Origin of the sequence: Mesorhizobium sp. M0598 (assembly GCF_040320865.1) — a bacterium.
Lineage (GTDB): Bacteria > Pseudomonadota > Alphaproteobacteria > Rhizobiales > Rhizobiaceae > Mesorhizobium.
In genome coordinates this window covers 1-56340 of sequence record NZ_JAMYQL010000020.1, presented here as the reverse complement: position 1 = coordinate 56340, position 56340 = coordinate 1, and the positions used below count along the sequence as shown (strand labels likewise).

Below are 56340 nucleotides of genomic sequence, written 5' to 3'. Positions count from 1 at the left end.
CCTGCTGCATCCCAGGCATTGCCGTTTCGAAATGTAGTCTTGTCGAGCGCGAGAACCGCAAGGGGGCGCTTCGGGGCCGGCAGAAGTTCTTCCAGTCTCTGGGTAAGCCCCGCCCTTTCGTGTTCGTGCGACGTCCAGAGCACGAGAAGATAGGGTCCGTGCTGCTCGGAAATGCAGCGGTCGAGCAGGCTTGCCAGAGTATTGTAATGCTGAACTCCCGCCGGTTGTGCCTGCACCAGATGGAGGTCGCTGAAGAGAATGCGCACCCCCGCAAATAGCGTCGGGTCAGGAAGTCCCAGGGGATCGAATCGGATGCCGATGCAGGGGGCACCCAGGATGTGAAGCGCATCGATGAGCGCATCCAGCTCCGACGGCTCGTCGTCGAGAACGATGTAGCGCGCAGGTGTGAACATCATCGCCTCCCGAAGACGAGTGCGGCTACCGCGCCGTCGTAGCCCTCGGGCACCTCGGCCTGGTCCATGGTCGGGAAGACAAGGCGGCCCTCGTTGAGGTCCATGACGAGGTTGGCGAAGTACAGGCCGAGGCCGCTCCCCCCGGGGCGGCGCGTGAAGAACGGGCTGACCATGGTTGCTGGATCGTCGAGGAACCCCGAGCCATTGTCCGCAACCACGATCGCCGGTCCGCCTTCGTAGTCGGGAACGACATTCACATAGATGCGCCTGTCTGCGGGTTCGGGATGGCGCACCTTTACCCAATGGACGGCATTGTCGATGAGATTGGTGAGCGCCCCAAGGACCAGGCCGGAGGCAAAGGTGGCCGTCGCGTCGGGTCCGTCCTCCTCGAGCGCAGGACATTCCAGCTTGATGCCATGCAGCCTAAAGCGCAGCAGGCTGAGGTCGCGCGCAGTGCGGACAATATCTCTCAGCGAGCCAGGCCGGCTTGTCGTGTTGCGGAGCAGCTGCGATGACGTCTCCAGGATCCCCTGGAGCTGGCCAGCTTGATCGCGGATGGATTCGATCGTCATCCCCGGATCATTGATTGACCCGGTAAGAACCCGAACGCCACGTTCGACCTCGTGGAAGATGATCGCAAGCCCCGCGTGCGACACGCCCGAACGCGCGAAATTCTCGCGCAGCGTCTGATAGTCGTCCTCGATCTTGCGGATCGTGGGTTCGAGGATATCGCCGATGCGGTTCTCTCGGGCCAGCCTGCGGAGTTCTGCCAGCGGCCCCTCCACGCCTTGCGGAGTGTCGCTCGCGGCGCCCGTGAGCTCCCGGATGCGCTCCTTGTCGATGTTGCGCTCGACTTGAAGCACCCAGAGTGCACCAAGCACCACCCGCTGCAGGCGCCCGTAGACTTCATTTTCAACGAAGCCCTCGCGATTGGTCTTCTCATGCAACCCTTGGCTTTCAGCCAGTCCCAGATCGACAACGCCAATCGTGATGTTGCGACTCAGCCGCTTTGTCGGTTCGTTGACCCGCCGCAGATCAAGACCCAGCCAGTCATCGCTTGGCTCGCCGTAATTGTATACGCGCACGCCATCGCGGTACACGCGCACGCCGCCATTCTGGTTGAGGAAGCGCTCCAGAAAGCGAGTATCGCCGTAGAGAGGCAGGACCTTCTTGTCGCGGTCGAAGACATGGAATCGACCCGATACCTTCCCGATGCCCTCCAGCGTCGACTTGTCGGCCGTAATCCGGCTCCGGCGCTTCGGCCTTGGCTGATCGACAGGATCCAGCTCATCCGGCTCCTGGGCGGGTGGAACCTGAAAGTGAGGCTCGTCGCGCTCGACGATGCGCTTCTCCAGTCTCAGGCCCGGAACGCCCACGAATTCGTATCTGTAGTGCAGCTTGGCTCCGTCGAAGTCGAATTCGAATCTGTAAGGCGCCATTTCGAGGAGCTGCTGCACACCCGGCAGGGTGGCCAGCCATTCCGGATGATCTGGGACTTCGAGCTTCACCTCGAAGTTTCCGACCCGGTCACCGAAGGGCGATGCGATCGAGGTCACCTGGCGGTAGAGGTCGCGGATCTCCCCTCTCGTCCATTCGGCGGCCCTCAGCCTGCCGACTTCGATCAGCGTTCCGGTCGCCGCCGCGAATACCTGGGGCGCACGCTCGCGCACAGTGATCTGTGCGTCGGCGAGATAGGTCTCGTCGAGAAGCTGATCCCAGTCGAACTTCGCCACGCATTCGGCATGGCCTTCTGCTCTGGTCACCAGGTTGATCGAGTCACCGAGCTTGTGGACGGCGAACCGGCCGACTCCCTTTTCGCCTAGTGGGAGACGCCCGTACCTGGGAGACCTGACGTTGCTCTCCCGCTCTTGCTCCCGGTGGTCGTGCCCCGGTACCAGCCAGACATGTTCGATTGTGTCTAGAGACATTCCCTGGCCGTTGTCTCGAATGGAGATGATCGCGTCAGCTGTTCCGAGCTTCTCGAACTTGATCGTTACCTCGTTCGCATCGGCGTCGTAGGCGTTCTTGACGAGCTCAAAAAGCGCCAAGCGCGGTGATCCTATGAGCTGATCCCCAAGCAGTTGGAGCAATCGCGCACGAGGTTTGAAGGGGCGTTGCAAGACGCGTTCACCAGTCATTACAAAGAATACCCCCGGATGGTCATGCGCGAGTCAAAGGTCACACATGTCGCCATGTCGACGCTAGCCGATTTGTCGTTTTCTAGAAAGTGCTCCAGCCCATACCCACCGAGTCATCGGCGGCACAATCCGGCTTGATGTGGGTATGAGCGATCCCAAAACAGCTCCGGTTAAACAAAGATCGATTTGGGGGTTTCAAGCCAAATTACAGCTACCGGTGAAATATGTAATGCCGCTTGATCCGGTCGCCTCGAAGAGGGCGAAGGGCGGTTGCTTTTCAAGACGCGCGCTACCGCTTTGCTGTGTGCCTATTCGTCAATGTCGTCGCGATTCATTTGGAAAGCGCTCAACCCAACTGAAATATCCCCCGCGAGCAGCTTTGCCTTCGATAGAAGCCCGGCGTCCTCGAGCGCCTCGAAATCCGGCAGGTCGCGCAGCGTGTCGAAGCCGAAGTGGGACAGAAACGCCTTCGTCGTGACATAGGTATAGGGCGCGCCTGGCTGCGGTGACCGTGGCCCCGACGCGATCAAATCCTGCGAACGAAGGACGCCAATCAGATCGCGCGAAACCTCTTTCCCAAAAAAGCTCGACAGCTCTCCGCGGGTGATCGGCTGGAAGTACGCGACGCACATCAGCACCAGCGCCTCCCCTTGTGACAGCGATCGTGCGCTCTCAGCCTGGCCTGAGGCCGTGCGAATGACGTCACCAAACGCCCTTTTGGTCCGGTGCTGCCAACCGCCGGCGACCGATACCAGCTCGTAGGGCCGGCCGGCGAGCTCTGTGCGGATGTCATCGATGATCAGTTCGATGTTGCAGCTTCTGCCGACGACACGCGCCAGCGTCTCGCGGGTCACCGGCGAGCTGGCGGCAAAGATCACCGCTTCGACCCGGCCCATCCACTCACGCCAGCGCAGCTCCGCAGGCAGGTGCTCAAGTTCGGTGTCGAGCAGCGCTGGCTGATCGTCTTGTTTTCGCCGTGCGGACGCTTCAGCCATCCTACAGTCCATACAGCCGAAAGGAGGAACGATCGGACAGCTCACGCACCGCCTCGAATGTTTGCAGCCGCTCGAACAGCCGCCGTGCACCAAACCGCGACAGGTTTCCGGTGGTCAGCGAGCCAGGCACGGCATCGTCGTCGAGCAGTTTTTTGATCGCGTCCCCTGCCCCTTTGGCGCGCAGTTTTGGCATCATTGCCACAAGTCTTTCGGCGCGTCGCGACAACTCTGTGGCCAGCCGCAAGGCGTCGTCCGCGCCCTGCGCCAGCGCCAGTGACACGGCGCGCTCAAATTCTTTGTGCTCTCCCGGCCGGATCCGCTTGCCACGACCATCGCGGAATGCCGGCGCGAACGCCTGAGCTATCAGCAGCGGCACCGGCCGCGGCCAGCGAAGTTTCTGCGCCAACACAAGATCGGCGCACCACCAGGCCAGCAATTCCGCCCCCGGCGACAGGCCAACAACCCGGCTGGCGATCGCGGCGGCGGCAAACGGCGCCGGCCGGACGGAGCGGACCAGGTCGTCGATTGCTCCGGGGAGATCGGCAAAGCCATCGTCCCAGCGCAGGCCGAGCAGATCGACCACTTCGGTCAGTCTCGCCGTGTCGATCACCGGTGCCAGCGACGCCAGCTGCCGCCACGCGGCCAATATGCTGCCGGCAGGACCAGGGTCGCCGTCGGCGGGACGCAGATACCAGGCGTCGCGGAGCGCCGCCGCGTCTTCGCTGCGGCCAGCGAGGCGTACGGCGGTTGCGGCGCATCTCAAGGCCAGCCGCTGGCGCCAGGCGCCAGCCCAGGCCGGTTCGGAGCGAACAGAACAGTCGAGCGAATTCAGGGCCGCTCCGGCGAAAAACGCCGCATCGGTTTCGTGTTTGACCGACCCGTCCGGCAAGGCCCAGGCTGGCACACGCGGTAGTAGCGGCGAAGTGGTCGGCGATCGATCGGCGCGAATCATGGAACGGATGATAATTCGCCGGTGCGCTTTATGCCATCGTTGCCGTACAAAACCGCACAGCCTGTCGGATGACGTTAACGAACGATAATGTTGCCTTATCGTTCGTATTGCTCTTTATAGAAGAAATGGCCATTTTCGTCGAGCAAAAGCCCAAAAATCACGCTGAGCGACCCTCCGGAGCGTCCCACAGCACAGGGCTGGCCGACGATGTTTCGGCTGCGCGGACGTCGGCCGATCTCGTGGCACAGGCCGAGGACGACCTGCCTGACATCATCGACGTCGTTCTGGAGATGGGGAAGACGCCGGAAGAGTCGGCCGAAACTCCCTCCCCTCCTCCGGCCATCGCCAATCCCCGCCTGCCGACACATCTCGACGCGCTCGCCGGCCGCGCGCGAGAGTATGTCGAGGCGGCGAGCTCGGCCAACACGCGCCGCGCCTATGGATCGGATTGGCGGCAGTTTTCGAGCTGGTGCCGGCGCCAAGGCGTCGAGGTGGTTCCGCCCGATCCCCAGGTGGTTGGACTTTACATCACGGCCCTTGCATCCGGCACGGCCTCTGGGGGCAAAAAAACGGTGGCGACGATCGAGCGCCGGCTATCCTCGCTGACCTGGAATTATACGCAGCGTGGCGAGCCGCTCGATCGAAAGGACCGCCATATCGCCACCGTGCTCGCCGGCATCCGTAAGAGCCACGCAAAACCGTCTGTGCAGAAGGAGGCCATACTTCCTGAAGACCTGATCGCCATGCTGCAGACGCTCGACCGGGGCACCCTGCGCGGCTTGCGCGACCGCGCCATGCTGCTTCTCGGCTTTGCGGGCGGCCTGCGTCGCTCCGAAATTGTCGGCCTCGACGTCGGCAGGGATCAGACGGATGACGGCCGTGGCTGGGTCGAGATTCTCGACAAAGGCGCTCTGGTAACCTTACGTGGCAAGACGGGCTGGCGCGAGGTCGAAATCGGCCGCGGCTCCGCCGACGCCACCTGCCCCGTGGTTGCGCTGCAGACCTGGCTCAAGCTGGCCCGCATTGCCCACGGGCCGCTGTTTCGGCGTGTCATAGGACAGGGCAAAGCAGTCGGCGCGGAGCGATTGAACGATCAGGAGGTGGCCCGCTTGGTCAAGCGTGCCGCGCTGGCCACCGGCGTCCGCGGCGATTTGTCGGAAGGCGAACGACAGCAAAAGTTCGCGGGCCATTCGTTGCGCGCAGGCCTGGCCTCCTCAGCTATGTGCAAAAGCAGCTCGGCCATGCCTCAGCGGAAATGACGCGTAAATACCAGCGTCGGCGCGATCGCTTTCGCGTCAATCTCACTAAGGCGTCCGGGCTCTAGAAAAAAGTCCCCCCCTCCCCTGTCACGGTCACTCAGTCATTTTTATGTAGTCACGATAGTCACAATGGTCACGGAGGCCAGAATGCAGTCTGCTCCAAAGAGGATGCCAACTGGACCGTCGCTCGGGCCAAGGCGCGGCTGTGGGAAGTCATCGAGCGTGCGCAGGCGGCGCCGCAAACGATTACGCGCAACCGTAGGCCAAGCCTCGTTGTCGTCTCCGCCGAGGAATGGCAACGCAAGACGGTGCGCAAGGGTACGCTTGAGGAGTTTCTGCTGGAGTCGCCGCTACGCGGCGCGGAACTCGACCTTGAGCGTCAACGCGATGAACCGCGTGATCTGCCGCTGGGAGGCTACTGCTGGACACGAATATCCTGTCCTAGGTGACAAGGCCGGCGCCGGACGCACGCGTTCTGGAATGGCTGGACAAGCTCGACGAGGATCGCTCGTTCATCAGCGTGGTCTCGATCGCCGAAATCCGGCGCGGCGTTGCTCTCATGGGCGAGGGTCGGAAGCGTGAGGCGCTGGCCGAATGGCTTGCCCGAGACCTGCCTTAGCGTTTTAGAGCAGAGAGTCCTCCCCGTCGACGAGCCGGTTGCTCTGGCCTGCGCGATCTGATTGGTCTTGCGAAGCGCCGCGGCCGCGTGCTGACGTCAATGGACGGATTGATCGCAGCCACAGCCATTGCCCAGGGCTCACTCTGGTAACGCGTAATCCGAAGGATTTCGAAGGCTTCGGAATAGAGCTCTTCGATTCGTGGATGCGTGAATCGCCCAGCACCACATCCCGAATGCGCGAAGCGACTTTCGAACAAGAAGTGTGGGTTTGCTCTCATACCCTTTGCTGAAAAATGTTGTGACAGAGCGCATGGAATGCCACGCGCTTCAAATCGGAGTAGCCATCCGGGAAGCCTGAAGCCCTTCGAAGCGCATGTCCGGCAGCTATTCATAGCGTGGATGACTTTGATCGAAACAAACGATTTCATAACTCTTCGGAAATCTTGCATGGACAGAAGCACATCCCGCACCGATCACCCATCCAAAGGAGAAAATCTTCCATGCGCCCTGACGTGCAGTGGAGGTCGTGCCGAGAAATGAGTTGCAACTGGCCGACCATGTCGGCGGTTCGACGCTAGTCGTCCCTCAATGTTCCTGAGCTGCGAAGTCTTGCAGGGAGCCAGCTGCCCAGCGCGTTTCTGCTTGTGACAGGCTTATTGCCGCAGGCAGATGGTCGGCTCGTCTGGGCAGCGGATTGGAGACCCGGCCGGCAGCGCTACCATACAACATCAGCGCACTTTACATCTACGCGGTATTGCCGTGCTTCCAGTCGGTGCCATGTTTGGCCGACGCATGACGCGATGCGGCCTCCTGCACAAGCGAAGGCGTTATCGGATGTGCGACCGGCAAGCAGGCGGACAGTGCAGCACGTGTCACTCGCCTGTGCGACGGTCTTTCGGGGAATGAAATCGGGCCAGTTCACGGCGCGGTATTATTCGTCAACAGCCGCCCCTTCGCATGATACAGGCACTCCGCGTCACACGTTCGTGCTGCAGATGAAAACGGCATCGCCGGCATGCAAGTCAGCAGCCGCTCAAGATTCGGATCCAGCCAAACTCTCGGCGTCATGGAACGGCAGGCGCCACGATCGAAGCATCTCATGTTGATTCAGGCGGACCCCTTATGAGGCGTTCTTTGATGCCGGTGATGCCTGACAGGCGGTTGCAGCTGCAAGCGACAATGCGGCCTATTTAGTTGGAAACGGAGGCAGGCCAATTTGGCTTGCCCGTCACTATGTGGAGAAAGAAATGCTGTGTCTAGGAATTAGCGGCGGACTTGACCAAGTCCATGAAAACCGATTCGAGCTTCGGAACGCCTTTATGCACGATGGCGCCGCGGTGCTCGTCCGAGACGGACGGGTGATAGCAGCCGTCGAAGAGGAACGCCTCAATCGGATGAAACACTCCAACAAGCTCCCAATTCGTTCGATTCAATACTGTCTGTCAGCGGCGGGGGTTCAGCTCAACGACATTGATCGTGTCGCGCTCTACGCCAGCGAGCCCTATGCCAACGCCATGCTTGAAGGTATGTCCGCATCCCACCCGGACATTCTCTCCATTCCGTTGGGTGCTAAAACGTTGGTGCAGGATCTGTTAACGCGTGAGTTCGGCACTAAGTTGGACAGTTCGCGTATTTCATTCGTAAGTCATCATCAGGCGCACGCCGTGAGCGCCTTTGCAATGTCGGGCTTCGAACAAAGTCTCATTCTAGCCATTGATGGCTCTGGTGATTTCCTATCGGGCCTCGTGGCGGTAGGGTCTGGCACAGAAATTACGCAACTCGAGGCTTTTCCCGAGAACAATTCTCTTGGGCTGTTTTATCTCGAGACGATCCGCTATCTCGGCTACGGCTTGTTCGACGAGTATAAGGTAATGGGACTCGCGCCCTACGGCGACCCCGCTCCCTATCGCGAGCTCTTCGAGCAGTTCTACGAGCTCTCCGCCAACGGCGGTGGCTACCGTGTTCACCTCGACCGCATCGGTCCGGCGTTGCTCCGCAATATCGAGGTCAGGCGAAAGGGAATGCCCTTCACCCAGCAGCATCGAGATGTGAGTGCGTCACTGCAGGAAGCGCTTGAGCGGATCGTGTTCCACATTCTCCGGCATCACCGTGAGGCCACCGGCATGAAGCGGTTGTGCCTGGCGGGGGGGGTGGCCCACAACTGCACGATGAACGGTAAGCTGCTGTATTCAGGGCTTTTCGAAGACATCTTCGTGCAACCCGCGTCTCACGACGCTGGCTGCGCATTGGGAGCTGCGCTGATAGTCTCTAACGAGATGGGCCGCCCCGCGCCGTGTGAGCGACTGCAGGAGGTCTATTGGGGTCCTGATCTCGGGAGCGAGCGCGCCGTGCAACAGGAACTGAATGCATGGGCCGGACATCTCGAGGTTGAACGCTCTGATGACGTGGCAAGCAGTGCAGCCGACTGGATCGCCAACGGCGCCGTGATCGGCTGGGTGCAGGGTCGTTCGGAGTTTGGGCCACGTGCGCTGGGCAACCGCAGCATTCTTGCCGACCCTCGGCCCGCCGCAAACAAGGACCGGATCAATGCGATGGTCAAGAAGCGCGAAGGCTATCGGCCCTTCGCGCCATCTGTGCTGGAGGAGGATGCGAGCGAATTTTTCGACCTCCCGGACGGTAGGCACGAATTTCCATTCATGAATTTCGTCGTTCGCGTGCGTGACTCAAAGCGCGCCTTGCTCGGTGCCATCACGCACGTCGACGGTACCGCTCGCCTGCAAACAGTATCGCGCAACGCCAATCCCGCGTACTGGGAGGTCATCAATGCGTTCAAGAAGCGCACAGGCACTCCAATTCTGCTCAATACCTCCTTTAACAACAATGCCGAACCGATCGTGGATTCGGTTGCAGACGCGATTGCCACCTTTCTGACGACAGAGCTGGATGGACTTGTGGTCGGGCCCTTCCTGGTAAAAAAGCGGGCTGCAACGCTGCAGGATTGGACTGCGCTTGCGGTTTCGTTGCCGCCCTATGTGTCCCTCCATCAAACCCGCGCTTACAAAGCGCCAGATCGTCGGGAGACTCACTGCGAGATCAGCACGACCCACTTCAGCAGTGACAGTGTGCGAATTTCACACGACTTGTTCAATCTGCTGATGCGGATTGAGGGCGAAGCCATGTTGGGAGATCTCCTCAATACAATTGCGCCGGATCAGGCTAAGCGTGACGCTTTGATGGAGGGCCTGCGACGACTGTGGGAGCAGCGCCTCGTTCGGTTGCATCCCTCACAAGCTGCTCGCATGGATCAAGACTGCGATCAAACGCTGGACCAGCATAACGGGCTCTCAGCGTGATAGCGATGCCGCTATCCAAGCTCGGCGCTTTGGGCGCCGGACCGGCCCCGTGTAAACCTCATTAAAGAGAGAGGAACCCTGCCATGGAAGAATTCTTATCGCGCATCGCCACTGGTGCCGGCATCGGCCCGGCTCTCGCAGAGAAGGCCGTTGGGTTAATGCTGGGTTTCCTGCAACGCCACGCGGCCGACGGTCCCGTTGCGCGCATGATCGAGGCCATTCCCGGAGCTTCGAAATTAGTGGCGAAGTATCATGGCGACGACCCAGACGACGGAGGCGGCCTCATTGGGCTCGGCCAGCAATTGATGAGTGAGGGTCTCAGCATTCTAAACATCGCCGCCCTCGCCAACGAGACGATCGCCTTCGCCAAGGAACATGCCGGCGACGAACTCGTGGACGAGGTCCTCAATTCCGTTCCTGGCCTTCCTCAGTTCGTCTGATCAGCGGCGGCCGGGGGCGCATGACCTCGTGCGCCCTGCCGGCCCGTCTGCGCAGGTAGGCATTCTCCGCCGAGCGTTCCGTACCGATCTCGCCAGACCACCAACCGCCGGGCACGCGAAGCGAGCGTTGGAGTACTTCATGCGTCTCTCCCAAAATCGACCGCAGGCGAACCGATGTGTATAACTTCCGGCGGTAACGGTTTATCCTGAACGCTTTCGATGAAGCCCGCGAGATAAGCAAACGTATTGTATTTCTCGAGAACCAACCGCTTCGCCTCTAGTATTGCGCCGCGACGCTCCTTCCACAGGTCCGAGTTGATGATTCCTTGAATTTTTTGGATTACGTTCTTGTCCTCTGGGTCAATCAGAACCATTGAGTCCGAAGGGAAGAACCTCGTGATTGCCGGGCTGCCGTAATAGATCGGCATTGTTTCAGCAACGAAGCAGTCCATAAGCTTCTCTGTAAAATAGTAATCAGCACGAGTATTCTCGAAAGCTATACTGTAACGGTAAGGTGCGAGTGCGTTCCATTTATCTCCAATCAGCCGAAAACCTCGGCCGAACAGGTCAAAATCGAGCTCCTCTCTCAGCCGTTCCAGAAACGCCAGCCGATATCGATGCCCTTTAAGCAGGGCGATGTTACTGGTAATCCATGAGAGCCGAAGCGGCTTGTCCACGACTTCGCTGACCAGAAGTTGGTCATATGTCTTGTTTACAGACCAAGACCGAGTGATAGGTGGAGACAATACGAATCGGCGCCCTGCATTCTGCCGAGCAGCCAGCTCTGCGTCAGACGTCAGGATGATAGTATTTTTCCCCTGCCCTTCATGAAATGCGCGATGAGCTTTCGTCGGCGGTTCGCCGATTGCAAAAATTATCCTGTTTGGGCTCGCCTCGATATCAACAGGGAGCCCAAAAAGAGAAGCAGAGTTAAAGACAATATGCCAATCGGGCGCGAAGGATGTCGTGCGTACAAAAGCGACATTGTTCCAGATTCCACTCCCCTTTGGAGTGAGATGGTGGATTGCATCATCCAAATTGCCCCAAGAATCCAGACATGTAGCAACAATGGGCGCCGGACGTTCCGTCAACAATTTGGCCGACAAAGCAGTTCCACCCCATTCACTTCCGTTGGACCGGGAGCAACTTGTGCATCGGGCGCAAGACCTCTCTGCGCCTGAAATAGCTCGCGATCCTGATCGATATCAAACACACGATTCTGTGCGACTTCGCGCCATTCGACAACTCATCTCTAAGACCGCGGGAATCCCTTCACTCGTGAAGGTACTCATCGCCATTCCGGATTGCGGTAACACTGGGCAGCATAAACCTTCCGGGACCCGCTGTCGAGGCAATGTCGCTTTGCACTTAACGAGGTTCTTCCTCACTTTGTGTGGTGATCGTTGATCGTCTTCAGGCGGTTGATCTGCCTTTCCGCCTGGCCGTTGCTCCACGGAAATTCAATGGCATTGCGAACGGCGTCAATGTCACGGCGTAGGACCCGAGCGAAACGCGTGATGGCGACGAGCCCGGCGTTGACGGCATCGTCGATCCAGGTGGTCGAGCTTGTCCAATTCACGGCCCCGCAAAATGCAGCGGAAGCGCATGGCAAGCCTGTGCATCATGGCAATCGTGACCGGTCTTTCATTGCGTGAGGCCGAACGTGCGATTGCAGCTCCTGCGGCCGCGCAAAGAGAGGTTCAAGATTTGTGCCAACTGCGCTTGGCCGGAAGGTGGCATAGAGCGGCGCCTGAGAATGAAAGTGCCGCCGCCCAGCCTTCATAGCCGTTCCTCCTTTGTGGCGTGGACGGCTCGAAAGTCGCCATCGCGTCAGATGTTCATCAGGGTTCGGCATAGCCGGGGCTTCCGGCGACAGTCATGGCAGCGACTTCGCTTCTGGAGCCGCTCATCCGGCCGCTAAAAACACATGCGCGTCCTAAGCCGTATTGATCCGCCGGAGCTGACCAAAGCCACCTTGCTCTGGATTGCGGCAATGGCGATTGCGGGCGAGAAGCCGAGAAGAACCGATGCGCGAGAAGTCCTGAGGCCATCCGTCCACGAGACGTCACCAGGCCGCTATGACGACTATCCCGCATCCGAATTAAGCGAACCTACCGTCGTCTTCACCGAAGACGGCATCAACAACCTTCGGCATATCGTCGACGCGCGCAGGGCTGCGGGCCACGCACCGCCCAAACCTACCGCAGAAACCATCGCCCGAAATCATAGCCACCGCGGCCTTGGCCGACCTTGGCCGAACGGTTACGAACAAGCCGTGCGTCATTTGCGATCTGGCCAGGGGCAGCATGGGGTGCGCCATGCTCCGCGATGCCGGTCCAGACATTCGGCGCGCCAAGCCGAAGCCCGCATGACGCCGGACGAGCGCCTGGCGTTGCCAGGACGATGTACGCGCTGTCCCGGCGGGTCCGACCCGATAGGCTTGACCCGGCCCCGCGCCCCCAACTCCACTTGTATGAATGGCCGGGGCCGGCCCTTTTCGGAACCGGCCCACCGCCGCGTGACGTTGTGCAGGATGATCGTCTTGACCCGTCTCGCATCTGAAGCGGGTGCAAGCCTGCCGAACATCCCAGCTGCTTGGTCATCCAACCTGGCTGCGAGGCATCGCCACCGTGGGGCGTGGCGTTCGCTGCCAGTCGGCTCCGATCTCGAAACCGCTATGCCGCCATACCGAACACGCAACTCGGTTTAAGCGCCAGGCTGCTGTTCGAGGTATTGACGAAGCAGGCGACGTGACCGGAAAGGCTCGCGGGGTAAGCAGCTTCCATCGATCCGGCGGCATTGCGGATCTGCCTGGCGATGGCGGCCTGAGTTCTTGTCCATCTGCCGCATAGCGGGTGGTCAGGTGCTGGTCGCGTTTCCGGCGAGCCGAAGCATTTGTCTCTCAAGGTTCACCCCTTGGAAATCCAGCACCAGCGGCTTGTCGGGACAAGATAGATGCTATTGGGATTTGGCCGCCGCAGCCGCGAGCATCGCTTCTCCCATCCCATTGACGCCTCGGGCATTCAGCATTTCACCAGCGTTCTGAATGTCGCGCACCTCTTTGTTCTGGCTGAGTTTTGATTTACCAACCAGGCCGGTGATCTCGATTTCCAGGGCGGCGATCGCCTTTAACCATCGTGTCAATGAAGTCCTTCGGCGCGTCGCCCATCTTCCACGGGGCAGGCTGCGAGGCTTCATGCATCTGAGTGAGCTTCGCCACGTTACGGCGCACATAGCGCTCATCATCCCGGACAGTGATGCGTCCGTGGGGCGTGGACGACGAGACAGTTCCACGTCGGCACCTGCTTATGGAATTCATGCTTGCTTGGATACCAGTTCGGCGAGATGTAAGCGTCGGCCGCAGGGAAGATAACGAGGACTTCATCGCCATTGGCAACTTCCTCCCAGACTCGATTTTTTGCGTGCAACATGGCAATTGAGGACGCCTTTGTCTCCCTTCGAGCCGTCAAGCTCGAAGGGAATGTGGTTCGCGTCGAGTGTGCCTTTGCTGTGGGTGACCAGGATACCGAGCGGATGTCTCTCGATTAGGTCAAGCAGGTGTTGTGATCGGGACGGCAAAATGGGGCGGAGCGTACAACGGTGGATCTCCTGTCGCGAATGGGCGGTCGTTAGCGAGCGGCGGTGTCTTGCGGAACGAGCCCGGGCATCTTCGATGCCGGCGAAGAGGGCCCCGGATCTCGCTGTCCACCACGCTCAAGAACTGCCATCGAGAAGTGGGCAGGCAGATCAGATGCCGCCGCGTATGAGTGCGGTTGGTCAGTGACAAGCCGCACACTCTCGCCTTGGCTCAAAATTACTGCGTGGGTACCCACCACTACACTTAGGGACCCCTGAGTCACCGAGATCAACTCGCGCGTATCCGGACTATGAGCATCTGCGGAAAACACGTCGCCCGGCATGATGGCCCAGCTCCACAGTTCGAACATCGTTCGTCCCGAGATCGATGAATGAAGTTGTGCAAAGCTTCCTTTAGCGCTTGTCCAAAGCGTCCTCGCCTCTGTCCGCTCAATAGGAAGGCGAACTGTGGAAGGATGGTCATTCAACAAATCGGCCACCGAAAGCGAAAACGCCGCCGCCAGTCGGCAAAGTATGCCGATGCTGGGGTTCGCCTTGCCTTGCTCCAGCGTGACGACGGTTCCCTTGGATAAGCCGCTCAGTTTTGCCAGTCGATCCAGGGTCAGGTTTTGGTCGCGCCTCAATTGTCGGATCCGAACCGCTATCGCTTGGCCAAGCACCCGCTCGGGGTCCAACGCTGTCGTAACATCGGTCATTATATTGACTTAGTGCCTCGGCTCACTTATTACGGTCAATATAATGACCGGCCTGAAATTGTGCAACTGCCCCGTTAGCGAGGAAATGACCGATGCGTTTTGAAACAAAGGCGATCCATTGCGGCCGAGCTGTCGACGCTTCCACGGGGGCGGTGTCCCTGCCGCTGAACACCAGCACGACATTCCAACGTAGCGTCGACGGCTCGTTTCCTTCCGGATTCGAATACACCCGGGATGGAAATCCGACACGCAACGCGTTCGAAATGGCCATGGCCGCGCTCGAGGGCGGAGAAGATGGCATTGCCTTCTCGTCGGGCATGGCTGCAATCGCTGCAGTCTTTGAGAGCCATCCGTCGACGGGTCGGATCGTTCTGCCGGATGACATGTATTTCGGCATTCGTTCGCTGATTGACGAGACCGACATTGGGTCTCGCTTCGACTTTGCGGCCGTCGACATGCGCGATCTGGATGCCGTGCGCGCCGCGGTCACGTCGAAGCGGACTGGCCTCGTCTGGGTCGAGACGCCGTCAAACCCGATGATCCGGGTTGTCGACATTTCGGCCATCTGCAAAATCGCGCACGAGGCTGGCGCCTTGGCCGTAGTGGACAACACGTGGGCAACTCCAGTGCTTCAACGGCCCCTCGAAGTTGGGGCGGACGCGGTTATGCACTCGGCGACAAAGTACATCGGCGGCCACTCGGACTTGATGGCGGGCGTCGTCATTGTCCCGCACTCGTCACCCTTCGGTCACCCACTGCGGATGGTCCAGAAACACAAGGGCAGCGTCGCAGCGCCATTCGACTGTTGGCTGGCATTGCGGGGCCTGCAGACATTGTCGGTACGCATGCGCGCGCATTGCGAAGGCGCCCAGAAGGTTGCTGAGGCTTTGGCGTCTCATCCGCGTGTCGAAAAAGTACTTTTTCCTGGCCTGCAAACTGATCCGGGACACGATCTCGCTAAGCGGCAAATGAGCCATTACGGAGCGATGCTATCCTTTATCGTCAAAGGCGGAGCCGATGCTGCGATGGCCGTGGCCGGCCGCCTCGAGGTTGTTGCCCGGGCGACAAGCCTTGGCGGGACCCACTCTCTGATTGAGCATCGCGCATCCGTCGAGGGTGCCAAGTCCAAGGCGCCAGGCGGATTACTGCGAATGTCAGTGGGACTTGAGCATCCTCAGGACATTATCGATGATCTGATGCAGGCCCTAGGCGGAACCTTCAAAGCGGCGGCCGAATGACGCGGGTGCAAGAACTCTGGCAGCGCTTTACGTGGCGGCTGGCGCAGCAATGCGGCCTGCTACGGTTGGGCGCCTAGATCAGGCAAAGCATCTTCGACGATGCTTAGATTTCGATCGAAAATCTCGGTGTCGGATGCGTTGGCGCGGAGAGACCGCACCTTGTTCAGGATCGCCGCAACCGCCGCTTCAGGCCTGGCGATGCGGCTCGACCTTTTCGAGGAAACCGCCGGTATCAGCTCGGCGATCTTCTTGTGCGCGACTAAACGGTCGAGACCGTCGAGCTCGTCCCAGACCGCCTGGCGCTCCGGCGTCACCTCCAGCCCGGCGAGAAAGTCGTCATTGTCCGTGAGGGTGACCGCCGCCTCTACGGTGAGAATATTGATCGCCGGCAACTTATGGCGCCTGCCGACCTCAAATTCGTTGAAGTCATGCGCCGGCGTGATCTTGACCGCACCGCTGCCTTTTTCGGGATCGGAATACTCGTCCGCCACCACCGGGATCTTGCGGCCGACGATCGGCAGGATGAGGTTCTTGCCGACGAGATGCCGGAAACGCTCGTCGTCGGGGTGGACTGCGACAGCCGTATCGCCCAGCATCGTCTCGGGGCGGGTCGTCGCAACGGTGATGAAGGTTTTCGGATTTTCCGGATCGAACGTCTTGCCTTCGACCGGATAGCGGAAGTGCCAGAGGTTGCCGTTGACTTCCTGCTGCTCGACCTCGAGATCCGAGATGGCGGTCAACAGCTTCGGGTCCCAGTTCACAAGGCGCTTGTCCTTGTAGATCAGCCCTTCCTTGTAGAGCGTCACGAACACTTCGAGCACCGCCCTGGACAGGCCCTCGTCCATGGTGAAACGCTCCCGGCTCCAGTCGGCCGAGGCGCCCAGCCGCTTCAACTGATGAGGATCGCGCCGCCGGTCTCGATGAGCTCATCGCGCGTCAGGTTGCGGCGGTGGATCTGCTTCTCCATCAGCTGGCGCTCGACCACCATCTGTGTGGCGATCCCGGCATGATCCATGCCCGGCTGCCAAAGGACATTCTTGCCGCGCATGCGCTCGAAGCGCACCAGAATGTCCTGCAGCGTGTTGTTGAGCGCATGACCCATATGCAGCGAGCCGGTGACGTTCGGTGGCGGGATGACGATGGTGAAGGCTTCCGCGCCCTCCTCGGCGCCTGCGCCGGCACGAAACGTCTTTTACAAGCGTATTATGTTTTTTTTGCGCATAGACCAACGAGTTGAACGGCGGCCCCATGAATCGCCGATGTGTAGGTCGGGCAAAGGCGCCCACCAGCTCGTACTTGTCAAGACGATGCCACCCTTGATCTTGCACCCGCCTCCGATACCAGCGATGCACTGCGTCGTATGCTCATGCCTGTCAGGATGGGATGGGCGCTGCTAGCACAGTGGCAGTTTGACAACCCGGCCATCGGGGCGGTAGCACCGTCCAAGGCCAAGAGTCGCAGGGCAGACCGCACCCCATCGGGCTGCGCGACCCAGACCAGCTGACGCCCAACTGGCACACTCATCGCGCATCAGCACCGTGGATGCGACATCTACTTTGTTGCGAGCGCGATATCGGAACTTGGTTGTGACGCAGCTGTGCGTAAGCGCACCGCTGTCAGCAAGTGAGTGAGTGAAAGAACTACGTGGTGGAGGTGAGAAGTCATGCGGCGCCAAGATTCCCCGCCCTTTGCGGCAAACACACTGATCCCTCTTCAGAATCCGGTCTTTCGTTCGATCTGGACAGCCACGCAGATATCCAGCCTTGGCTGGCTGGTGCAGAGCGTGGCTATAAGCTGGCTTATGGCAACGATTTCAGCCTCCGATCTGATGGTTGCGCTCGTGCAGGCTGCATCGACACTGCCCGCCTTCTTCTTGTCGATCCTTGCTGGAGCGATTGCAGACAGCTTCAGCCGCCGCGGCGTGATGCTTGCCGGACATTGCCTGATCGCACTGGCATCCACGGCGCTGGCTCTCTCTGTTGGACTGGGCTTTGTCAGTCCATGGCTGATCTTGGGACTGTGTTTCTTGGCGGGATGCGGCTTTGCCTTGAATGATCCAGCCTGGCACGCCTCGGTCGGCGACATCCTGGAAAAGCGCGACATACCCGCTGCAGTGACGCTGATGTCGGTGGGGTACAACGTGGTTCGGAGCATAGGACCGGCGCTGGGCGGTGTAATTTTGGCTTTGCTGGGCCCCCTTACGGCTTTCGCCTTCGCTGCGCTGACCGACCTGGTCCCGTTGAGCGCTGTGCTGCGCTCCAAGTGGCAAGTTCGCTCTTCGCCTCTTCCGCGCGAGCGGATGACGACGGCCATTCATGATGGCATGCGCTTCACGGCAATCTCCTCTGAGATCAGAGTGGCGATCGTGCGCGCAACCCTGTTCGGGCTGTCAAGCATCTCGATCCTTGCTCTGCTCCCCCTCGTGGTTCGCGACCAACTGGCGGGCGGGCCAATTGTTTACGGCGTCCTGTTAGCCGGCTTCGGCACAGGCGCCTTCATCGCGGGCATTGGCAATAGCTACTTGCGACGCATCACGTCCCAAAATCGATTGATCACGCTCGCGTCCGTTGCTTGCGCAACGTGTTGCCTTTTACTGGCTCTCACATCATCGGTGGCCGTAGCAGCGATCGCGCTTGCAATCGCTGGCGCAGGCTGGGTTGTCACCTGGACCGGAACCGACGTGTGTGTGCAGTTGGCAAGCCCAAGGTGGGTCGTTGGTCGCACCCTGTCGATCTATTACGCCCTGACCTACGGCGGCATGGCAGCGGGCAGCTGGATCTGGGGTGCTGTCGCGCAGTACTATTCCCTGACGTGGGCTTTGGAAGGTGCTGCAGCGGCGCTGTTGCTGGTTGCAGCTGTGGGAAAGCTATTGCCGGTACGGCTATGGGAGGAATCGGATCAAGGGGCCTTCGACTTCAGGCCACCAGAACTGGCCCTCGATTTGAAGCCCAGGAGCGGCCCGATCGTGATCAAGGTGGAGTACTCGATACCCGAGGAGAATATCGAGGAATTTCTGAGCTGCATGCGCGAAAGGCGGCGCGTTCAGAGCCGTGCCGGTGCGCGGGACTGGACCCTCCAGCGCGATCTTCAGAACTCGACTCTTTGGACCGAGACATTCCGCACGCCGACATGGACGGACTATCTTCGTCTAAACCATCGGCTAACGGTGACTGACAGGGAGGTAGGCGAGCGCCTTGCCGCTCTGCAGGTCGGTGATTCTCCTCCTCGTCTCTCACTTTCGATCGAGCGGTCGACAAGCCCCGCCCCCGCCAGCCAAGTCCAGCCTGTGCCCTTTGTATCGCGCCCGTAAGGAAACCAGTAACTTTTCTGGGCTCGGACACGGGAATGGCCGAGACCTACTCCTTCTTTCGTCGGGTCAGCCCGGATTGCCATACGTTGCGGCCGGTTAGGCGAGCATGAGGATTTGTGTGGCACGTATGTCCACCACGGGCCCATGTCCAGCCCCACCGCCTCTGCCATCAGATCGGCTTGGGCACGGGTTCAGGTCGCCTGTCCCCCTGCATCGCGGCGAGCAGCGGGGAGCAAGGGGGGCGGAGGGGTCTCCCCGGCATAGGCGCTAACTTAGGGCACGGCAGCTATCCTTGCTGCGGCGGATTGGTTTTTGCGCCGTCTTGGCGGATCGCAGACATGGCGAATGATTTCGGCGAAGCGTGCGGCGATTTTTCCCGGTCGCAGCACGCTCAGTATGGCGTTGAGGATCGCAGTACGCAGAAGGTTATGCAGCCTCCAAAGGGACAGCGATTGCGCCATGCGTGGTTTCGTCTTCACAGGGGGGAGAGTCGAGAACGTCGTTGACGGCCTCGTCGATAATCAGCGCCAGGATCAGATGGGCCATGAGCCAGCTTCGGGCGAGCCGCTCATCGCGTGCGGGAAGCTTATGGATGCCCATTCCGCTCTTGAGCCGCTTGAAGGCGAGTTCGACCTGCCAGCGCAGGCGATAGGTTTGCAGAACCTCCTCGGCCGTCATCGCGTCGGCCGGATCGATGTCAGCAGCATGACGAAGCCTGCCGCAGTGACGGTCATCAACTGCAGTGTCTGGTGTTGCGGCGTCGCTGATGACCCCGCCTTGCCGCTTTCTCTGACTTTTCGGTGGCCTTCGCATTCTTGCGCCTGACGATGAGCCTTGCCCGCAAGAGCGGCTTGCCTCGGCCCTTGCCTTTGGGGCCCGAATGCTCCACGAGCACGTCCATCTCGCAAATCTCGCCGGGCTGCATGGGCGCGTAGAAGGCGTTCCAGTCCACCAGTTGGCCGTCGAGCGTGGTCAGCCGAACACTGGTCCAGCCCGTGCGCACGATGAAGTCGGCGCCCGCCAACGCCACCTTTTCAAGAGATGGGGCACGGGCGTAGGCGCGGTCGCCAACAACGATGTCGCCTTGGCGAAGCGGAACACGAGAGAAGCTCTCACCACCGTGGACGTCGCTGATCTCCAGATGCGTGAAGCGCGCAAGCGCAGGTTCGTAGGTGGCGTGCAGCCGCCAGTCCGTGCCAGCACTGCCGGGACGCGAGATCGAACTGCCGTCGGCAATGCGCAGCCGACGCCCCTTCGGCACGGTGCTTTTGGCACAAGCGTTTTCGAGCAAGGCGCCTGCGATGCAGCCGAGCCAATCGGCGGCTCCGCGCAAGCGCTTCAAAAGAGCAACATCCGAAAGGCTTGCAACATCGTTCACCCCGGCCCAGGCGGCAGCCGAGCGCAGGCTCATCCCGCCGGGGCCATAAGCTAATGCCAGGCGCAGCAATGTTGCCGCGTCCGCAACATTGCGACGACGCACGAGCGCTCCTGTCGCCCGCGCCGTCGCGTCAAGATCAATGGATTGCGACAGCCCCGATATCAGTGCCTGCCAGTCTGCTTCGATGGAATCATTCGTTCGCATCTGGCCGAGGAATCACATCTCGATTCGACCAGTCTACCCCTAAGTTAGCGCTTATGGGTCTCCCCGGTCTGCACGGAGCGAAGCGGGCAGACGGAGGAATCCGCCAGCGGCGGCTTGCAGGGAGAGGGCCTCGCGCCTCTTTCCCCTCCCTGACAAAACGTGCCGCCAAGCACGTCACGTCGGCGCAGCCGTGCCGCAGAGGCGGCCGCAACAAAGAAGCCCTACAAGGCGGAAGCATCGAAATGTCCGCCAGCGGGACCAATTCAGTTCGGTGCTGGAGAAAGCGGTTCAACAGGGCGGCCGTAGGAGCACCAGCATAGCGCCGCCGTCAGGCGCGATGCGGACCGACAGCCCCGACGAAGGACGCTGATTGATCGACTAAAATTGGATCGGGTCATTTTACCAGCTGACATAATCCATGAATTTCTCACGATGCTTCAGCGCGCGCCTGGATTTTCTGCATTTAGCCTGCAGCGAAGGTCCCGGTGGTGCGGTGGAAGCGAACCCGGGGCATCTTGGATTTATTTGATGCAGCCATCCAGGACTGCTGCATTGCCACAGCAATGGCCACAACCTGCTAGGCGGGCTTCTGGAGATGGACGCGACGATCGGTCAGACGCCCTTTGATTGGCTGCGGTCGGCGCCAGACGGTCGCGGAGCTTCAAATCTGATCGGGCTCCCGAGCGAATTGCCGTCCTACGAGCATTCGGGACCGATCCCGGCCTACAGGCACGCCTTACTTCGGGCGGCGGATCAAGTGATCCGTGAGGGGAATGCCACGCCGGCGTGGCTCGCCAATGACTTCAATGCCAACTGTCGGCAGTCACATCATCAGTTATGCATAGCTCCGCGACACATATCCAAGGTGGCGCACAATCCTGCGAATTCTCATCGCTGTAACAACAATCGCCGCACCAAGCAAAGTGGCGAACTCGATTCTGCTCGTGAGATCCCAACGCTCTCCGAACGGTATTAGATCCATGAAGCGAAACACGGCACCCTGAAGCAGGTAAAGCAGCAGTGTGCTCTGACCAAGCTCCACCGCGACAAAGCGAGCTACGCGAGTTGAATAGCCAACTCTCCAGCATAGGAATATAAGCTGCATCGCCACTGCAGAAGTTGCTACCGAGCCAGCGAACATCAGCAACACTTGTTTGGCCGACTGTGCATCGTAGATCAAACCGAGATTGTTGTAGACGTACGTCTCCTTTCCCCAAACAAGAAAGCACATGAACGCAGCCATAGAAAGTAACCCTCAGTTTCGGGGGAATGGCAAGCCCTGGTCGGCGCGGCGCTGAGTTGGGCGGAAAGATCGACGGCGCAACGCGGGCTCCTGCGCGACGAGCAGATTTTTCGCCCGGTCTGACCCGGCCTCGACTCCAGATGCCGCAATGACCGTCGGGCCCGCGTCGGCGAGCCAGCATCTGAAGGTGCGGCCGAAGCGATGTCGCTCGGCGGTCATGATCGCGCCGGTCATCATGCCGCAGCGGAAAGCTGCCGAAGCTCGTCCGGCCAGGTCGCTGACCGCCTCGTCGTCACGGGCTCAGCGGGATGGGCTGCCAGTTCACGCCCGGCCAATAGCATCCGGCCCGCGGCGCCGACCTCGTCTCACGGTCGTGTGACCAGAAGAACATCGCGAAGTGCGGCTTCATCCTCGACGCCGCGAGCCTGCTTCGCCGTACCGCGGCCGCCGAAAGCCCCTAGGCGCTGTCACCAGGCGCCAGCCCACCTCTCTAGCTGGCGGACCATCGCATTGAGCGCGCCGATGGCCGGACCGGCAGTGATTGCAATGTCCTCAATGCGCCGCAACTGTTTGGGTCGGGGGCAACCCTGCGCAACCAGGCCGGCACCGCCGTCGTCGGCGCGGCTTCCGTGGCACCTGGAAGAGTGCCGTGGTGGCGCACGAGGGTTTTGGCTCAGAACCATGGAACACGATGGATGATCGCGGCGCTTTTGTAGAGCGAACGATAAATCTTGCACGACCAGCCATTTATCCCTCGCCAATTCGATGCCGCGGGCAACCAGCAGGCGAACTCCGTCCGGACTGAGTACCCGTTTCAACGCGGGCAAAAGAAGTTGTGTAGCCATGTCACGAAATGCTTGGTCCGCTTCTCTGCCGGCCGATGGTCCATGAAATCCCCTCCCCACCCATGACACCAGACACCTCCTTGCCAATATGCCGATCAAGCACTGGCCTCCATGGTACCAGCGTGAACTCGCGCGCCTTCTCGACTATGACGTACTTGCCGCTGGCAAGGTCGATCGAGCGGCGCAATCGACCCTCTATTCGATCACCAGGCTGCGCTTCGGAATACGAGAGTCCGAGTTCGTCAGACAGTTGACCGGCCACGCGGTTCAACTCGCGTTGGCGCAGCATCGAAAGCATGTTCGCGCGATAGATGACCCGATCCTGCGCTTCATGCGCGAGACCTTGCGCGATCAGCCACTGCTGTCGACGGGCCTGGACCTGACGTACTTCGCGACCGAAGCCAGAGTCGCGCAAGGGCTCAGGATGAGCTGATACGAGCTCCTGGTCGATCCAGGTGGCGCCGTCGAAGCTGACTTGTTGTTCCAGCGGCGTCGATGAGAGCTTGTCAACCGTGACAGGCTCGGCCCCGGCCCGCTGACGCTCGTAGTCAGACACACGGTCGAGATGATCCGGTGCGACGATCCATGTACCGTCCGGCTCGCGCTCGACACCACCGGTCGCCCGGCGGATCGCCTCCAGTCGCCGCACGTGCGTTTCGGCAAAGCGTTCGGTGGCCGACGGGTCATGCTTGAGATGGATATCGATGCTGTAGCGCCCGTCATGGGCCGTGGCGATCTCGGCAATTGTGCGGTCGACTTGCCTTGGCCCGGTGTCCCTCGGCGTGACCCGCACTATGCAGCCCTCTGGCGTCGGTTGGGTGGCCTCGCCTTTGCCGATATCAACATAGTGGCTTTTGCCGTCCACGCCGTCGACGACGAGGTAATGGCGGTCAGTGATTTCGTCGGCCAGGCCGCGCGCAACGATGCGGCCGACGACAGGCTGCATCTGCTCTGCAGATCGATCATGGATAACATAGTCGGCGGCACTGCGGGCGAGCCCCTTGCCGGTCAGTTCGCGGTGCATGGTCTTGATGATGTCGCCCCGCTCGCCGATGCGGCGCAGCGTCGCTTCAAGCTCGCCATCAAGGCGCCAGCGGCCCGAGCCGACTTCCTCAGCCAGACCCATCCGCTCGAGCTTGCGCAGGCGGCCCTGGTGCAGCGTCTGGCGAAACGTGTCTCGGCTGGCCGGTGAGACATGCCCCTCATGGTCGCGCATGCGGAGCAGCTGCCGATCGATGCTGGTGAAGCGTTCCCGCTCCATTTCCTGGCGCAGGCGTTGCTCGATCTCGCGGTCCGTTCTCGGGCCAAGGTCGAGGCTGACCAGCTCGGCCGCCCGTTCACGGATGCCAGACGAGATGTAGTCTCGCGCGATGACAAGATTTTCGCCGCGGTCATCCTTGCCGCGGACGATAATATGGGTATGCGGATGACCAGTGTTGAAATGATCGACAGCGACCCAGTCGAGCTTTGTGCCGAGGTCTTCTTGCATCTGCGCCATGAGGCGCCGCGTGAGCGGCTTGACGTCGTCATACTCGATGCCGTCTTCAGGTGCGACGATGAAGCGGAACTGATGCCGGTCGCCATCGGCACGATCGATGAAGGCCTTGCCATCAACGCGGTCGCTGTCGGCGCTATAGAGCTCGCCAGGCTCGCCTTCGCGGGTGACGCCGTCGCGCTGGAGGTAGCGAAGGTGTGCACGTGCCCCGTCAACACCCTTGCCGGCCAGCTTGACGATACGCGCCTTGACGACGGTGCGCCGCTGCCGAAACGCCGCGTGGGGGTCGCGCGCTCTGAGAACGGCGGCAGCAGCCCCGCCGCGCCCCGCCCGGCTTCCGATGAAGCGGCCACGGCGACCGCTGCCGCCGCCGGCTCGGTTGATCGCGGCGCGGATCTGGCCGGCGAAACGCTTGCCTGCCTTCGAGCCGCGCGATCCGATTTTGCCCAGGCTCGGCTTGAACTCTTCATCCTGCATTGAGCCTCCTAGTAGTCTTAAGCAAAATCAGAGGTTTGTCGGCAGCAGCTCTCCTGACGCTGAAGGCAGCCTCCGTGAAAAAGGATGTGCAGACAAAGACTTCGCCGGCTCCAGGAGGCGATGCCTTTATCTTGCCTTCCGCGGACCTGCCTCCCTGCCTCCCTGCCCCGCCCGACCCACGGTACCCTGCCCTCACCTGCGATCCAGCCGGCCTGACCTTGCTCGCTCCGATCCGAGCGGCACCACGATTTGGCCATTCGGATCGGTCGCGGAAACACCGTTTCGCAGGAAAAACAGCGACTGCCCGGACGGGATTTCCGGCGCTTTTCCGGAACGGGATTTGCCGGTGAACGCGTCCATGTCGGCCGAGATCCCCGCCGCCTTGAGCTCTTCCAGATACGAAACCGTCTCGCTGGGCAGCGGTCGCCCACGCTGCAAATGCTGTTCGTAGCGGTCCGGCCCAGCGTTATACGCGGCAAACAGGCCGGGAAAGCCGAAGCGGTCATACATGGCGCGCAGATAGGCAGTGCCTGCCAGAATGTTGTCGCGAGGGTCGTGCGGATCGGCTCCCAGGCCAAGCTCTGCGCGCATCTCCTCGTAGGTGCCGGGCATCACCTGCATGAGGCCAATGGCGCCGGCGTGTGAGGCGATCGGCCGTCCGTCCAGCCTTGTCTGCCCCCGGCTTTCGGCATCCATGACGGCATAAATCCAGGGCTGTGGAATGCTGAAACGCTGGCTTGCTTCGGCTACCAAGGGCTGCCATCTTGCCAGCTGCGGACCAGGGGAGATTGCGGCCGGCTGAGCGTCGGTCGCGGCGGAACAGGCGCATGGCGCTATCGCGATCATGCCCAGCATCAGGAGGGTTACTCGGTCCATAGCGGGACCAGCCTCCCGACAATATTTTCGGCCGGCACCGGCCCTAAATAGCGGCTGTCGAAGGAGTGATTTCTATCGGTGCCGAGCAGGAAAAACTCGTCGGCGGCGAGCTTGCGGCAGGCATTCCACCAAGGCAGCGGACGGTGCTGCGTGTCGGTTGCCAGCCGGCGCGCGACGATCTCGCCGCCGATGATGATGGCGTCGCCGAAGGCGCAGACATGCTCGCCAGGCAGCGCGGCAAGGCGCTTGACCAGCGGCACATTGCTGGGCAGATAGAAGCGTTCGGCGGCGAGATCGGCGACCGGTTTTGGCGGGCGGACGAGCACCAGATCGCCACGAGCCGGTGATCCGGACGCGACGCGATAGAGGCCGACCGGCGCACTCGCCGAGGCGTTCCAGACCAGCCAGGGCGATGGGTTGTCGAAAGCGGCGAAGCCGATCAGGCCGAGGCCTATTGTGGCCACGGCGATCGTCTTGCGCGCCCGAATTCGCCGCAGATGGCTGCCGATCAGACGGATAGTGGGACGCCGGCTCATGAGCGGCCTCCCTCACCGGCCGAGCCGGAATTGTGCCCGCCATCCTCGGGCCTGGTCTCCTGCGCGCGTCCCTTCGACCAGTCGTCGAGCTCGTCGATGTGATAGCGGACATAGCGGCCGTGCTTGCGAAATTGCGGGCCACCGCCCTTGAGCCGCATCTTCTCCAGCGTGCGCTGGGATAGCCCGATATAGAAGGCGGCCTGCGCGGTGTTGAGAAACGGACTGCCCTTCTTCGCGCGGGCCGCGCGTTCGTTTTCGTCGTCCATGATGGTCCTCGTTTCGCTACGGACAAGCGAAGGCGAGGATCGGCGAGCGAGATCATTTTGGGGACGGGCGAAGAGTGGGGGGCGAGTTTTCGCCGCCCCTTCTTGAGAAGAGCCCCGCGGGTTGCGGCGCGGGGCTCGAGGCTGGCGGTTCAGTCGACCGGGTTCCAGATGATGGCGTATGTGTCGTCGTCATCCTGGCCGGCGGCGCGGCCGAGATTGGCGTAGAGCTTGCGCGGGCCGAACTCCGGGGCGGCAATCGACAGGCTCACATAGTCCTTGCCGGAGGTCTCGCCGGTGCGGATCCAGCCGGCCCCTACTTCGACCCCTTGCGTCAGCACCCGGAAGTCGGGATGGGTGTCGGCGCTCTTTGCCTGATTGGGCACGATGTCGATGTCGGCGCGGACGCTAAGCGTCTTGAGCTGGCCCTTGTAGCCGCCGTTTTCCTGTTTGGTGACGTATCCGATCGCGGTCATTTTTAGTCTCCTTTGGTGCTCGCCGGGGACCATTCCCCTGCGATGGCGGACCGTGATGGGCGCGTCCGGACCGCCGGAACCGGGACGGCCGCAGCGATAGCGGAGGACCCGAGCGGGCAGCTTTTTTGAAGCGAAGCGGCGCGAGGAAGCCGCCGCAGGCGGCGGGGAAAAAAGCTGCTGGCGAGGGTTTCGGGCGGGCCGGATCCGCCCATAGGTCGTCAAGCCAGCCGCAGGGGAATGGTCCTGAGACACCATGGAGACAGGTGGCGCGATCGGTGGCACAAGAGCGTGCGGCAATGCAGGGGGCTGGCTGCGCGGGCTCTGTCGGGAACCGGATCGGACAATTGGCCCCATGCGCCTGGCGCCTCGGCAAGCAAACCCGGCGTGGTGCAGGGCTGCCGAGATGGGCGCGAGTTGGCGCCGGGATTTCTCGCGCGCGGCACTGGCTCGACAAGACGACCGATCGGCAGCCGGTGCGGCCCGGAGCGGCGCGCGCGACCTGAGCGGCGGCACTCGAAAGAACCGCCGCTCGGGCCCTGATCGACTATTCGCGCGCGAACAGCGGCTGCACTTGTGTCCACTGATCGGCGGTGCGGAAACCGCCGCGGCTGGTGTAGCTTTCGGCGGGGAATTTCATCCAGCGCGGCAGCCAGGTCTCGAGCCTGAGGCGGCCATTCTCGCCCGCAAGGAAGTCACGGATGATCTTCTTTTGCGTCTTGACCTTCTCGGCGACATTGCCATCCGCGACCAGCTTGCCGCCGACCTCGGCCAGCATCGAATTGGCGATTTCCTTGTCGCGCAAGAGGTCGAAGAAGGCGTCGTCCGGTTGCCACCATGCGCCCATATCGACATTCAGATCGTTGCCGAGCGCCTCGATGACGGCGCTGCCGGCTGCAAGCGTCTCGGCCATGACAAGGGTGAGAACGCGCATGACATCGTCGTCGCAGAGCGCCAAGAGGCGCGCGAAGACGCCGGCGATAGCAAAGGCGTCGCCATTGCCGCCGGCGACCACGCCATCCTCATCCGGTGATCCGAGCAGGGCCAACACCTCGCGCCGCTTTTTGCCGAATGCAGCTTCGGCCTTGCAGCCGGCAAGGCTGGCAGTCACCGTTTCGTTGACTGCTCGCTGTGGCTCACGGCGCACCTGCCACAGGCCGGAACCGGTGATGGCGTGCGCCACCACGAGGCGCAGCGCCACGGCGGGATGGTCGAGCATGGCCGCGCGCACGGCGGCATGGCGATGCAGATCGACATAGTTCTGCATCGGGCCGGTGAGTTCAGGGCGCGGCGGCTTGGCGGCTGTTTCTTCTTGCTCGCCGCCCTCGCGGGCGCGGCGGGCTTGCTTGCGTGACAGCCAGCCCTCGTGACACTCGACCTCGCCGCGATGCGTGACCGCGATGAAGACCTTGCCGCCCTTCTTCTTCGGGGTCTTCTCGTGGTCCCATGGGTGGAAATACTGGCCCGGCTCCAGCAGCACCACCTCGCTCCAGCCGTCGTTGAGATAGGTGTCGCGTCTGGCGGCAATCGCTTCGTTCTGCTTTTGCCAGAACAGGTCGGCATCGGCGAAATAGCTGTCATCGCCGAACAGGTCCGAGGTGATCAGGCCGGGATATTCGTCGATGGCAAACAGCGCCACCTTGGTGGAAATCGACTGGCCGCCGAACAGCCATTGCTTCAATTGAAAGCCACGCGGCGCGTATTGATCGGGATCGGCAGACAGAGCCAGCCAGTCCTTCTGCTGCGCCTTGGATGCCATGGTGAGATGGCGCACCGTCTCGGTATCGATCTCCTCGCGCCGGTAGGCTTCGCGGATTTTGGGCAAGAGGTCGCCAAGCGCCAGAATGCGTTTGACCTTCAGGTCAGTGATGCCGAAGGTCGCAGCGATATCGGGAACGGTGCGGCCTTGCCTGACGAGCCGCGAAAACGTCTCCCATTGCGAGACTTCGTCAGGATCGAGGCGGGCGAGGTTTTCGATCAGCGAGGCTTCCAGCGCATCGGCGTCGTCACTGTCCTCCATGATGGCGCAGGGCAAGGGATCGCCTTCGCCGCGCTCGTCGGCAAGCGATTTCGCGGCGAAATAGCGCCGCCTGCCGGCGACGATCTCGAAGGTTTCCGGCTGGCCGTTCGGCCGCACAAGGAGAGGCACCAGCACGCCGCGCGCACGCACGGATGGCAAGATGTCGGAAATGTCGGGCGCGCGTTTTCCATGGCGCATGTTGAGCGCGGAAATGTTGAGCTGATCCAAGGGGATGTGGGCAAGCTGCATGGTTACTCTCCTTCGCTTTGGTTGAGGTTGTCCCGCCGCAGAGGCCGAAGGCCGGCGCGGCGGGACGGTTTTTGCGCCTATCGGCGCTGCTGTTCCGCCGTGTCGGGCGGAAGCTCGGAATGGGGCTTTGAAAGGGCGTCTGCTGCCTGCCGCAGAAGTCGCTCGGCCTCGGTGATGTGGCCGCAAATGCGGGCGGCTTCGGCATAGACGGAGAGCGTAAAGCGCGCCTGGAAATGCAGGTCGCGCTCGATGCCGAGGCCAAGCGGACCTTTTACGGATGCAAGCTCGGCCAGACTGACGCTGCCGAGTTCGGGGAAGCCGAAGCCGAGATCGCAAAGGCCGAACAGCGTGTCGCCATCGGCGTCGAGTTCGCTCAGAAGCCACGTCGCGGCACCTGTGGGATTAAACAGTTTCACAACGGGAAAATGGTCGATGTCGGCGTCGGCGGCGCCATTGGCGAGCAGTCGTGCGCGCAGCGGATCGGTGATCAGGATCATGGAAAGACTCCTTGTCCGAACAGGTCGAGTTGATTTCTGCTGGCTTCATCGAAGAGGCCGATATCGAGCGGCTTTTGCGCCGCGCGCGGACACATCGGCGTCCATCAGGAGGGTGAGCCGATCGCGCGTGGTGATCGGCCGGACACCGGGAATGAGCATCTGCTCGCCTTGCGGCGTCGGCTCGCTCGCGGTCAGTTGAGGATCGCGCATCGTCATGCCGCAATCCCTTCCTGCGCCTCGCCTTCGGCATCGGCCTGAAGGCCAAACAGGAAATCGGCGGCCTTGGAGGCAAGACTGGCGGCACGGAAGATGGCGCGGTTGTCCTCGCGCAGCACCTTCAGCCATGAGCCGATGTAATCGGCATGACGCACGGTCGGCTCGATACCGAGATTGCTGCAGACGAAGGCGGCAGTGATTTCGGCGACCAATTCTTCACGCGCGTAAGCCTTGGAGCCGAACGAGCCGGAGAGGTCGCGAGCAAGCCGCGTCGGGTGGCCGGTCCAGTGGCCAAGCTCGTGAAAGCAGGTCCGGTAATAGTCGATCTGGTGATGGAACGCCGGCTGCGGCGGCACCTGAATGTGGTCGCTGCCCGGCATGTAGAAAGCGCGATCGCCGCCGATCCTGAAATCCGCACCGCTGGCGCGAATGAGCGTCTCGGCCTGCGGCACGATCTCGCACTGAGGCAGCGGCTCGGCGGCGGCATAGAGGTCTTCCGGAAGATTATCGCACTGCGCGACATTGAAGACGGTGAAGCGCTTCAAAAAAGGCACGGCCTGTGGTTCATCGCCCTCGTGGCGTGCGCGCTCCTTCTCGTCCTTGGGGACAAAGCGGTCGGCATGCACGATGGTCGTGCCGCGCTCGCCCTTCCTGACATTGCCGCCAAGGACGAGCGCCTGCCGGAAGGTGAGCCAGTTCTGGCTGGGATAGCTGCGCTCGATGACCGCGCCCCACAGGATGAGGATATTGATGCCGGAATAGGTGCGCCCAGAGGATGCATTGCTCGGCAGGCCAAGGCCTGCCTTTGCGCTGCCCCATGGCTTGACCCATGGCACGGTGCCGCGCTCCAGTTCGGCAATGATGCGGTCGGTGATCTCCTGATAAAGGCTGGCGCCCGGGCGCCCGCCCTTGCCTGCGCCAGCCTCTGTGCTGGCACAACGCTTGCTGTTTGCATGCATCGTCTCATCCTCCGCTCGCCAATCGCCGCGCCTTTCCCCGGAAGCGGGGTGGGCGGCGAGTCGCGACCGGAAAGGCCCGCCGTGGTAGGCGGACCGCATCCGAAGGACCGGAACGAAGAGGAGGACCCTGAGCGGCACGCGAAGGGTTGCGGGCTGCCGCGGCGGGCCTAGAAGGGAGTGCCGCCCACCCCGCGCCACCGGGAAAGGCCAACAGACAAACCGCGCCGCCCGCAAGGGCGGCGGCCGTCTCAGCCCGAAGGGCTGCCCACGCCAAGGGGCGAAGCCGAATGGCCGAGACCGCCTGAGCTTGCCGAAGAAAAGCGGGCTCGGTTCACGAGCACCTGGTGCGCGTCGTCAGGCGCGCGGGCGCCCGCCAGGACGGCAGGCTGGACAGATTTTTCGAACGGATCGCGATAAATACTTCAAATGAATGCTGCACCGAAAACATGTGCGATGCAGCATTTTCGCAAGCATTTACCACGGACGCTCAGACCCGAGACTTCCGCCACCCAGCCTTGCGCGCGGCTTCCTCCGAACAAAACCAGCGCTCGCCTTTCAACAGGTTGATGCGCGTCTCCCAGTAATATTCCTGTCCGGGAACATGATAGATGCGCTCGCCCGTGTTATAGCTGATATTGGCTTTGATGTTGCAGCCGAGAGCGGCAGGGCCGATTTCGAAGGCAAGAAAGCCAGCCAGGATTGTTCCACCAGCAACGATCTTTGCCCACAACGGAACGTCGTTCGAACGATGGCGCTCGCCATACCTGCGACGGTTGTACCGATTGTCCTGATAGCGATGGTTGCCCACGCCCCTTCTCCCCGAAGAGAGAATGCGACGTTTGCAGCCTGGAGTCTATAAGTCTGGTCTAATTCACCGGCCCTGTTCCGAACCATTGAATGAACGGCGCATCCTTACCGGTGATATCCTTCACCGTCTTTAACAGCGCGTCATGGGTGCGTTGGAGAGCCCGGTAATGGTCGCTGCTAGGTGATAGAAGCGGCTGGACGATGCTCTGGTGCAGCCGTTCCGCCTCCGCCAGAAAGCGCTCGATTTCAGCCTGTGAAAGCTGCCTGGAAAGTTTGGTCCTAGCCATTGCGATCTCCGTTGAGGAATCGCCCCACCTAGGATTATCATCCTATATCGGCATGGCCTGGTAAAGACCCACCCGCAGCGGAATGGCAGCTTGCCGAAGAAAAGCGCGCTCGGTTCACGGCACCGGCGCGAGCCGTTAGGCGCGCGGGCGCCCGTTAGCCCGCAGGCTGGACAGAATCTCGCACGGATCAGCGTCAAGCGCCGCAGTTAAGTCGAGAAACTCGATGACGTCGAGACGACGCTCTCCACCCTCGTACTTGGCCACGAAGGATTGGGGACGATCAAGCTTCTCGGCCACCTGCGCCTGAGTCAGGCCTTTGGCCTTGCGCAGGGAAACCAGCTGGGCCAGAAACCGCTGGTGGCGGGGCGAGCGAAGAGATTTGGGCATGTAGGCGAACCGGTCGGGTAAAGACCGGATCAGCGACTAATCCCGGTTTCGGATTATCCCATTTTGGGATATGCTGCGGGCGCTCAACAGCCGAGGTTCGCAGGCATGAATCGACCAATGGGAACAGATGAAAGTCGAAGCTCAACGTTGAGCGATGAAGTCCCCTGGTCGGAGAACCTCACGAGCTACGACAGGGAGCATTTCACGATCTACCTGCGGATCCTGGATGCCTGCGCCGACAATGCCAGCGAAGAGGAGATGGCCGATCTCATTCTCGGCATCGACCCGGCCCTTGAACCGGTCCGCGCCCGCAAGGCTCTTCGCAGCCATATCGACCGGGCGAACTGGATGGTGACGACCGGCTACAAGGAACTGTTCGCCGGCTGACGCACAGCACGGATTGTCATGCTCTTCAAACAAGGAAGTTCAGATACCCGTCACTCATGAGCGCACGGCCGCGAGAGACGGCGCGGCGGGAGCGGTCACAACTGGTTCGCGTGCTGTTTGACTGCCATTTCCAGTGCTTGGCTCAGAGGCACAGCCTTGGAGAACAGGAAGCCTTGAGCGGTTCGGCAGCCAAGCTTGTGCAGGGTTTGCCGATCCGCCTCTGTTTCGACGCCCTCGGCCATGACCTCGATCCCGAGCATGTTACCGAGATCGATGACCGATTTGACAAGCAGTCGGTCCTCTCGGGACTTGGCCAAGCCGCGAATGAAGCCCTGGTCTATTTTGACCTTGCGTATCCGACTGTCCTTGAGCGATGCCAACGTAGAAAAGCCGGTGCCGAAGTCATCGAGCGCGATGGAAATGCCGGCATGTGAAAGCCGTCCGAGCTTTTCATCCACTCTGTCCGGGTCAACCGGGGATTCTTCGGTAATCTCGATCTCGAACATCGTTGCAGGGAGACCTCTTGCCGCCAGACCATCCAGAACCATGTCGTCGATATCGCCGGCTTCCAGTTCGCGCGGTGAAACATTCATCGCCACACGGAGATCACGACAGTCAGCTTTCACCAAGCCGTCGATAAAAGCACAACAGTCGGCGAATACGGTTTGCGTTAGCAGCTGAAGCATTCCGGTTTCGCGTGCAGCTGTGATGATTTCGGGTGGAGAGATGGCACCATGAGTCGGATGGGACCACCTCAGCAAGGCTTCAAAGCCGACCACGGCCTCGGTGTCGAGTTTCACGATCGGCTGGAACCAAGGTTGCAAGCTTCTCGTCTTTATCGCCGAATGAAGGTCCCGTTCGACGGACTGGCGGCGTTGCAGTTCCCTGTCGAGTTCGGCATCGAACAGGCAAAATTCGTTCCTGCCACGACGCTTGGCCGTATAAAGGGCGATATCCGCCCGCAACAACATTTCGGTCAGGCCCGGGCTTTCCGCCAGATATATTCCTATTGATGCCCCGACCCGGACGGACGCGACCTCGATATAGGGGCGGGCAATTTTGGCTATGATATTGGAGGCGAGATCACTGGCAGAAAGCGAAACCCTCGTTGAGGGAAAAAACAGCACGAATTCATCGCCGCCGATACGAGCGAGCGTTGAGCCTTCCGGTGCTTCCTCCTCTATGCGGCGGGCGATCCTGACAAGCAGTTCATCACCGGTCCTGTGACCGTAGGTATCGTTGACGGATTTGAACCCGTCCAGATCAACCAGCATTGCCACGAAGGGGCCATCCGCGGTCTCGAAACGTCCTATTGCGTCTTCGAGGCCACGCCTGTTGAGAAGGGCCGTCAGGTGGTCCTGCCTGGAACTGGCCTTCATCTCCGCCGCAAGCCGCTCGGCCTCATGCCTCAGGCGGCTCGCTTCGCGGAACCGTGCTTGCCCAACAAACGAAGCTCGAACCAAGCCGCCCATGAAGAGCAGAACGGTAAAAGCCAGAATGTAGTCTTCAAAATTGCCTTTCGCCAAAAGGCAAGCCACCGTGATGAGGAGCGGAGGTGTGATGAAGTTGGTCGCCGCCGCGGCATACGAACTGCCGTATGTAACCGCACCAGCGGAAATGCCCGCCAGAATGACCAGATGCAGCGGTGCTTGAGGTGTCGTGTATCCAACAGTCAGGACGGCCAGGAAGGACCAGGCAAACCCTGCCAGAAGAGCAAGGATGCCAAACCAGCGAAGCCGCGGCAAAACCCCCACTAAACCGTCATGGCGCCCCGTTTCCTTTAGCTGATAACGCGCGAGTGCAAGGCGGGCGGCATTTATCGCATTGACGACCAGGAACCAGATTGCAGCGGCAAAGCCGCTGCCAGAAAGGGCGTGCACCGCCCAAATCAGGCCTGACAGGATACCGCTTATCGGCATCGACACGAAGAGGCCGGTCCTCAGGTCAGCAAGCTGATCCTGACGGATTTTGGCCTCCAGCGTGTCTTCATTTTTCGGGGCCATGGACGGACCGGCTTGCTCCCATCGTTGTTCGCGACGACAAGCTTACGCAAGCCCACTGAAGGACGGGTTAACTATCCAGCGGGGGTAACCAGTGCGCTCACCATGGCTCCGGGTCGCACGTCTGCTCTTGGCCTTGCCGTCTGACCATCGAGCTCTTGCCCGCACGCGTGCCTTGATCCGAATCATCCCAGGATCGGCAACGTCACCATGGAATCAGCCCTGCCAACGGCATCAACGCGCCCGGCGAGACAAAAGGAAGCCGGGCCGAGATAGCGTTCCAGAGCGGCAGCGCTGCCTGCGATTCACCGCCTGAGCATGGCCGAAATGCCATGGCGGATAAAGGGAAGATATTGGGCAAAGCGAAGCCCTGCATGTCTTGCAAGCCGTGCCGCCGGGTGCTCGCCTGAGTAGAGAGCGACAAGCGCATTCGTAGCATGATAGAGCGGTGCCGCCGACAGACGCAGCCGGCTTTCGTATCTGCCGAGTATGTCGGGATCAGCAATGTCGCGGCGCTCGCGACATGCCGCCAGCATTCTGTCGGCGAGTTGCTTCTGGCCACTGAGGCCGATGTTGAAGCCATGCGCGGTCACCGGGTGCATGCCGAGGGCAGCATCGCCGATCAGTGCCGCACTCGGAGCCCAGAACTTGTGCGCCAAGGTCGTGACCAGCGGATAGGCATGGCGGGTGCTTGCCAAGGTCATCTCTCCGAGGCGTCCTCGACACCGGCTCGTCGATTCCGTGAGGAACAAATCGTCGTCGAGAGCAAGCAGTCTGTCGGCCTCGCTTGAGCGCAAAGTGAGAAGCAGCGACGACACGCCTTCCATGAGCGGCAACATCGCTATCGTCTGATGGTGATCGAACCATTCGACCGCGATCTGGTGATGGGCGCGCTCGTGCCTCACCCGGCAAATCAGCATGGAGTTGCCAAGCCGATTGATGTCGGCGCCAATGCCGAGCAGGTCGCGCGTCGCGGACAAACGCGAATCCGCTGCAACGAGCAGCCGAGCGGCCAATTGCCTGCCATCAGAGAGCGTTATGACTGCTTCTTTGTGGCTGGTTGTTGCATTGACGACCGAGCGGCCGCACAGCAGCTGGGCATGATCCTGGAAGTGGACAAGCTTGAACAGGGCGTCGCGGATCCGACAATTTGGGACCAGAATTCCGAGTGGTTCCCCAGATCCGCTGGGAGAATCGAAGCTCAGGGCGAAAGGGCTCGATCCGTTGAGCACGCGCGCGCCTTGTAGCGGTGATTTGTCCGAAGCGGGGATGGCATCCCAGGCGCCGAGCTCGCGAAGGATTCCAACCGATGCGTGGGTCAGCGCGATCTCGCGACCGTCGAAAGCCGGATTCGCCAGGCTTTCGAGCGACTGCCGTTCAACCACTGCCACCTTGAGTCGGCTCTGGGCAAGCGACGCGGCGAAGGAAAGTCCGACCGGCCCGGCTCCGACCACAATAACGTCGAATCTATCGACAGAGCCGGCCATCAGCGTGCCGCCATTGCGTCGGCTATCTGCGACGAAGGGCACTGGAACGCATCGCAATCGATCCACGGTTTGCGGCTCATCTCCCCAAGCGTCTCCACGCGACCTAACCGTCCGTTAGACATCCGTTCTCCGTTCAAAAATGCTCAATAAACCATGCCTATGAAGAGATAACCCTGATGTGGATCAACCAGGCTCGATAAACGCGGCAACGGCGGGTTCACGGTCGACTGGTCGATCGCCACGCCATGGTCTGGTCAGGTCATCATGGAATGGCCGGCTTCCCGTTCGGTGCGGCCCTTTCAAGGCGGTAACAGGGGTTCGATTCCCCTTGGGCGTACCAGCAAAATCAAGCACTTAGCATATGTTTCCGCAAACTCGTCTAAGATTCATCTAATTTTGTCATGTGGAAAAAGGTGGATTTGGGTGGAGATTGATGGAATCAGATAGCCGAACGTTGAAATTGGCTCCTATATGAGTGCTTGGGGGGCCAGATGCATTGTGAGGTTGAGTTTCTGCCGGTTGGCTCCGGCTCCAAAGCCGGTGACGCCATTGTAGTGCGTTATGGCGACGCTGCCGCTTATCATCTGATGTTGGTCGACGGCGGACATGCAGAAACCGGAGACAACATCGTAGCGCATCTCAAGAAGCAGTTCGGGCCATTTCCTGTTCTGGAGCATGTGGTGTTGACGCATTCCGATGCGGACCATGCTTCGGGGCTGCGCACGGTTTTGAGCGAGATTCCTGTGCGAAATCTCTGGATGCATATCCCTTGGCTCCTCGCCGAGGAGTCCCGTCACCTTTTTTCGGATAAGCGATGGACTGCTGAGGGGCTGAAGTCCGCTGTAAAGGCCGAATACGGGACGATCAGCGAAATCTACGACTTAGCTTCGGAAGCTGGCACCAATATTTTCTTTCCATTCCAAGGCACGGACATCGGCCCTTTCCGCGTATGCTCGCCCAGCCGCGTTTCGTACAGTTATCTCTTGCCGCAATTCGAAAAGACTCCCGATCCGGACCAGGCCGCGATTGAGGCGGCACAGATGTGGTTAGGCAAGGAGTCGCTCGCGCGCAAGATCTTGGAAGCAGCGAAGGCCGCGCTGCATGGTTGGACGACGGAGAGTTGGGAAAACGAGCGTTTGCAAGACGGGGGAATCACCAGCGCCAGCAATGAAACGAGCGTCGTACTGTATGGCTCTTTTGAGAACGACGCCCGTGTGCTTCTCACGGGGGACACAGGGGTAAATGGATTGCGATGGGCGGCCATTTATGCGGAGAGCGTAGGCCTTCCACTTCAAAAGTTTAGCTTTGTGCAAATCCCCCATCACGGCAGTCGACGCAACGTCGGCCCCACGATTCTTACGCGTCTTTTAGGAGAAATTCAGGCGGAGGTTTCTGCATCACGTTTCAGTGCTTTTGTTTCTGCACCTAAGGACGACGAAAAACATCCCCGCCGGATCGTGTTAAACGCCTTTAAGCGCCGTGGCGGCCATATCATTGCAACTCAAGGCATCGGCAAGGTTCATTGGGGAGGTTTCCCGGCACGTGCTGGATATGACGTTGCGGAAAGTCTGCCATTCTACACACAGGTCGAGGAATATACGTGAGCACAGATGGACCGCCGCGCTCGTTGAAAGATCAGACCCGCTGGCAGCTTTGGCTTACGATTGCCGCGAATTTTGCTTTGTTTTATGGGGTGGCACAGTCTGACGCTCTTGCGGTTTCCGGCATCAAGGGCCTGCTGGTGGGGGCCGCAAACCTTCTTCCGGTCGGGCTAGCTCTCATTGTTACATCAGTCGCAAACGGCCTTCTGAACGCCGCTGCGAAAGCCCGCTTGGTGTTTCTTCGATGGCACTTTGCATTGCCTGGACATCGAGCCTTTAGCAGGCACGGGCCGACAGATCCTCGCATCGATATGTCTCGACTGAAAGACTCTTTGGGAGATACTTTTCCCCGAACACCGGGTGACGAAAATCGCCTGTGGTATCGGTTTTACAAAGACGTCGAGTCAGAGACCGCAATCCTCCATGCTCACAGGGAATTTCTGTTTACTCGCGACTACGCCGCTTTTTCGTTCCTGTTTCTTTTCGGCTTTGGGACCGCAGCGGTTTTCATGGTGCAGTCCCTGAGGGTGTCGTTTATCTATTGCGCCGTTCTGCTGCTACAGTTCTTGGTTGTTCGCCACTCGGCGGCAACCTATGGTGTCCGGTTGGTAACAACGGTGCTGGCGCGCCACGCAGCGAAGACGGTTTGAATTTCCGGGTAGTATAGGCTCCTCTTACCCTCACGCCGTCCTCCAAACCTCGACGCTGGTAAAGAGTTCGGACTCGCCCGAGGCGGCGGCTAGTCCAAACCCGGCCGTGTTGTTGGTTCCCGAACACCAATGCTCGACGCGGTGCGCCTTGCCGGCGAGAGCGGTTCCCCATCCGAACGAGTCGGTTTGTTGGTGAGGGCTGGTGTCAGCCACCGCGCTAGAGCCGGAGGCGACCACAACACCGTCAGTGACATTGAAGAGCCTGGCGATGTGTTGTGTGGCTCCCCATGCCGGCGCCCGCCACCGGACCCTGCAATTTACCGATGGCGTGAATTCGTCGCCGGCCAAGGTGATGACACCAGCGGGATCATATGACTTGGCGTTCAAGGTTCGTGGTCGAAATACACATTTCTTATGTCTGCACTTGCCGTCGTGGCGCTCGCCCTTTCGGCATGCTCGGCGGCGGCTTTCGAGTTCGAACGCGTCACCGTCACCAACGCCAGCTACGACAATCCGCCCGCCGAGCGCATAGAAGAAAGGGCCTGATGCCCGAGGCGATGCGTCAAGGTGCATTGCGGTCCCGACGATGGAACCGACAACGTCTTCGCCGACTTTTCCTACCGTGTCACGTTCCAGCCGGACGGCGGCATAGACGTCGCCGAGTGGTAAGTTGGCCTTGACCGATGTTCCTATTCCGTTCAAGTGTAGGAATAAATTCATACGGTGAAGAATGCCGAGGCGATGGGCTGATGAGGCCGAACTATCCCGCGCTTATCATGGTGTGCGCCAACGCGGGGAAGCGGGTCACGCTCTCCCCGGATACCGCACTATTCGTCGGATTGAAGCTGTTGACTGCCTCGGCGAAACCAACGGCCGCCGAGTCGCACTTATGATCTGCGATAGCAAGTGTGAGCGCCCGTGTTACCCCTGCCAAGGCAAGGCCAACGGGATAGTCCGCGCCTACGGCACTGCGCCGGCTAGCGCCGGTCTACACAGACAAGCATATGTTTACACTACTGAAAAGTCGGCGAGACGCCCGGAATTGCGTGACCTGTTACTTTGGCAGTACTTTTCTATTTACTAATTTAGTAGCGGCTTGTATTATGGCTTGTTTCCGAGATGAAAAGGGGTCTGCAATGAAAGCTTACGGCAAGATCCTACTTGTCGCCGCAACGGGTTTGTTACCTACGGCGGCGTATTCTGATACGTGCGATACGGGGAAAGACTCTTGCAGCATAACATGCCCCAAGCGCTGCTATGCGTCTTGGGATGCCACCGCAAAAACCTGCAGCAAGGGCTGTAGGGACACGCTGGTTGAGAAGAAGAGTCACTCTCTTTATATGTCAATCAACGGATTGACGAAGCAAGAGCTAATGTCGCTCTTGAAAGGAAAAAAGCTCGCAGATTGAGATTGTTACGTTCCGGCGGTCAAGGTCTTGCCGGTTTCGAAAGCGATCATGTCTGCATTTCCTTGTTTGAGAACTCTAGATCTATATCAAGAGGATGGCGAGGCCACGGGGCGACGCAGTCCAACTGGCTTTCCGGGATCTCGCCGGACAGGATGCAGCCGTATCGGTCATAGGCGCCGATACCTGGGGCGAAGAACCATGCGGAACGCCCGGCGGCATCGGTGTGGGCGCCGTCCTCCTCGTCTCGAAAAGGGCGGAGCGGCCCGACACAGAGGCCGCCTCGGGTGCGATAGGTTCCGCCGGTCCTGACGTCGATTGGTTCGCCAAGATCTTGGTCTTGACCGGCTTTAGCGAGCCTGGCTGCGGCCAAGATCAACTTGCTGAATTCGGGCAATTCTATATTTTGGGTGACGGCCATATCGAAGCGTCCTCTTTGGTTGTGGTTAGAGCCGGCGAGTGTTTCTATCACTCGCCGGTTCACTCACACTTCGACAAATCCATTCGCAAATCAAGTACAAAACGTGCTTGCCACGTTTTATCAGGTGATGGCGGAAGATATCTTCCAATGTTGTTTGCGATATGCAAACGATACTGATTTTTAGTTTGCGATATACAAACGGAGGTCTAGAATCCCCGAATGCTAAGGAGTCAGTGCAGGCGCGTGCTCGCGACACTCTCTATGCGGCTCGTCGCCCGATAGATGAATTGTGCCGGACAGCCAGAGCCTGCCGGAGGCGTGCGGGTCCGCCGTGCGTATGATCTTATCTCGGGCAACGGGGGGAAACCGCATCCGTCGCAGCCAAGCCGTTCTTGACGACGACGCCGACGTGAGAGGCATTCAAGGATTGAAGCCGCCGTGCGTGCTTGCTGACGCCCGCATTCAGGGCAGCTTTGAAGTCGTTGTTAACGCGGAGCACGGTTGCTCGGGCGAATTGGCAGGCAAACGGCCGCGCCAATCCTGCAGGTCGGCTTCCGTCAAGCAATGCAATTCTTTGTGAGCAATAGCGGCGTCGGACAGAATGTGCTTTCGCATACGATTGCCGGCATCAAGGCGAGCGCCGCGAGCGCGCTCAACCTTCTCGCGTTCTAGTATGTAAGCCTCGGTGACACTGCGGACAGTTACAGGGTCGCCAGCGGCCTTTGAGACGGCCTCGATACGTTTTGCCTCGACCAGTCTTCTGCGGCGCGACGCGGTAGCCCAGGTGCACGGTCGGGTCGATTGATCGCCAATGAGTTCCGGGCGCCAATTTCGCACCCGCGGCCTTAGTCGTGACCGCCGACTCTTCAAGCGTTCTTAGCATCACTTCCCCCGCGACTCGTCTAATATTCGCCTAATATCGCCCCGCGTAGACCTGTGGAGGCCAATGGAGAGATGCCCGCTAACTTATTGGATTATATGGAAACGTATGGAAAAATAGCAATGCGCGGAGCGGCACAAACGCAGCACTTTCCTGGCCGAAAGTTCGGCAACGTATTCTGGCTGATCCGTTCGCACCCGTCGCGCGCCGAAATCGGCATGAGGCGAAGCAACCGGGGAAAATATTCGAGCGAGTCCTCGCAGGGCAGGCTGGGTCAAGTGCGTGGCTCGTCGCGGTCGATCAGGATCCGCTCGGCGGCGCCATCGAGATCTTCATATTGGCCGCTCCTCAAGGCCCACAGGAACCCGGCCAGCCCAAGCGCCCCGAGGAACAGGGCCACAGGTACGAGGTAGGCGAGCGTCGTCATCAGGATTGTGCCAGTGCGCCAATGTCGGAGCGCCTGTCATGTCGGGCATCTTGCACCGATGCATTTGACACGAAACCTTGCAGGCGTAGCGCATTGCCGATGACCAGGAGGGACGAGGCGGACATCGCGACCGCCGCGATCAGTGGCGTAACGTGCCCCAGAATGGCGACCGGCACGGCGATGCCATTGTAAACGATCGCGATGGCGATGTTCTGCCGGATCAGCCGTCCGGCCTTCCGCGAAATGTCTAAAGCAAGTGGGACCGCCAGAAGACTTTTACGCAGGAACACGAAATCCGCGGCGTTGCGCCCGATATCCGCCGCCGTGGCCGGAGCGATCGAAACGTGTGCGGCGCCCAATGCAGGCGTGTCGTTGAGCCCATCGCCGACCATCAGAACCTTGTGGGCAGTTCGGGTCAATGCTTCGATCTGTTCGACCTTTCCGGAGGGAAGCAACGCGGGAACGAAGCGCTCGACGCCCAGTGCTTCCGCGACCTCGCCGCAGGCAGCTTCTGTGTCGCCCGACAGCATCTCCACCGACACGCCGGCGCCGTTCAGTTGCTCGATGGCCGCCTTGGCATCGGCACGCAGCTCATCCTCGAAATCGAAAGTCGCGACAATGACCCCGTCCTTCGTCAGAACGGTTCCGCCATAGCCTTGTTTGCCTTCGCCGCCGGTGCGGGCTTTCAACTCACCCCATCCGCGGCGACCCAGCCGCCAGGTACTGCCCTCGGCGATGGCTTCGATGCCGAAGCCCGGATGCTCGCTGACGGACACGAGTTTCGCCTGGCCGGCAAAGGCTGCGTTGCCAGCGATTGCCTTCGAAAAGGGATGGCGGGAATGCGCTGCCATCTCGGCCGCCATGGCGAGCATCGTCGGATCGATGGACGGCGCATTGATCAGCCTGGGCAGTCCGAGCGTAAGCGTGCCGGTTTTGTCGAACAATGCCGTGTCGATCCCGGCCAGGCGCTCCATGGCGGAGCCGTCCCTGACCATGACGCCGCTTTCAAACAGCCGCCGCGCAGCGACCACCTGCACGATCGGCACGGCGAGACCGAGCGCACACGGGCATGTAATGATCAAAACGGCGATCGCGATTGTTATTGCCCGGTGCCAGTCGCCGGTCGCCGCCATCCAGCCGAGGAACGTCACAAAGGCGGTGAGGTGGACCACGGGGGCGTAGAGCGCGGAGACGCGATCGGCGATCCTGCGATGGCGGGCGCGGCCGCCCTCTGCCGCTTCCATCAGCCGAACCATTTCGGCCAGGAAGGAATCCTTCGCGGCGGCCGTCGCCTCGATGGTCAGTGGACCGGTGAGATTGAGTGTACCGGCCTGGACCTGCGCCCCCGGGCCCACCGTTCTGGGCGTGCTTTCCCCGGAAACCAGGGAACAGTCGAGATCCGATGCCCCGCCAATGATCCTGCCGTCGATGGGCACCCTCTCGCCAGCCGCAATCAAGAGCGCCATTCCTGGTTCGATCTCGCCAACCGGCAAGTAGTCGCGCGAACCATCCTCGCGCAGCACCATGGCGCCGCGCGCCGCCAGCCGAGCCAGTCCGTTCACGGCCGTCCGCGCCCGTTCCCGCATCACGTGATCCAGCGTGCGGCCGATCAGCAGAAAGAACAGCAGCGACACCGACGCGTCGAAATAAGCATGGTCGCCATGGTTGATCGTCTCGTAGAGGCTCATGGCGTAAGCGAGCGATACCCCGACCGCGATCGGCACGTCCATGTTCATGCGGCTGTGGCGCAGCGCATTCCAGGCCGACTTGAAGAAGATGCCGCCGGCGAAAGCGAGCGCAGGAATGGCAATCAAGGCCGAGACCCAATGGAACAGGTCGCGGGTCGCGCCTTGCGCGCCGGACCAGACGGAGACTGATAGCAGCATGATGTTGCCCGCCGCAAAGCCGGCGACCGCGACGGCGCGGATCAGTTCCGAGAGCGTCCTGTCCTTCCCGTCAGCCTCGGGATCGAACAGGTGCGCGCCATAGCCCAGCCGTCCAAGTGTGGCGACGAATGGCGGAACCTCGTCGCCGCGCCACCGGACCGAAACACGTTTCGTTGAAAGATTGACACGAGCGCCTTCGACGCGATCCAGCTTGCCGATCGCCGTCTCGATCGTCTGGATGCAGGCGGCACAATGCACAGCCGGCACCGAAAGGTCGGTCTGGCGAAGATTTTCGCCAATCGAGCGGCTCGCCAGTCTGATTTCCTGGCCAGAAGGCAGGACCAGTGTGACCTTTTCCAGGTCCAATGCCATTTCGGCGCCTGGCGCGCAGCAGCTCATTGCAGCGCCCCGCGGGAAATCATGATCCGGCGAACGTCGCGATAGGGTTCCGCAAGGCTCGCATCGGCGTCGATTTCGACGATCCAGACGCCATCCGTGGGCATGTGGTGCGCGGCGAATATCTGACCGGAGGCAGCGGCAAGAGTGACGGATTTGTCCTCGGCCTCGTAGGCGGGATGACGAAACAGCACCTTGACGCCATGCAAGGCAACCGGCTTGCCGACAGCATCGGTGAGGCTGTAGCGGACCTCACCGCCTGCGATGGTCAGTTTGCCAGTCCAGCCGAGGGCTGCCTGAGCTCGCCCCTCCTCGGCCTTCTTGTTGAACTGCTGGCTCGCCACATAGGTGTTTTCGACGACAAGGCCGGTCCAGCTCGTGTTGGCGAGCGTCGCCATTGTCAGATTGACCGCTATGACCACGCCGAAGAAGCCAAGGATGGTGAACAGCATATGCCTGCCGGTGAATTCGCGGGATTGTCGCGAGGTGTCGCTCATCTGGCGCTCTCCGGTGCGTTGAAAGTGGCCGTGTATTCGTCCGACTCGAACGTTGCCTTGTTTTCGACCCGGAACTTGAAGCTTTGCGCTGCACCCCGAACCTGATCTGCCGGCTGACGCACGAAAACCTTGAGCATCTTCAGCCGGTCGGGTTCGACCGGGATGGCGAAGGAACGATCCGCCGGCAGGTCGATGCCGACAACGCTCATTTCGGCTCCATGCAGGCCCTGCATCGTGACAATGATCGTTCTTGGTTCGGGGATCATGTTGAGCAGCTTGACGGTGTAGCCGTTGCGGATCGAACCGTCGGACAGCGTCACGAACTGCGGGTTGCGATCGTGCAGGACATTCAATTCGAGCCGTTCGCGGGTCAGCAGCGAATAGAGCAGCGCGAGACCGGCCGCCGACCAGGCGACCATGTAGATCAAGGTGCGCGGGCGAAAGATCTTGCGGATATGGAAACGGGCCACGTTGTCGGAGAACAGGCCGTCAGCGCTCCTGACCAGTGACGGGTTGACTGAACCGGAGCCGCCCGGGGTCGCCAGCATCATGTTGGCGTTGTAGTCGGCCAGCGTCGCATAGGAGATCAACCCGCGCTCCCTGCCGAGCTTGTCCATGATACCGTCACAGGTATCAATGCAGAGCGCGCAGGTGATGCATTCAAGCTGCTGGCCATCACGAATGTCGATCCCCATCGGGCACACCGCGACACAGGCATTGCAGTCGACGCAGTCGCCGACTGGCTGCCCGGCGGCCTGGACCTTCTTGGCGTGACGTGAGCGCGGTTCGCCGCGCCAGTCATTGTAGGTGACAGTGAGCGAATTCTCGTCGAGCATGGCCGCCTGGATGCGCGGCCATGGGCACATGTAGGTGCAGACCTGCTCGCGCATCAGCCCGCCGAACGTATAGGTCGTCGCCGTCAGCACGGGCACGGTGATGTAGGCAACGGGGGCGGCGGTGCCGGTGAAGAGTTCCCCAAGCAGCGTCGGCGCATCGGCGAAATAGAAGATCCAGGCGCCGCCGGTCAGCACCCCTATGACCAGCCAAATGGCGTGTTTCCATGTTCGCAGCACGAGTTTGCGCGCAGTCCAGGGCCCGGCATCGAGCTTCATGCGCGCGTTGCGGTCGCCCTCGATGGCTCGCTCGACGACCAGAAACAGATCGACCCACACGGTCTGCGGGCACGTATAGCCGCACCAGGCCCGGCCGACGGTGGATGTGATCAGGAAAAGGCCGATACCGGCCATGACCAGCAGGCCAGCCACATAATAGAATTCCTGCGGCCAGATCTCGATGAAGAAGAAGTAGAAGCGGCGGTTGGCAAGATCGACCAGCACGGCCTGGTCCGGGGCAAATGGCCCGCGATCCCACCGCAGCCAGGGCGTCAGGTAGTAGATCCCCAGCGTGATTGCCATCACCGACCACTTGAAGCGGCGGAAACTGCCAGAGGCCCGGGCCGGGAAGATCTTCTTGCGTGCGGCATAGAGCGGCTGACGGGTCTTGGCGGAGTTGACCGCATCGGCTTCGAGCCGTTCTATTTGCGTGTTATCGAGCACGAGAAGCTCCAGTCACCAGCGACCCATCGGTTTCTGGATGATGCCGAGGCCCGGCTCGCGCCGGGCCTCGTCGCTTGGCGGTGGGGGGGAGGACGAGAATAGGCTGCGTACCTATTCTCCGCCACCAAGCGAATGGACATAGACCGCGAGTTCCTTGGCCTTGATCTCGCCGAGACGCCCGATCCAGGCCGGCATGACGCCGTGCTTCGGCGCGCGGACCTGCGCGGCGATGGCTGTTTCGCCAGACCCGTATAGCCAGATCGCGTCGGTCAGGTCGGGTGCGCCGAGCTCCCTGTTGCCCTTTGCATTCTCACCATGACAGGCCGCACAATTCTCGGCGAAAACATTGGCGCCGAGTTCGATCAGGCTTGTGTCCTGAACAGGATCGGAGAGGCTTGCGACATAGGCGCCGACCTGCTTGATCTGATCCGTCGTGATGATGTCGCCAAAAGCAGGCATTTCCGACAGGCGCGTATCCGGGTCTGATGCGAAGCGGATGCCGTGCGCAATCGTCTGCTGGATCTGTTCGGCGTTGCCACCCCACAGCCAATCGTCGTCGTTTAGGTTGGGAAAACCCTTGGACCCTTGAGCGCCCGAGCCATGGCACTGCACGCAATTGACCTTGAACGCGGCGCCACCTGCGGCGACGGCGAATTCGCGTAGCGTATCGTCGGCAGTAATCTCGGAGACGGTCTTCGTCTGAATGGCAGCGACAAATTTACCCTTGGCCACTTCGGCCGCGGCCAGTTCATTCTTGACGTCTCTGCGGCTCGAATACCCCAGCACACCCCTGGTCGCGGAAGTCAGCATCGGCCATGCCGGATAGACGACGGTGTAGCCGATCGCCCAGGCAATGGTGATGTAGAAGGTGATGACCCACCAGCGGGGAAGCGGGTTGTTGAGTTCCTTGATGCCGTCCCACTCATGGCCGGTCGTCGAGATACCCGAAACCTCGTCGATATGCTCGCTGCCCATGATCAGTCGTCCTTGAGAGGAATGTGAGCGGCTCTCTCGGCTTGCCTGCGGCTGCCGGGACGAAGTGCAAAGGCAACGCATCCGAGGAAGAAAAGCGCCATGGCAAGCAGGCCCCAGCTGTCGGCAAACTCCCGCATGAAATTGTAGGTCATCGCCATTCTCCTCAGCGGTAACCGGCGGCTTCGTCATAGGTCCTGAAATCGACCAGCGTGCCGAGCATCTGCAAATAGGCGACCAGCGCATCCATTTCGGTGACCTGCTGCGGATCGCCGTCGAAGTCCCCAACCTTGGCTTTCGGATAGCGTCTCTCCAGGCCCGATGTGTCGGCATTCGCATCGGCCTGCGCCATGAGATCGGCATTGGCATGAGCGATCATGTCGTCTGAATAGGGCACACCGACACGGCTGTTGGCGATCAGATGCGTCGAGAAATCCTTCACCTCGATCGGCATGTCCTTCAGGAACGCGTAGCTCGGCATGATCGATTCCGGCACCACCGAACGCGGCTCGGTGAGATGCTGGACGTGCCATCCGTTCGAGTAGCGGTCGCCGACCCGGGCGAGATCCGGCCCGGTGCGCTTCGAGCCCCACTGGAACGGGTGGTCGTACATCGACTCGGCCGCCAGGCTATAGTGGCCGTAGCGCTCGACCTCGTCGCGGAACGGCCTTATCATCTGGCTGTGGCAGAGGTAACAGCCCTCACGCACATAGATGTTGCGCCCGGCGAGCTCGAGCGGCGAATAGGGCCGCATGCCTTCCACCTTCTCGATGGTGTTGTCGAGATAAAAGAGCGGTGCGATCTCGACGATGCCGCCGATTGTCACGACCAGCAGGGACCCGAGGAGAAGAAGTGTGGCGTTCTTCTCGATGACCGCGTGTCTGTCCATCAGGACCATTTTCTGGCTCCTGATCGCACAGGATGGAGGGCGGGGATGGAGCGCGGCATCGGATCCTCCTCGCGCTGGTAGTCGAGGATGGTCATGGCGATGTTCCAGGCCATGATGAGGGCGCCCGACAGATACATCGCGCCGCCGATGGCACGCATGATGTAGTAGGGATGCATGGCGGCGACGGTTTCGGCAAAGGAGTAGACCAGGAAGCCCTGCTCGTTGTATTCGCGCCACATCAGGCCCTGCATGACGCCGGAGACCCACATCACCGCGGCGTAAACGACGATCCCAAGCGTCGCCAGCCAGAAGTGCCAGTTGACGAGCCGCAGCGAATAAAGTCGGTCGCGGTTCCATAACTTCGGGACCATGAAATAAATCGCGCCGAACGAGATCATGCCAACCCATCCGAGCGCGCCCGAATGGACGTGACCGATGGTCCAGTCGGTGTAGTGCGAGAGCGAGTTGACGGCCTTGATTGACATCATCGGGCCTTCGAAAGTCGACATTCCGTAGAAGGCGATGGCCATGACCATCATACGGATGATCGGGTCGGTGCGCAGCTTGTCCCAGGCGCCCGAGAGCGTCATCAGGCCGTTTATCATGCCGCCCCATGACGGCATCCACAGCATGATCGAGAACACCATGCCGAGCGTCTGGGCCCAGTCCGGCAGGGCGGTGTAGTGGAGGTGGTGCGGACCGGCCCAGATGTAGAGAAAGATCAAAGCCCAGAAGTGGATGATCGACAGCCGGTAGGAATAGACCGGTCGGTTGGCCTGCTTGGGCACGAAATAATACATCATCCCGAGGAAGCCGGCGGTGAGGAAGAAGCCGACGGCATTGTGGCCGTACCACCATTGCGTCAGGGCGTCCTGTACGCCGGAGAAGGCTGAATAGCTCTTGGAGCCCAGGAAGGAGACCGGCATCGACAGGTTGTTGATCACATGTAGCATTGCGATGGTCACGATGAAGGCAAGGTAGAACCAGTTGGCGACATAGATGTGCGGTTCCTTGCGCTTTAGGATCGTGCCGAGGAACAGGATGAGATAGGCGACCCAGACAATGGTCAGCCACAGGTCCACATACCATTCGGGCTCGGCGTATTCGCGGCTCTCGGTGATACCGAGCAGGTAGCCGGTTGCCGCCATGACGATGAACAGCTGATAGCCCCAGAACACGAACCAGGCGAGATCGCCGCCGAACAGCCTGGCACGACAGGTCCGCTGCACGACATAAAGTGACGTGCAGATGAGTGCATTGCCGCCGAAGGCAAAAACCACGCCGGAAGTATGCAAAGGCCGCAGTCGGCCGAAATTGAACCAGGGCTGGATGTTGAGATCGGGGTAGGCGAGCTGCAGGGCGATAACCACGCCGACCAGCATGCCGACGACGCCCCAGAATACGGTGGCGATGGCGCCGTAGCGGATCGGCCCATCCATGTAAGCGGCGGGGTCGATCGGAACTGCCCGCTTGAATTCCGTGTTGCGCAACAGAATTGCAGTGAAGCCAGCCACGGCGAAGAGCAAAACCCACATATGCCGGCGAAAAGGTTCATCTACGCCGAAGCCGGCAGCCACCAGGGCCGCAAACGCAAACAGGCTTAGAAGGACGATCTCTGTGCCGAATTTCATCGCAAGCCCCGATTTCCAATTCCGGCGGGCGCCAACCGCAGTGCCTTATTGCGCAGCCGTGGCCTGCTCGCCCTGATCCATGTCAGAGCCGCACGATTTTGCTTCGAGCAGCATCGAGCTCGGTGCGATCAGACTGTGGCGATCGAATGTGGAAGCGCAGCACCGGCCGCCACGCTTATGGACAGGCCCCGCGTCCCCGGTCGGGCCGGGTATGGAGGCGATCGCGGGCGTGTGGGGAAGCGCGCCTTCTGTGACGCTGGAAAGTAGGCCGATGCCTTGCCGAACGTCGATGTTTCAATGCCTTGGGACAGCCAGCGCCAGCGTTGCGCTGCCTTCGTGACATTCATGGTTCGGGGAGACGGCGATTTTCCCCTGCGTATGAGGCGTATTGACTTCGGCCGAGTGCGATCCTGCCTGGAACAGCCGGTTGCACGTCGAGCACCTCGAGGATGGATGCTTCGCCGACGAGTTGGCCGAAACGCACCTGGCTCATGCGATCGGATGGAGAGCGGGCTGTCGCTATGCGACTTCTTCTAAGCCCAACGCGAGCATGCCCTGCCCCGAACGAAGTAAGTGACGTAGGCCATGCAGCTTCGGTGTCATTCAAACGGCGGTTGCGCCTCGGCCGCCGCAGCGCCGTTCCAGCCGGCTCATGCTGTCCACGGTGACACGGCGGTTGTTCTCGATCCGAATCACGCCGTCCATTCTCAGGCTGGTCAGCTGACGGCTCACGGTCTCGTTTGTAATTCCAAGGAAATCAGAGATGTCGGCACGCGTCATCGGCAGCTCGAAGCACGCCGACCTAGCCGCCGGGTCAACACTGGAACCGATATTCCGGGCGATCATGAGGAGAAAGCTCGCCACCTTCTCCGGTGCGGTCTTGCGCCCCAGAGTCACCATCCATTCGCGTGCCTCGTCGAGTTCGTTCAGCGCCTGCTTGAGCAGGCGATGCACAAATTCCGGTGATTCCTTCATCATCCGTTCGATGGCCGCTCTCGGAAACGAGCATAGCGAGACAGCTGTTGCCGCTTCCGCATTGATCGCGCTTTTCATCTTGAAGGGCCGTCCCAGAAAATCCGGCGCGAACTGAAGGCCGACGATCTGCTGGCGGCCGTCCGAAAGGCTCTTCGTCAGCTTCACCACGCCTGAAAGCACGTTTGAATAACAGTCGACCGTCTCGGCGTCGCCGATCAGTTCGACCCCCGGCTCGATATTGTGCCGCGACGACGTCTTGGCGAGCTGAGCCAAATGGTCTGGTTCGAGCGCGCCACAGACACCGCGGTGCCGTGCCTCGCAAGACAGGCAAAGAACGGGAATGCCGGAACTGTGAATGTCCTGCCGTAATGTCATTCGATCGCTCTACCGGTCCAGTGCGGGCAGGATAGCAATCGACGGTAGAAAAATCCTTGCGGCAGTTTGTCCGTGCTGAAGGTTGATCGAAATCAGGGCTTAGGCTCATCCAAGCATCCACAGTTCCGGCGACGCAAACACGGTGGACCACGACATGCGACTGGAGCTAGCTGCCAGACTTGGCGAGAACGTCCCGCGCTATACCAGCTATCCGACCGCGCCGCATTTCCATGCGGGGGTCGATGCCGTCGTTTACCGAGGCTGGTTGGAGGCGCTCCAAGGTGGTGACGAGATATCGCTTTACCTCCATATTCCCTATTGCGACAAGCTTTGCTGGTTCTGCGCTTGCCACACCAAGCAGACACGCCACTACGAACCAGTGACCACATATCTGCGTTCACTGGATGCCGAGATCGCTACCGTCTCCAGTCTTGTCGCAGGCAAGGGCCGCGTGCGTGCCGTCCATTTCGGCGGCGGTTCGCCGACGATGCTCAAACCGGAAGATATCGTGGCGCTGGGAACCGTCCTGCGCAACAGCTTCACGTTTCTCCCCGGTGCAAAGATCAGCGTTGAGATCGAACCCAACGATATGGACGATGCCCGCCTCGATGCACTTGCCGAAATCGGCATGACAAGGGCGAGCCTCGGCGTCCAGGATTTCGACCCTAAGGTGCAGAAAGCGATCAACCGCGAGCAGAGCTTTCTGCAGACAAAGACGGTTGTTGATGGGGTTCGTTCGCGCGGTGTCGAATCCGTCAATCTCGATCTGCTCTACGGCCTGCCGCATCAGACCAGGGAGAGCGTCGCCTCCACGGTTGCACAGGCACTGACCCTGGAATCGGATCGGATCGCGCTTTTTGGCTACGCCCATGTGCCGTGGTTCAAAAAACATCAGACGATGATCGACGAGGCCTGGTTGCCGGGTCCGGCGGAGCGGTTTGCCCAATCGCAATTGGCAGCGCGGGCGATCATGGACCAGGGATACGAAGCAATCGGGCTCGATCATTTCGCCAAGCCGGGCGATGCGCTGGCGCTTGCCGCCCGCGCCGGGACTTTGCACCGGAACTTCCAAGGCTATACCGAGGATCGCTGCGAGACCTTGATCGGCCTTGGCCCGTCATCCATCAGCCAGTTTCGGCAGGGCTATACACAGAACATGCCTTCGACCGCCGAGTATGGGCGCATGGTCGAGAACGGCGGGCTGGCTGCGGTCCGTGGCATTGCGCTTTCCGAAGACGACCGTGTTCGCGGCTGGATCATCGAGCGGCTGATGTGTGACTTCGGCTTCTCGGCGATCGTACTGGTGGAGCGCTTTGGCAAAGCCGGCCAAAGACTTCTCGTCCGAGCGAGTTCCACGGCCCTCCAAGATCCTGCGCGGTTGCTTGAACTTGATGGTGACCGCTTCGTCGTGCCTGCGGAAAGCCGGCCCTTTGTCCGGAGCATCGCGGCAAAGTTCGACAAATATTTCGAAAGTGGAACGGCCAGGCACTCAGCGGCAGTCTGAGCACCGCAGAGGAACGGTCATGGTTCTCAGTCGATCGTGAACCGATTGCGCTATGTTTTTCACTGTTGATCGGCGACCGTCGTGTCGAAACAGGATTCGAAGCGGACCAGACGCGTCTTGGCATAGTGACGATATCGTCCGGTCGTGCCTTCCGGCGCCGTATTCCATTTCGCAGTCCCTAAAGCGCCACGTCCGGCCTCTTTTCTGTATCGGAAGCAGTCGACAATCGTCCTGGCCAGATCATGGTTGTCGGCCGACAGCTCCCTTCGGCCTTGCAACAAGAATCCGCAAGGACCGTGCCAGCTGCAGCAGGCGCCGCCGCATCGCACCACCATACTATCCACCCGTGGCTCGCGCTAACCCTTTGATTGGTTCGCGCCAGGGACGCCCGTCGAAACCGAGCCTCGGCAACAATCCGAGTCGTAAGCGGCTGGCCACGCTCTTGGTGCCGGTGGCAGAAGTCCGCAAGCACCCCGGCAGCGCCGTCAAGCGTGGGACAACCCGTCCACCCGAATATCCGCCGGCGCAGTTTCAGTGAAAAGCGCGCCTAGGCTACACGGCTCTCTTGTTACCCCAGAGCATAACGTGCAGCTGCGGCAGCACACGGGCTTCGAACCACCTGTCGCGGGTCGCGCTATCAACCAGCCACTCCATCCGCTTCAATATTCCGTCAAGGTCGACAGGCGCGTCTTCATTTGCGAGGCGTGGCGGCGTGTGATTGCCGGGTTGCAGATAGATCGGAAGTCGCGGAAATCTCGCAGCGGCGTCTTTCGCGTAGGCGTAGTCCCTTTCGTCGAAAACAATGAGCTTGAGCACGACTTGCGGCCTGCCTTGTGCCGCCTGGAGGCAGGCCTCGAAAGCGGCCCAATCGGTCGTCATTTGGCTTGACGGCGGCTTTGGGCTGAGGACTAGCACGTCAAGGTCGGCAAACCAGTCTCTGGCCACCGAACCTTGGGTTTCCAGCGCAAAACGGTAACCTTCACCATGGCCTCGCTCGATGAGCGCGCCGAGCGGCTGGATGGCCGGATTGCCGCCTGACAGCGATACCATCAGCGGGCGGCCACCGGAAAGCGCAAGCACGTTTTGCCACACCGCGGCAATGGACATCATCTCCCATTCATGGCGGAATTGATTGTCCACCGCATGCAGGCTGTCGCACCAGGAACAGCGATAGTCACACCCGCCGGTTCTGACGAAGACCGTCGGCAAACCGATGAGCACGCCCTCGCCCTGGATCGTCGGCCCGAAAATCTCACTCACGCGGATTGCGGGATGCGTATCGGTCATGGCCGGTATTCCGCCCAGGTTTTCGGCGTTTCGCTCACCCGCACGGCCGAGGTTTCGGGCAGGCGTGCCTTGCACCATTCATAAAAATGTCTGGCCAGATATTCCGCCGTGACTTGCTCATGTCCCAGCACGTCGTTGAGATGTCGGTGGTCGAAGCTCTCGTCGATGTAGCGTTTGAATGGCGCCAAATCGTGATAGTCGCGCACAAAGCCGTTCTCGTTCAGTCCATTCGCTGAAAGCTCCACTTCAACGATGTAGTTATGCCCGTGCAGGCGCGCGCATTGGTGATCGGGTGGCAACGAGGTGAGCTGATGCGAGGCTGAGAAGTGGAATTCCTTGGTGATGCGGAACATTACGCGGTCCTCCTTCGCAGCGCATCGAGCCAGAAGTCGGAGTCCTCGTAGTCGGTGGGGTCCGGCTGCCCAGAGAGATGAAACGCCTCGCGCCGCTCGACACAGGTCCCGCACCTCCCGCAGTGACGCTCGGCGCCCTTGTAGCAGGACCAGGTCTGCGCAAATGGCGTGCCGTATGCTGCTCCATTCCTAACAATGTCCGCCTTCGTGAGATTCACATAGGGTGCATAAATGCGAATCTTCGCGTAGCCGTCGAGCGCGTGGTCCTGCATCATCTGGAAAGCGTCGATGAAGGCCGGACGGCAGTCGGGATAAATGAAATGATCCCCACCATGCACGGCCGTCGCCACCGCCTCAGCGCCGTGCGCTGCGGCGAAGCCGAAGGCAATGGCCAACATGATGGCGTTCCGGTTCGGCACCACCGTGACCTTCATCGTGTCTTCGGCGTAGTGCCCGTCGGGCACGTCCACATTATCGGTCAGCGCGGAGCCGGAAAGGCCGCCGCCGATCTCGTGGATGTCGATGATGCGGTGCGGGACGCTCAGTCGCTCCGCGCAAAGGGCGGCGAAGCCCAATTCCTTCCTATGCCGTTGGCCGTAATCGAAAGATAGGAGGCCGGCGAGTTCGTGCTCCGCTGCCACCTTGTGAGCAAGGGTAACGGAGTCCAATCCGCCGGAGCAGACGACGAGAGTCTTCATTTTTGGGTCCTTGTTTTAACCGGGTAGGCTGCGACCGGAGATTTCTCTGCGCTCCCAGTACTTCAGGAAATCCATTTTGTGAAGTGAACGGGGGACGAGTTTCATGCGCTGACGTGCAGCTGTGTGCAAGGCGCCCTCGCGGTGAGCCTGCAAGGAACACTGACTAGCGAAACGTCACGCTTCAGCGGAATGCTCAAAGGCGAGCGCACCAGAATAAGCTCTGCAGGAGGTCCGGACCTTCGTAAACAAAGTTCTCGACGATCAAGCGCCAGGCGGTCCCGAGCTTCGAGGGACGCCACCGCGAGGGTTTCAGGTACTAGACGGCCCAAGGATGGGCTTGCCGCAAACAACGGACTTACCAGTGGGATGTTCAGCGACGCCGATGCAGATGTCTGGAATGATCACGACATCAATTGTCGCGGCAACTTTGGCTGGCCTGCTCCTCGGGTTCCGTAGATCCAGCGCATTCCGCTTCAGGATCGGTTCGAACCGGAGCACTCCCTCGGTCAATGGACGTCCGGCAACAACCTGAATGATCGGTCGTGAGCCGACATCTGTGAACAAGCGGTGTGGTCGATTGCTATCACCCATGTGTTGCGCGCAGGTACCTTATGGCAGTGGATGAACTGGATTTGATGGTTTTACAGCTGGCGGTCGAAAGCGTCCGCTCGCTCTCCTTAAGCTTCGCTGAAAAGGCCGCCGAGGTAGCCACCAGGAGCCGCGGCATCCTGCTTTTCGACGTGCGGGTCGACGGTGATGCGGGGGTCCAGCGGGTCGCAGCCATCCGATATCAGGGCGACCAGATCGGCGTGCTGGCGTTGGACAGACAGGGCCTTGTTACCCACCATTGCATCGTCAACGGTACGTTCTCACATTTCATTGCTCCCTTGGAGAACTGGCACAGCATGCCCCTGTCGATGCAGGCCAAGATCGATGCCAACGGCCATGCCAGTCTCTTCCTAGGGGCCTTGCGAAATGCCGGACATTTGCTGGGCAGCTAGCATTTGGCCAGAATGCATCTGTGAATTTTTGCATGCGCATCGCTGCCGACAGCGCCGGCATGATTGTCGTGCTCGAAAACGGCTGCGGCGATCGCGGCAAAGCGATCGCCGCGATGATGGCGATCTACGCGTGGGCGTTGCATCGATGCGCCATCGTTTAGACAGAGGTCTCCGCCTGGCATCGAGCAACATGCACGGAGGTACGCAAAGCGCAAATGCATCAAGTATTTGAAGGGACGAGCCCCTCGCGCAAATGGAGCTTGCGCTGCCGTTGTCGTCCCATCGTGCCGCCGAACTCGGGGGCGTGACGATCGACCACGATGGCCTATTTTTTTGCAAAGCCGAATGTCCCGATTCCGAAGCCAAGGAAAAAAACTCCGACCACAGCGAAGAATAGTAACAACACGGGCGACGCAAGCCGCCTTGCCCTCTAGCAGGGGAGGTGCTTGCGGTGCTCTCACCGACACAAGATCGCAAATGGCACGTGGGTGAGCACCAGAACTGGCGACACGCATGGTGATCGGCTTGACTCGCTGGAGGAAGCACAAGGCCTCAGTGGGCGGAGGCGCCAGCGACGGTCGAATACTGGCTGGCTGCTCGGGATCTGATCGTTGAAATGACGTAGGATTTGGTTGCTTAAGCCGATCCGAACCATTTCCCGGAGACCACACCCACCATGAACGATCTTGCGCTGCCGCTGAGCGGTTTGTCATCAGGCGGCGGCAAGTCCGTCGTCGCCCGTTTCGACGGCGGCATGCTGTCGTCCAACAGCGGCGTTCTGGCCTTGGCCGAGGTGGAAAAGCGGTTGCGGGTGGCCGAGCGTCTGGCGCGTTGCATCGACGATCCGCGCTGCCCGGACCAGGTCGTCCACAGCCTGGC

At 60.6% G+C, this 56340-nt stretch carries 53 protein-coding genes, 1 tRNA gene and 6 pseudogenes (1 of these 60 only partly in view); 18 read left to right on the top strand and 42 right to left on the bottom strand.

The annotated features are described in order from the left end of the window. The 4 genes from NKI59_RS22595 to NKI59_RS22580 form a co-directional block, all read right to left on the bottom strand. Positions 1-413 carry the start of a hypothetical protein gene (locus tag NKI59_RS22595; RefSeq protein WP_352706970.1) on the bottom strand. It extends 892 nt beyond the left edge of the window, so only the first 413 of its 1305 coding nucleotides appear in the window; the start codon lies at positions 411-413; the stop codon falls past the left edge of the window. Continuing rightward, positions 413-2461 (bottom strand): ATP-binding protein, encoded by a 2049-nt coding sequence (locus tag NKI59_RS22590; RefSeq protein WP_352706967.1) that lies wholly within the window; start codon positions 2459-2461, stop codon positions 413-415. The genes NKI59_RS22595 and NKI59_RS22590 overlap by 1 nt, the downstream gene beginning before the upstream one ends. Before the next feature lie 398 nt (positions 2462-2859). Beyond that, positions 2860-3546: an SMC-Scp complex subunit ScpB gene (gene scpB, locus NKI59_RS22585; protein WP_352706964.1), complete on the bottom strand. Its 687-nt coding sequence runs from the start codon at positions 3544-3546 to the stop codon at positions 2860-2862. Between the two features lies 1 nt (position 3547). Beyond that, positions 3548-4498, bottom strand: a complete 951-nt coding sequence (locus tag NKI59_RS22580) for a DUF1403 family protein (protein ID WP_352706961.1) — start codon at positions 4496-4498, stop codon at positions 3548-3550. Between the two features lie 125 nt (positions 4499-4623). Between NKI59_RS22580 and NKI59_RS22575 the strand changes: the two are divergent. The 5 genes and pseudogenes from NKI59_RS22575 to NKI59_RS22555 all read left to right on the top strand — a co-directional run bounded on the left by NKI59_RS22575 (position 4624) and on the right by NKI59_RS22555 (position 10130). Further along, positions 4624-5822 (top strand): annotated as a pseudogene (locus NKI59_RS22575) (site-specific integrase). 138 nt (positions 5823-5960) lie between these two features. Continuing rightward, on the top strand, positions 5961-6206 hold the full coding sequence (locus tag NKI59_RS22570; RefSeq protein WP_352707068.1) for a type II toxin-antitoxin system prevent-host-death family antitoxin: 246 nt from the start codon (positions 5961-5963) through the stop codon (positions 6204-6206). Further along, a pseudogene (locus NKI59_RS22565) lies at positions 6203-6579 on the top strand (PIN domain-containing protein); the annotation flags it as partial. The gene NKI59_RS22570 and the pseudogene NKI59_RS22565, both read left to right, overlap by 4 nt. A gap of 1044 nt (positions 6580-7623) precedes the next feature. Beyond that, positions 7624-9690 (top strand): carbamoyltransferase family protein, encoded by a 2067-nt coding sequence (locus NKI59_RS22560; RefSeq protein WP_352680931.1) that lies wholly within the window; start codon positions 7624-7626, stop codon positions 9688-9690. A gap of 83 nt (positions 9691-9773) precedes the next feature. Then, positions 9774-10130 (top strand): hypothetical protein, encoded by a 357-nt coding sequence (locus NKI59_RS22555; protein ID WP_352706958.1) that lies wholly within the window; start codon positions 9774-9776, stop codon positions 10128-10130. Positions 10131-10267: 137 nt separating this feature from the next. On the opposite strand, the gene NKI59_RS22550 is transcribed toward NKI59_RS22555, so the two are convergent. The 7 genes and pseudogenes from NKI59_RS22550 to NKI59_RS22520 all read right to left on the bottom strand — a co-directional run bounded on the left by NKI59_RS22550 (position 10268) and on the right by NKI59_RS22520 (position 14422). Continuing rightward, a complete protein-coding gene (locus NKI59_RS22550; protein WP_198030557.1) occupies positions 10268-11236 on the bottom strand; it encodes a glycosyltransferase family 10 domain-containing protein in 969 nt (322 codons plus the stop codon). A 299-nt stretch (positions 11237-11535) separates the two neighbouring features. Then, positions 11536-11752 (bottom strand): annotated as a pseudogene (locus NKI59_RS22545) (transposase); the annotation flags it as partial. A gap of 1336 nt (positions 11753-13088) precedes the next feature. Further along, a complete protein-coding gene (locus NKI59_RS22540; protein ID WP_352707076.1) occupies positions 13089-13274 on the bottom strand; it encodes a hypothetical protein in 186 nt (61 codons plus the stop codon). Further along, a complete protein-coding gene (locus tag NKI59_RS22535) occupies positions 13213-13449 on the bottom strand; it encodes an FMN-binding negative transcriptional regulator (protein WP_352706955.1) in 237 nt (78 codons plus the stop codon). The genes NKI59_RS22540 and NKI59_RS22535 overlap by 62 nt, the downstream gene beginning before the upstream one ends. Then, entirely contained in the window at positions 13373-13561 is a 189-nt protein-coding gene (locus NKI59_RS22530) for an FMN-binding negative transcriptional regulator (protein ID WP_352706952.1), read from the bottom strand. The genes NKI59_RS22535 and NKI59_RS22530 overlap by 77 nt, the downstream gene beginning before the upstream one ends. Continuing rightward, complete coding sequence (locus NKI59_RS22525; RefSeq protein ID WP_352706950.1) at positions 13512-13709, bottom strand: FMN-binding negative transcriptional regulator; 198 nt, start codon at positions 13707-13709, stop codon at positions 13512-13514. The genes NKI59_RS22530 and NKI59_RS22525 overlap by 50 nt, the downstream gene beginning before the upstream one ends. Positions 13710-13759: 50 nt before the next feature. After that, the gene (locus NKI59_RS22520) at positions 13760-14422 is read right to left on the bottom strand and encodes a helix-turn-helix domain-containing protein (protein WP_352706947.1); all 663 of its coding nucleotides are present in this window, start codon (positions 14420-14422) and stop codon (positions 13760-13762) included. A 92-nt stretch (positions 14423-14514) separates the two neighbouring features. Here NKI59_RS22520 and NKI59_RS22515 point away from each other — a divergent pair, with 92 nt between their 5' ends. Then, positions 14515-15660 carry a trans-sulfuration enzyme family protein gene (locus NKI59_RS22515; protein WP_352706945.1) on the top strand — a complete coding sequence of 382 codons (1146 nt, stop codon included), beginning with the start codon at positions 14515-14517 and terminating at the stop codon, positions 15658-15660. Positions 15661-15849: 189 nt separating this feature from the next. On the opposite strand, the pseudogene NKI59_RS22510 reads toward NKI59_RS22515, so the two are convergent. Next, positions 15850-16846 (bottom strand): annotated as a pseudogene (locus NKI59_RS22510) (class I tRNA ligase family protein); the annotation flags it as partial. Between the two features lie 477 nt (positions 16847-17323). Between NKI59_RS22510 and NKI59_RS22505 the strand changes: the two are divergent. Then, the gene (locus tag NKI59_RS22505; protein ID WP_352706942.1) at positions 17324-18970 is read left to right on the top strand and encodes an MFS transporter; all 1647 of its coding nucleotides are present in this window, start codon (positions 17324-17326) and stop codon (positions 18968-18970) included. Between the two features lie 426 nt (positions 18971-19396). Here NKI59_RS22505 and NKI59_RS22500 read toward each other — a convergent pair whose 3' ends face one another. Next, positions 19397-19852 (bottom strand): transposase, encoded by a 456-nt coding sequence (locus NKI59_RS22500; protein ID WP_352707066.1) that lies wholly within the window; start codon positions 19850-19852, stop codon positions 19397-19399. Between the two features lie 1277 nt (positions 19853-21129). On the opposite strand from NKI59_RS22500, the pseudogene NKI59_RS22495 reads away from it, so the two are divergent. Continuing rightward, positions 21130-21378 (top strand): annotated as a pseudogene (locus tag NKI59_RS22495) (hypothetical protein); the annotation flags it as partial. 9 nt (positions 21379-21387) lie between these two features. On the opposite strand, the pseudogene NKI59_RS22490 reads toward NKI59_RS22495, so the two are convergent. From NKI59_RS22490 to NKI59_RS22425, 14 genes and pseudogenes are all read right to left on the bottom strand, one after another. Continuing rightward, positions 21388-21804: pseudogene (locus tag NKI59_RS22490) on the bottom strand (nodulation factor fucose acetyltransferase NolL); the annotation flags it as partial. Between the two features lie 3 nt (positions 21805-21807). After that, the gene (locus NKI59_RS22485) at positions 21808-22029 is read right to left on the bottom strand and encodes a hypothetical protein (RefSeq protein WP_352706940.1); all 222 of its coding nucleotides are present in this window, start codon (positions 22027-22029) and stop codon (positions 21808-21810) included. Between the two features lie 612 nt (positions 22030-22641). Beyond that, positions 22642-24612, bottom strand: coding sequence for a relaxase/mobilization nuclease RlxS (rlxS, locus tag NKI59_RS22480; protein ID WP_352706937.1), 1971 nt, complete (start codon positions 24610-24612; stop codon positions 22642-22644). Between the two features lie 192 nt (positions 24613-24804). Beyond that, a complete protein-coding gene (locus NKI59_RS22475; protein ID WP_352706935.1) occupies positions 24805-25488 on the bottom strand; it encodes a lytic transglycosylase domain-containing protein in 684 nt (227 codons plus the stop codon). Continuing rightward, positions 25476-26024 (bottom strand): signal peptidase I, encoded by a 549-nt coding sequence (lepB, locus tag NKI59_RS22470; protein WP_352706933.1) that lies wholly within the window; start codon positions 26022-26024, stop codon positions 25476-25478. Before lepB ends, NKI59_RS22475 begins: the two co-directional genes overlap by 13 nt. Next, positions 26021-26290 (bottom strand): helix-turn-helix transcriptional regulator, encoded by a 270-nt coding sequence (locus tag NKI59_RS22465; RefSeq protein WP_352453595.1) that lies wholly within the window; start codon positions 26288-26290, stop codon positions 26021-26023. Before NKI59_RS22465 ends, lepB begins: the two co-directional genes overlap by 4 nt. Positions 26291-26439: 149 nt before the next feature. Beyond that, entirely contained in the window at positions 26440-26763 is a 324-nt protein-coding gene (locus NKI59_RS22460) for a DUF736 domain-containing protein (RefSeq protein WP_023672372.1), read from the bottom strand. A gap of 544 nt (positions 26764-27307) precedes the next feature. Then, positions 27308-29029: a ParB/RepB/Spo0J family partition protein gene (locus tag NKI59_RS22455; protein ID WP_352706931.1), complete on the bottom strand. Its 1722-nt coding sequence runs from the start codon at positions 29027-29029 to the stop codon at positions 27308-27310. 77 nt (positions 29030-29106) lie between these two features. Then, positions 29107-29526 (bottom strand): DUF2958 domain-containing protein, encoded by a 420-nt coding sequence (locus tag NKI59_RS22450; RefSeq protein ID WP_023800968.1) that lies wholly within the window; start codon positions 29524-29526, stop codon positions 29107-29109. A 45-nt stretch (positions 29527-29571) separates the two neighbouring features. Then, positions 29572-29742 (bottom strand): hypothetical protein, encoded by a 171-nt coding sequence (locus NKI59_RS22445; RefSeq protein ID WP_352706928.1) that lies wholly within the window; start codon positions 29740-29742, stop codon positions 29572-29574. Next, positions 29739-30701: an ArdC family protein gene (locus NKI59_RS22440; protein WP_352706926.1), complete on the bottom strand. Its 963-nt coding sequence runs from the start codon at positions 30699-30701 to the stop codon at positions 29739-29741. Before NKI59_RS22440 ends, NKI59_RS22445 begins: the two co-directional genes overlap by 4 nt. A gap of 487 nt (positions 30702-31188) precedes the next feature. Beyond that, entirely contained in the window at positions 31189-31509 is a 321-nt protein-coding gene (locus tag NKI59_RS22435) for a sunset domain-containing protein (RefSeq protein WP_352502726.1), read from the bottom strand. A gap of 58 nt (positions 31510-31567) precedes the next feature. Next, a complete protein-coding gene (locus tag NKI59_RS22430) occupies positions 31568-31795 on the bottom strand; it encodes a hypothetical protein (RefSeq protein WP_352706922.1) in 228 nt (75 codons plus the stop codon). Positions 31796-31930: 135 nt separating this feature from the next. Continuing rightward, a complete protein-coding gene (locus tag NKI59_RS22425; RefSeq protein ID WP_352706920.1) occupies positions 31931-32182 on the bottom strand; it encodes a helix-turn-helix domain-containing protein in 252 nt (83 codons plus the stop codon). Between the two features lie 105 nt (positions 32183-32287). Between NKI59_RS22425 and NKI59_RS22420 the strand changes: the two genes are divergently transcribed. Next, entirely contained in the window at positions 32288-32569 is a 282-nt protein-coding gene (locus NKI59_RS22420; protein ID WP_352480260.1) for a DNA -binding domain-containing protein, read from the top strand. A gap of 95 nt (positions 32570-32664) precedes the next feature. Here NKI59_RS22420 and NKI59_RS22415 read toward each other — a convergent pair whose 3' ends face one another. Together NKI59_RS22415 and ubiM are read right to left on the bottom strand one after the other, a co-directional pair. Next, on the bottom strand, positions 32665-34572 hold the full coding sequence (locus NKI59_RS22415) for a putative bifunctional diguanylate cyclase/phosphodiesterase (RefSeq protein WP_352706918.1): 1908 nt from the start codon (positions 34570-34572) through the stop codon (positions 32665-32667). A gap of 302 nt (positions 34573-34874) precedes the next feature. Next, positions 34875-36056, bottom strand: coding sequence for a 5-demethoxyubiquinol-8 5-hydroxylase UbiM (gene ubiM / locus NKI59_RS22410; RefSeq protein WP_352707063.1), 1182 nt, complete (start codon positions 36054-36056; stop codon positions 34875-34877). A 240-nt stretch (positions 36057-36296) separates the two neighbouring features. Between ubiM and NKI59_RS22405 the strand changes: the two genes are divergently transcribed. From NKI59_RS22405 to NKI59_RS22390, 4 genes are all read left to right on the top strand, one after another. After that, positions 36297-36396 (top strand) — tRNA-Glu (locus tag NKI59_RS22405). Positions 36397-36547: 151 nt separating this feature from the next. Beyond that, positions 36548-37660 carry a ComEC/Rec2 family competence protein gene (locus tag NKI59_RS22400; RefSeq protein ID WP_352706916.1) on the top strand — a complete coding sequence of 371 codons (1113 nt, stop codon included), beginning with the start codon at positions 36548-36550 and terminating at the stop codon, positions 37658-37660. Then, positions 37657-38307, top strand: coding sequence for a hypothetical protein (locus NKI59_RS22395; RefSeq protein WP_352706913.1), 651 nt, complete (start codon positions 37657-37659; stop codon positions 38305-38307). The genes NKI59_RS22400 and NKI59_RS22395 overlap by 4 nt, the downstream gene beginning before the upstream one ends. Before the next feature lie 414 nt (positions 38308-38721). Then, on the top strand, positions 38722-38853 hold the full coding sequence (locus tag NKI59_RS22390; protein WP_352706911.1) for a hypothetical protein: 132 nt from the start codon (positions 38722-38724) through the stop codon (positions 38851-38853). A gap of 909 nt (positions 38854-39762) precedes the next feature. Here the strand turns inward: NKI59_RS22390 and NKI59_RS22385 are convergent. From NKI59_RS22385 to NKI59_RS22340, 10 genes are all read right to left on the bottom strand, one after another. After that, a complete protein-coding gene (locus NKI59_RS22385; protein WP_352706909.1) occupies positions 39763-40134 on the bottom strand; it encodes a hypothetical protein in 372 nt (123 codons plus the stop codon). Between the two features lie 1154 nt (positions 40135-41288). Beyond that, positions 41289-41441, bottom strand: a complete 153-nt coding sequence (gene ccoS, locus NKI59_RS22380) for a cbb3-type cytochrome oxidase assembly protein CcoS (RefSeq protein ID WP_352595335.1) — start codon at positions 41439-41441, stop codon at positions 41289-41291. After that, entirely contained in the window at positions 41441-43726 is a 2286-nt protein-coding gene (locus NKI59_RS22375; RefSeq protein ID WP_352706906.1) for a cation-translocating P-type ATPase, read from the bottom strand. The genes ccoS and NKI59_RS22375 overlap by 1 nt, the downstream gene beginning before the upstream one ends. Next, entirely contained in the window at positions 43723-44220 is a 498-nt protein-coding gene (locus tag NKI59_RS22370) for a FixH family protein (RefSeq protein WP_352516165.1), read from the bottom strand. Before NKI59_RS22370 ends, NKI59_RS22375 begins: the two co-directional genes overlap by 4 nt. Next, positions 44217-45776 (bottom strand): cytochrome c oxidase accessory protein CcoG, encoded by a 1560-nt coding sequence (gene ccoG, locus NKI59_RS22365; RefSeq protein WP_352706904.1) that lies wholly within the window; start codon positions 45774-45776, stop codon positions 44217-44219. Before ccoG ends, NKI59_RS22370 begins: the two co-directional genes overlap by 4 nt. Positions 45777-45887: 111 nt before the next feature. Beyond that, on the bottom strand, positions 45888-46751 hold the full coding sequence (gene ccoP / locus NKI59_RS22360) for a cytochrome-c oxidase, cbb3-type subunit III (protein WP_352706901.1): 864 nt from the start codon (positions 46749-46751) through the stop codon (positions 45888-45890). Between the two features lie 2 nt (positions 46752-46753). Next, positions 46754-46903: a cbb3-type cytochrome c oxidase subunit 3 gene (locus NKI59_RS22355; protein ID WP_023679629.1), complete on the bottom strand. Its 150-nt coding sequence runs from the start codon at positions 46901-46903 to the stop codon at positions 46754-46756. A gap of 11 nt (positions 46904-46914) precedes the next feature. Next, positions 46915-47646 (bottom strand): cytochrome-c oxidase, cbb3-type subunit II, encoded by a 732-nt coding sequence (gene ccoO, locus NKI59_RS22350; RefSeq protein ID WP_352516162.1) that lies wholly within the window; start codon positions 47644-47646, stop codon positions 46915-46917. After that, on the bottom strand, positions 47637-49268 hold the full coding sequence (gene ccoN / locus NKI59_RS22345) for a cytochrome-c oxidase, cbb3-type subunit I (RefSeq protein WP_352706899.1): 1632 nt from the start codon (positions 49266-49268) through the stop codon (positions 47637-47639). The genes ccoO and ccoN overlap by 10 nt, the downstream gene beginning before the upstream one ends. 603 nt (positions 49269-49871) lie before the next feature. Continuing rightward, the gene (locus NKI59_RS22340) at positions 49872-50618 is read right to left on the bottom strand and encodes a Crp/Fnr family transcriptional regulator (RefSeq protein WP_352484157.1); all 747 of its coding nucleotides are present in this window, start codon (positions 50616-50618) and stop codon (positions 49872-49874) included. 154 nt (positions 50619-50772) lie between these two features. Between NKI59_RS22340 and hemN the strand changes: the two genes are divergently transcribed. Next, positions 50773-52122 (top strand): oxygen-independent coproporphyrinogen III oxidase, encoded by a 1350-nt coding sequence (gene hemN, locus NKI59_RS22335; protein WP_352706895.1) that lies wholly within the window; start codon positions 50773-50775, stop codon positions 52120-52122. A 552-nt stretch (positions 52123-52674) separates the two neighbouring features. Here hemN and queE read toward each other — a convergent pair. The 3 genes from queE to queC are packed head-to-tail and all read right to left on the bottom strand — an operon-like array spanning position 52675 to position 54460. Further along, positions 52675-53409: a 7-carboxy-7-deazaguanine synthase QueE gene (queE, locus tag NKI59_RS22330; protein ID WP_352706893.1), complete on the bottom strand. Its 735-nt coding sequence runs from the start codon at positions 53407-53409 to the stop codon at positions 52675-52677. Next, positions 53406-53762, bottom strand: a complete 357-nt coding sequence (queD, locus tag NKI59_RS22325) for a 6-carboxytetrahydropterin synthase QueD (RefSeq protein WP_023679623.1) — start codon at positions 53760-53762, stop codon at positions 53406-53408. Before queD ends, queE begins: the two co-directional genes overlap by 4 nt. After that, positions 53762-54460 carry a 7-cyano-7-deazaguanine synthase QueC gene (gene queC, locus NKI59_RS22320; protein ID WP_352578927.1) on the bottom strand — a complete coding sequence of 233 codons (699 nt, stop codon included), beginning with the start codon at positions 54458-54460 and terminating at the stop codon, positions 53762-53764. Before queC ends, queD begins: the two co-directional genes overlap by 1 nt. 611 nt (positions 54461-55071) lie before the next feature. Here queC and NKI59_RS22315 point away from each other — a divergent pair. The 4 genes from NKI59_RS22315 to NKI59_RS22300 form a co-directional block, all read left to right on the top strand. Further along, on the top strand, positions 55072-55461 hold the full coding sequence (locus tag NKI59_RS22315) for a hypothetical protein (protein WP_023722055.1): 390 nt from the start codon (positions 55072-55074) through the stop codon (positions 55459-55461). A gap of 32 nt (positions 55462-55493) precedes the next feature. Beyond that, on the top strand, positions 55494-55622 hold the full coding sequence (locus NKI59_RS22310; RefSeq protein WP_023722056.1) for a hypothetical protein: 129 nt from the start codon (positions 55494-55496) through the stop codon (positions 55620-55622). 92 nt (positions 55623-55714) lie between these two features. Further along, positions 55715-55858 (top strand): hypothetical protein, encoded by a 144-nt coding sequence (locus NKI59_RS22305; protein ID WP_352541546.1) that lies wholly within the window; start codon positions 55715-55717, stop codon positions 55856-55858. A 279-nt stretch (positions 55859-56137) separates the two neighbouring features. After that, a partial coding sequence (locus NKI59_RS22300) for a transposase (RefSeq protein ID WP_352706890.1) occupies positions 56138-56340 on the top strand: 203 nt, incomplete at its 3' end.

What these genes read in the sequence shown, in the direction of transcription:
- NKI59_RS22485 (WP_352706940.1), bottom strand. Translation starts at nt 22,029, where the DNA reads ATGACCGGCGCGATCATGACCGCCGAGCGACATCGCTTCGGCCGCACC.
- NKI59_RS22560 (WP_352680931.1), top strand. Translation starts at nt 7,624, where the DNA reads ATGCTGTGTCTAGGAATTAGCGGCGGACTTGACCAAGTCCATGAAAAC.
- scpB (WP_352706964.1), bottom strand. Translation starts at nt 3,546, where the DNA reads ATGGCTGAAGCGTCCGCACGGCGAAAACAAGACGATCAGCCAGCGCTG.
- NKI59_RS22430 (WP_352706922.1), bottom strand. Translation starts at nt 31,795, where the DNA reads ATGGCTAGGACCAAACTTTCCAGGCAGCTTTCACAGGCTGAAATCGAG.
- NKI59_RS22355 (WP_023679629.1), bottom strand. Translation starts at nt 46,903, where the DNA reads ATGACCTACAATTTCATGCGGGAGTTTGCCGACAGCTGGGGCCTGCTT.
- NKI59_RS22440 (WP_352706926.1), bottom strand. Translation starts at nt 30,701, where the DNA reads ATGCATGCAAACAGCAAGCGTTGTGCCAGCACAGAGGCTGGCGCAGGC.
- NKI59_RS22305 (WP_352541546.1), top strand. Translation starts at nt 55,715, where the DNA reads ATGGAGCTTGCGCTGCCGTTGTCGTCCCATCGTGCCGCCGAACTCGGG.
- queC (WP_352578927.1), bottom strand. Translation starts at nt 54,460, where the DNA reads ATGAAGACTCTCGTCGTCTGCTCCGGCGGATTGGACTCCGTTACCCTT.
- NKI59_RS22370 (WP_352516165.1), bottom strand. Translation starts at nt 44,220, where the DNA reads ATGAGCGACACCTCGCGACAATCCCGCGAATTCACCGGCAGGCATATG.
- NKI59_RS22310 (WP_023722056.1), top strand. Translation starts at nt 55,494, where the DNA reads ATGCGCATCGCTGCCGACAGCGCCGGCATGATTGTCGTGCTCGAAAAC.
- NKI59_RS22520 (WP_352706947.1), bottom strand. Translation starts at nt 14,422, where the DNA reads ATGACCGATGTTACGACAGCGTTGGACCCCGAGCGGGTGCTTGGCCAA.
- NKI59_RS22375 (WP_352706906.1), bottom strand. Translation starts at nt 43,726, where the DNA reads ATGAGCTGCTGCGCGCCAGGCGCCGAAATGGCATTGGACCTGGAAAAG.
- NKI59_RS22420 (WP_352480260.1), top strand. Translation starts at nt 32,288, where the DNA reads ATGAATCGACCAATGGGAACAGATGAAAGTCGAAGCTCAACGTTGAGC.
- ccoN (WP_352706899.1), bottom strand. Translation starts at nt 49,268, where the DNA reads ATGAAATTCGGCACAGAGATCGTCCTTCTAAGCCTGTTTGCGTTTGCG.
- NKI59_RS22580 (WP_352706961.1), bottom strand. Translation starts at nt 4,498, where the DNA reads ATGATTCGCGCCGATCGATCGCCGACCACTTCGCCGCTACTACCGCGT.
- ccoP (WP_352706901.1), bottom strand. Translation starts at nt 46,751, where the DNA reads ATGGGCAGCGAGCATATCGACGAGGTTTCGGGTATCTCGACGACCGGC.
- NKI59_RS22460 (WP_023672372.1), bottom strand. Translation starts at nt 26,763, where the DNA reads ATGACCGCGATCGGATACGTCACCAAACAGGAAAACGGCGGCTACAAG.
- NKI59_RS22385 (WP_352706909.1), bottom strand. Translation starts at nt 40,134, where the DNA reads ATGGCCGTCACCCAAAATATAGAATTGCCCGAATTCAGCAAGTTGATC.
- NKI59_RS22475 (WP_352706935.1), bottom strand. Translation starts at nt 25,488, where the DNA reads ATGGACCGAGTAACCCTCCTGATGCTGGGCATGATCGCGATAGCGCCA.
- NKI59_RS22340 (WP_352484157.1), bottom strand. Translation starts at nt 50,618, where the DNA reads ATGACATTACGGCAGGACATTCACAGTTCCGGCATTCCCGTTCTTTGC.
- NKI59_RS22445 (WP_352706928.1), bottom strand. Translation starts at nt 29,742, where the DNA reads ATGACGATGCGCGATCCTCAACTGACCGCGAGCGAGCCGACGCCGCAA.
- NKI59_RS22455 (WP_352706931.1), bottom strand. Translation starts at nt 29,029, where the DNA reads ATGCAGCTTGCCCACATCCCCTTGGATCAGCTCAACATTTCCGCGCTC.
- ccoS (WP_352595335.1), bottom strand. Translation starts at nt 41,441, where the DNA reads ATGACGACGCTCGCCTACCTCGTACCTGTGGCCCTGTTCCTCGGGGCG.
- queE (WP_352706893.1), bottom strand. Translation starts at nt 53,409, where the DNA reads ATGACCGATACGCATCCCGCAATCCGCGTGAGTGAGATTTTCGGGCCG.
- NKI59_RS22400 (WP_352706916.1), top strand. Translation starts at nt 36,548, where the DNA reads ATGCATTGTGAGGTTGAGTTTCTGCCGGTTGGCTCCGGCTCCAAAGCC.
- NKI59_RS22505 (WP_352706942.1), top strand. Translation starts at nt 17,324, where the DNA reads ATGCGGCGCCAAGATTCCCCGCCCTTTGCGGCAAACACACTGATCCCT.
- NKI59_RS22315 (WP_023722055.1), top strand. Translation starts at nt 55,072, where the DNA reads ATGGCAGTGGATGAACTGGATTTGATGGTTTTACAGCTGGCGGTCGAA.
- NKI59_RS22425 (WP_352706920.1), bottom strand. Translation starts at nt 32,182, where the DNA reads ATGCCCAAATCTCTTCGCTCGCCCCGCCACCAGCGGTTTCTGGCCCAG.
- ccoO (WP_352516162.1), bottom strand. Translation starts at nt 47,646, where the DNA reads ATGGTCCTGATGGACAGACACGCGGTCATCGAGAAGAACGCCACACTT.
- queD (WP_023679623.1), bottom strand. Translation starts at nt 53,762, where the DNA reads ATGTTCCGCATCACCAAGGAATTCCACTTCTCAGCCTCGCATCAGCTC.
- ubiM (WP_352707063.1), bottom strand. Translation starts at nt 36,056, where the DNA reads ATGGCCGGCTCTGTCGATAGATTCGACGTTATTGTGGTCGGAGCCGGG.
- rlxS (WP_352706937.1), bottom strand. Translation starts at nt 24,612, where the DNA reads ATGCAGGATGAAGAGTTCAAGCCGAGCCTGGGCAAAATCGGATCGCGC.
- NKI59_RS22465 (WP_352453595.1), bottom strand. Translation starts at nt 26,290, where the DNA reads ATGGACGACGAAAACGAACGCGCGGCCCGCGCGAAGAAGGGCAGTCCG.
- NKI59_RS22450 (WP_023800968.1), bottom strand. Translation starts at nt 29,526, where the DNA reads ATGATCCTGATCACCGATCCGCTGCGCGCACGACTGCTCGCCAATGGC.
- NKI59_RS22390 (WP_352706911.1), top strand. Translation starts at nt 38,722, where the DNA reads ATGTCTGCACTTGCCGTCGTGGCGCTCGCCCTTTCGGCATGCTCGGCG.
- NKI59_RS22555 (WP_352706958.1), top strand. Translation starts at nt 9,774, where the DNA reads ATGGAAGAATTCTTATCGCGCATCGCCACTGGTGCCGGCATCGGCCCG.
- NKI59_RS22535 (WP_352706955.1), bottom strand. Translation starts at nt 13,449, where the DNA reads ATGAATTCCATAAGCAGGTGCCGACGTGGAACTGTCTCGTCGTCCACG.
- lepB (WP_352706933.1), bottom strand. Translation starts at nt 26,024, where the DNA reads ATGAGCCGGCGTCCCACTATCCGTCTGATCGGCAGCCATCTGCGGCGA.
- NKI59_RS22415 (WP_352706918.1), bottom strand. Translation starts at nt 34,572, where the DNA reads ATGGCCCCGAAAAATGAAGACACGCTGGAGGCCAAAATCCGTCAGGAT.
- hemN (WP_352706895.1), top strand. Translation starts at nt 50,773, where the DNA reads ATGCGACTGGAGCTAGCTGCCAGACTTGGCGAGAACGTCCCGCGCTAT.
- NKI59_RS22515 (WP_352706945.1), top strand. Translation starts at nt 14,515, where the DNA reads ATGCGTTTTGAAACAAAGGCGATCCATTGCGGCCGAGCTGTCGACGCT.
- NKI59_RS22530 (WP_352706952.1), bottom strand. Translation starts at nt 13,561, where the DNA reads ATGTTGCACGCAAAAAATCGAGTCTGGGAGGAAGTTGCCAATGGCGAT.